Source organism: Massilia sp. CF038, assembly GCF_900129765.1.
Lineage (GTDB): Bacteria > Pseudomonadota > Gammaproteobacteria > Burkholderiales > Burkholderiaceae_D > Telluria_A.
Map to the genome: position 1 here is coordinate 170,818 of NZ_FQWU01000003.1, position 57,671 is coordinate 228,488.

The 57,671-nt window shown below is 61.9% G+C and carries 47 protein-coding genes and 1 tRNA gene (2 of these 48 only partly in view); 25 read left to right on the plus strand and 23 right to left on the minus strand.

The window, feature by feature from the left end:
* The 5 genes in view from BUC24_RS19995 to BUC24_RS20015 are tightly spaced (at most 2 nt apart) and all read left to right on the plus strand, a layout consistent with a single transcriptional unit that may run on beyond the window.
* On the plus strand, positions 1–989 hold the 3' portion of the coding sequence (locus BUC24_RS19995; RefSeq protein ID WP_229448456.1) for a DegT/DnrJ/EryC1/StrS family aminotransferase. It extends 202 nt beyond the left edge of the window; 989 of the gene's 1,191 nt are visible here — the last part of the coding sequence; its start codon lies off the left edge, out of view; it ends in the stop codon at positions 987–989.
* Positions 986–2,032, plus strand: a complete 1,047-nt coding sequence (locus BUC24_RS20000) for a GNAT family N-acetyltransferase (protein ID WP_073221611.1) — start codon at positions 986–988, stop codon at positions 2,030–2,032. The genes BUC24_RS19995 and BUC24_RS20000 overlap by 4 nt, the downstream gene beginning before the upstream one ends.
* Positions 2,022–2,267, plus strand: a complete 246-nt coding sequence (locus BUC24_RS20005; protein ID WP_073220824.1) for an acyl carrier protein — start codon at positions 2,022–2,024, stop codon at positions 2,265–2,267. Before BUC24_RS20000 ends, BUC24_RS20005 begins: the two co-directional genes overlap by 11 nt.
* A gap of 2 nt (positions 2,268–2,269) precedes the next feature.
* On the plus strand, positions 2,270–3,085 hold the full coding sequence (locus tag BUC24_RS20010) for a hydrolase 2, exosortase A system-associated (RefSeq protein ID WP_073220827.1): 816 nt from the start codon (positions 2,270–2,272) through the stop codon (positions 3,083–3,085).
* Complete coding sequence (locus tag BUC24_RS20015; protein WP_073220831.1) at positions 3,078–3,902, plus strand: hydrolase 1, exosortase A system-associated; 825 nt, start codon at positions 3,078–3,080, stop codon at positions 3,900–3,902. Before BUC24_RS20010 ends, BUC24_RS20015 begins: the two co-directional genes overlap by 8 nt.
* Here BUC24_RS20015 and BUC24_RS20020 read toward each other — a convergent pair.
* The 8 genes from BUC24_RS20020 to BUC24_RS20055 form a co-directional block, all read right to left on the minus strand.
* Complete coding sequence (locus BUC24_RS20020; RefSeq protein ID WP_073220833.1) at positions 3,890–5,317, minus strand: right-handed parallel beta-helix repeat-containing protein; 1,428 nt, start codon at positions 5,315–5,317, stop codon at positions 3,890–3,892. The two genes, BUC24_RS20015 and BUC24_RS20020, sit on opposite strands and share 13 nt — an antisense overlap.
* Before the next feature lie 5 nt (positions 5,318–5,322).
* On the minus strand, positions 5,323–6,684 hold the full coding sequence (gene prsR, locus BUC24_RS20025; protein ID WP_073220836.1) for a PEP-CTERM-box response regulator transcription factor: 1,362 nt from the start codon (positions 6,682–6,684) through the stop codon (positions 5,323–5,325).
* A 15-nt stretch (positions 6,685–6,699) separates the two neighbouring features.
* Entirely contained in the window at positions 6,700–8,775 is a 2,076-nt protein-coding gene (gene prsK / locus BUC24_RS20030; RefSeq protein WP_073220839.1) for an XrtA/PEP-CTERM system histidine kinase PrsK, read from the minus strand.
* Positions 8,776–8,842: 67 nt separating this feature from the next.
* On the minus strand, positions 8,843–10,243 hold the full coding sequence (locus tag BUC24_RS20035) for a TIGR03013 family XrtA/PEP-CTERM system glycosyltransferase (RefSeq protein WP_073220842.1): 1,401 nt from the start codon (positions 10,241–10,243) through the stop codon (positions 8,843–8,845).
* Positions 10,244–10,316: 73 nt separating this feature from the next.
* Positions 10,317–11,354, minus strand: a complete 1,038-nt coding sequence (locus BUC24_RS20040; RefSeq protein ID WP_143167612.1) for an SDR family oxidoreductase — start codon at positions 11,352–11,354, stop codon at positions 10,317–10,319.
* A 49-nt stretch (positions 11,355–11,403) separates the two neighbouring features.
* Positions 11,404–12,693 (minus strand): nucleotide sugar dehydrogenase, encoded by a 1,290-nt coding sequence (locus BUC24_RS20045; protein WP_073220845.1) that lies wholly within the window; start codon positions 12,691–12,693, stop codon positions 11,404–11,406.
* A 590-nt stretch (positions 12,694–13,283) separates the two neighbouring features.
* On the minus strand, positions 13,284–13,580 hold the full coding sequence (locus tag BUC24_RS20050; RefSeq protein ID WP_073220848.1) for a helix-hairpin-helix domain-containing protein: 297 nt from the start codon (positions 13,578–13,580) through the stop codon (positions 13,284–13,286).
* 254 nt (positions 13,581–13,834) lie between these two features.
* A tRNA-Arg gene (locus BUC24_RS20055) sits at positions 13,835–13,910 on the minus strand.
* A 198-nt stretch (positions 13,911–14,108) separates the two neighbouring features.
* Between BUC24_RS20055 and BUC24_RS20060 the strand changes: the two genes are divergently transcribed.
* The 5 genes from BUC24_RS20060 to BUC24_RS20085 all read left to right on the plus strand — a co-directional run bounded on the left by BUC24_RS20060 (position 14,109) and on the right by BUC24_RS20085 (position 22,844).
* Complete coding sequence (locus BUC24_RS20060) at positions 14,109–14,990, plus strand: c-type cytochrome (RefSeq protein WP_073220851.1); 882 nt, start codon at positions 14,109–14,111, stop codon at positions 14,988–14,990.
* Between the two features lie 145 nt (positions 14,991–15,135).
* Positions 15,136–17,307, plus strand: coding sequence for a hypothetical protein (locus tag BUC24_RS20065; protein ID WP_229448458.1), 2,172 nt, complete (start codon positions 15,136–15,138; stop codon positions 17,305–17,307).
* A 348-nt stretch (positions 17,308–17,655) separates the two neighbouring features.
* Entirely contained in the window at positions 17,656–19,911 is a 2,256-nt protein-coding gene (locus BUC24_RS20075) for an RIFT barrel domain-containing protein (protein ID WP_229448460.1), read from the plus strand.
* A gap of 168 nt (positions 19,912–20,079) precedes the next feature.
* Positions 20,080–21,618 (plus strand): MBOAT family O-acyltransferase, encoded by a 1,539-nt coding sequence (locus BUC24_RS20080; RefSeq protein WP_073220859.1) that lies wholly within the window; start codon positions 20,080–20,082, stop codon positions 21,616–21,618.
* Positions 21,619–21,626: 8 nt separating this feature from the next.
* Positions 21,627–22,844 carry an SGNH/GDSL hydrolase family protein gene (locus tag BUC24_RS20085; RefSeq protein WP_073220862.1) on the plus strand — a complete coding sequence of 406 codons (1,218 nt, stop codon included), beginning with the start codon at positions 21,627–21,629 and terminating at the stop codon, positions 22,842–22,844.
* On the opposite strand, the gene BUC24_RS20090 is transcribed toward BUC24_RS20085, so the two are convergent.
* From BUC24_RS20090 to BUC24_RS20105, 4 genes are all read right to left on the minus strand, one after another.
* Complete coding sequence (locus tag BUC24_RS20090) at positions 22,810–23,859, minus strand: acyltransferase family protein (RefSeq protein WP_143167600.1); 1,050 nt, start codon at positions 23,857–23,859, stop codon at positions 22,810–22,812. The two genes, BUC24_RS20085 and BUC24_RS20090, sit on opposite strands and share 35 nt — an antisense overlap.
* The gene (locus tag BUC24_RS20095) at positions 23,856–25,214 is read right to left on the minus strand and encodes a putative O-glycosylation ligase, exosortase A system-associated (protein ID WP_073220868.1); all 1,359 of its coding nucleotides are present in this window, start codon (positions 25,212–25,214) and stop codon (positions 23,856–23,858) included. The genes BUC24_RS20090 and BUC24_RS20095 overlap by 4 nt, the downstream gene beginning before the upstream one ends.
* 231 nt (positions 25,215–25,445) lie before the next feature.
* Positions 25,446–27,482, minus strand: coding sequence for a M13 family metallopeptidase (locus tag BUC24_RS20100; RefSeq protein ID WP_178372592.1), 2,037 nt, complete (start codon positions 27,480–27,482; stop codon positions 25,446–25,448).
* Between the two features lie 92 nt (positions 27,483–27,574).
* On the minus strand, positions 27,575–29,770 hold the full coding sequence (locus BUC24_RS20105) for a TonB-dependent receptor plug domain-containing protein (protein ID WP_073220876.1): 2,196 nt from the start codon (positions 29,768–29,770) through the stop codon (positions 27,575–27,577).
* A gap of 193 nt (positions 29,771–29,963) precedes the next feature.
* Between BUC24_RS20105 and BUC24_RS20110 the strand changes: the two genes are divergently transcribed.
* The 3 genes from BUC24_RS20110 to BUC24_RS20120 all read left to right on the plus strand — a co-directional run bounded on the left by BUC24_RS20110 (position 29,964) and on the right by BUC24_RS20120 (position 33,806).
* Positions 29,964–31,046, plus strand: coding sequence for an acyltransferase family protein (locus BUC24_RS20110; protein WP_073220879.1), 1,083 nt, complete (start codon positions 29,964–29,966; stop codon positions 31,044–31,046).
* Between the two features lie 93 nt (positions 31,047–31,139).
* Positions 31,140–32,573, plus strand: coding sequence for a S41 family peptidase (locus BUC24_RS20115; RefSeq protein WP_073220881.1), 1,434 nt, complete (start codon positions 31,140–31,142; stop codon positions 32,571–32,573).
* Positions 32,574–32,684: 111 nt separating this feature from the next.
* A complete protein-coding gene (locus tag BUC24_RS20120; protein WP_073220884.1) occupies positions 32,685–33,806 on the plus strand; it encodes a beta-ketoacyl-ACP synthase III in 1,122 nt (373 codons plus the stop codon).
* A gap of 161 nt (positions 33,807–33,967) precedes the next feature.
* Here BUC24_RS20120 and BUC24_RS26740 read toward each other — a convergent pair whose 3' ends face one another.
* Together BUC24_RS26740 and BUC24_RS20130 are read right to left on the minus strand one after the other, a co-directional pair.
* Complete coding sequence (locus tag BUC24_RS26740) at positions 33,968–34,501, minus strand: hypothetical protein (RefSeq protein ID WP_143167601.1); 534 nt, start codon at positions 34,499–34,501, stop codon at positions 33,968–33,970.
* 308 nt (positions 34,502–34,809) lie between these two features.
* Complete coding sequence (locus tag BUC24_RS20130; protein ID WP_073220890.1) at positions 34,810–36,843, minus strand: NADPH-dependent 2,4-dienoyl-CoA reductase; 2,034 nt, start codon at positions 36,841–36,843, stop codon at positions 34,810–34,812.
* A gap of 169 nt (positions 36,844–37,012) precedes the next feature.
* Between BUC24_RS20130 and BUC24_RS20135 the strand changes: the two genes are divergently transcribed.
* Positions 37,013–37,570, plus strand: a complete 558-nt coding sequence (locus BUC24_RS20135) for an SRPBCC family protein (protein ID WP_229448476.1) — start codon at positions 37,013–37,015, stop codon at positions 37,568–37,570.
* A gap of 2 nt (positions 37,571–37,572) precedes the next feature.
* Here the strand turns inward: BUC24_RS20135 and BUC24_RS20140 are convergent, their stop codons facing one another.
* The 8 genes from BUC24_RS20140 to BUC24_RS20175 form a co-directional block, all read right to left on the minus strand.
* Positions 37,573–38,025 carry a hypothetical protein gene (locus BUC24_RS20140; protein ID WP_073220893.1) on the minus strand — a complete coding sequence of 151 codons (453 nt, stop codon included), beginning with the start codon at positions 38,023–38,025 and terminating at the stop codon, positions 37,573–37,575.
* Between the two features lie 18 nt (positions 38,026–38,043).
* Positions 38,044–38,487, minus strand: coding sequence for a DUF2721 domain-containing protein (locus BUC24_RS20145; RefSeq protein ID WP_073220896.1), 444 nt, complete (start codon positions 38,485–38,487; stop codon positions 38,044–38,046).
* An 86-nt stretch (positions 38,488–38,573) separates the two neighbouring features.
* The gene (gene pip / locus BUC24_RS20150; RefSeq protein WP_073220899.1) at positions 38,574–39,530 is read right to left on the minus strand and encodes a prolyl aminopeptidase; all 957 of its coding nucleotides are present in this window, start codon (positions 39,528–39,530) and stop codon (positions 38,574–38,576) included.
* A 39-nt stretch (positions 39,531–39,569) separates the two neighbouring features.
* Positions 39,570–40,874: an amino acid deaminase gene (locus BUC24_RS20155; protein WP_083599049.1), complete on the minus strand. Its 1,305-nt coding sequence runs from the start codon at positions 40,872–40,874 to the stop codon at positions 39,570–39,572.
* Positions 40,875–40,884: 10 nt separating this feature from the next.
* On the minus strand, positions 40,885–41,601 hold the full coding sequence (locus tag BUC24_RS20160) for an AAA family ATPase (RefSeq protein ID WP_073220902.1): 717 nt from the start codon (positions 41,599–41,601) through the stop codon (positions 40,885–40,887).
* Between the two features lie 78 nt (positions 41,602–41,679).
* Complete coding sequence (gene phbB / locus BUC24_RS20165) at positions 41,680–42,420, minus strand: acetoacetyl-CoA reductase (RefSeq protein WP_073220905.1); 741 nt, start codon at positions 42,418–42,420, stop codon at positions 41,680–41,682.
* A 52-nt stretch (positions 42,421–42,472) separates the two neighbouring features.
* Positions 42,473–43,651, minus strand: coding sequence for an acetyl-CoA C-acetyltransferase (locus BUC24_RS20170; RefSeq protein ID WP_073220909.1), 1,179 nt, complete (start codon positions 43,649–43,651; stop codon positions 42,473–42,475).
* A 375-nt stretch (positions 43,652–44,026) separates the two neighbouring features.
* Positions 44,027–44,935, minus strand: coding sequence for a LysR family transcriptional regulator (locus BUC24_RS20175; RefSeq protein ID WP_073220912.1), 909 nt, complete (start codon positions 44,933–44,935; stop codon positions 44,027–44,029).
* 109 nt (positions 44,936–45,044) lie between these two features.
* On the opposite strand from BUC24_RS20175, the gene metE reads away from it, so the two are divergent.
* The 4 genes from metE (at position 45,045) to minE (ending at position 49,610) form a co-directional block, all read left to right on the plus strand.
* Complete coding sequence (gene metE / locus BUC24_RS20180) at positions 45,045–47,342, plus strand: 5-methyltetrahydropteroyltriglutamate--homocysteine S-methyltransferase (protein WP_073220915.1); 2,298 nt, start codon at positions 45,045–45,047, stop codon at positions 47,340–47,342.
* 360 nt (positions 47,343–47,702) lie between these two features.
* The gene (minC, locus tag BUC24_RS20185) at positions 47,703–48,527 is read left to right on the plus strand and encodes a septum site-determining protein MinC (RefSeq protein WP_073220918.1); all 825 of its coding nucleotides are present in this window, start codon (positions 47,703–47,705) and stop codon (positions 48,525–48,527) included.
* Between the two features lie 14 nt (positions 48,528–48,541).
* Positions 48,542–49,357, plus strand: a complete 816-nt coding sequence (gene minD, locus BUC24_RS20190; RefSeq protein ID WP_073220922.1) for a septum site-determining protein MinD — start codon at positions 48,542–48,544, stop codon at positions 49,355–49,357.
* Between the two features lies 1 nt (position 49,358).
* A complete protein-coding gene (gene minE, locus BUC24_RS20195; protein ID WP_073220925.1) occupies positions 49,359–49,610 on the plus strand; it encodes a cell division topological specificity factor MinE in 252 nt (83 codons plus the stop codon).
* A 15-nt stretch (positions 49,611–49,625) separates the two neighbouring features.
* Here the strand turns inward: minE and BUC24_RS20200 are convergent, their stop codons facing one another.
* Complete coding sequence (locus BUC24_RS20200; RefSeq protein WP_073220928.1) at positions 49,626–50,117, minus strand: hypothetical protein; 492 nt, start codon at positions 50,115–50,117, stop codon at positions 49,626–49,628.
* Positions 50,118–50,363: 246 nt separating this feature from the next.
* Between BUC24_RS20200 and BUC24_RS20205 the strand changes: the two genes are divergently transcribed.
* From BUC24_RS20205 to gshA, 7 genes are all read left to right on the plus strand, one after another.
* Positions 50,364–51,053, plus strand: a complete 690-nt coding sequence (locus BUC24_RS20205; protein WP_073220931.1) for a response regulator transcription factor — start codon at positions 50,364–50,366, stop codon at positions 51,051–51,053.
* 182 nt (positions 51,054–51,235) lie between these two features.
* Positions 51,236–52,510: a glutamyl-tRNA reductase gene (hemA, locus tag BUC24_RS20210; RefSeq protein WP_073220934.1), complete on the plus strand. Its 1,275-nt coding sequence runs from the start codon at positions 51,236–51,238 to the stop codon at positions 52,508–52,510.
* A gap of 65 nt (positions 52,511–52,575) precedes the next feature.
* Positions 52,576–53,652, plus strand: coding sequence for a peptide chain release factor 1 (prfA, locus tag BUC24_RS20215; protein ID WP_073220937.1), 1,077 nt, complete (start codon positions 52,576–52,578; stop codon positions 53,650–53,652).
* A gap of 63 nt (positions 53,653–53,715) precedes the next feature.
* Positions 53,716–54,186: a disulfide bond formation protein B gene (locus BUC24_RS20220; RefSeq protein ID WP_073220940.1), complete on the plus strand. Its 471-nt coding sequence runs from the start codon at positions 53,716–53,718 to the stop codon at positions 54,184–54,186.
* Entirely contained in the window at positions 54,183–55,001 is an 819-nt protein-coding gene (gene prmC / locus BUC24_RS20225) for a peptide chain release factor N(5)-glutamine methyltransferase (protein WP_073220944.1), read from the plus strand. The genes BUC24_RS20220 and prmC overlap by 4 nt, the downstream gene beginning before the upstream one ends.
* A 66-nt stretch (positions 55,002–55,067) precedes the next feature.
* Positions 55,068–56,846, plus strand: coding sequence for a DUF885 domain-containing protein (locus BUC24_RS20230; RefSeq protein WP_073220947.1), 1,779 nt, complete (start codon positions 55,068–55,070; stop codon positions 56,844–56,846).
* Positions 56,847–56,932: 86 nt separating this feature from the next.
* Positions 56,933–57,671, plus strand: partial view of a glutamate--cysteine ligase gene (gene gshA / locus BUC24_RS20235; protein ID WP_073220950.1) — the 5' end (the start) only. Its footprint extends 854 nt past the window's final position; 739 of the gene's 1,593 nt are visible here — the first part of the coding sequence; the start codon lies at positions 56,933–56,935; its stop codon lies beyond the right edge, outside the window.

The following is a 57,671-nucleotide window of genomic DNA, read 5'->3' on the forward strand; positions in this document are numbered from 1 at the left end:
GCGTGCTGGTACCGGCCTACCACAGCATGTCGATGGTGGCGCCGGTCCTTGCCTGTGGCGCGCGTCCGCAGTTCTACAAGGTTGGCGCCGATGCGGCCATCGATCTGGCCGATGTGGCCAGCAAGCTCGATGCCTCGGTCAAAGCCATCATGGTGACCAGCTATTTCGGCTTTCCCCAGCCGCTGGCGGCCGTGCGCGCATTTTGCGACCGCCACGGCATCGCCTTGCTGGAAGACTGCGCCCATGCCTTTTTTGGGCGCCACGGCGGCCGTTCGCTGGGCTCCTGGGGCGACTACGCCATTGCCAGCAGCATGAAATTTTTTCCCATTTACGAAGGCGGCGCCCTGGTGTCGGCGCGCCACGCGCTGACGACTCCCGCGCCCCACTCGGCCGGCCTGGGGTTCGAAGCCAAAGCGGCACTCAACGCATTGGAAAACAGTTTTTCCTGGCGCCGTCTGCCGCTGGTGCACGCGGCCTTGTGGCTGCCGCTGCGCGTGAAGGCGTTGGTCTGGCGCCTGGTCAAACGGGGCGGTGCGCCCGCCCTGACGCCATCATCGTCCGACAGCAGCTACGAATTCGATCCGCGCTGGCTTGACAAGCGCTCCTCGTTCTTTTCGCGCCAAGTGCTGGGGCATGCCTCGCACGGCCGCATCGTGGTGCGGCGGCGGGCCAATTACACCGAACTGGCCAATGCCCTGGGCAGCCTGCCAGGCTGCCGCCCGCTGCACGCACAACTGCCCGAAGGGACCTGCCCCTGGCTGTTTCCACTGCTGGTGGACGATCCCGAGCCACTGGTCCAGCGCCTGCTGGCAGCGGGCGTGCCGATGACGCGCTTTGCCGAGACGCTGTGGCCGGGCGTTGATGCCAGCGTGTGCGCCAACAGTGTGCACCTGTCACGCCACGTGCTGGGCTTTCCGTGTCACCAGGAACTGCAACCGGACGAAATGGCGTGGCTGATTGACGCCATTGACAAGGCGGTATGCACATGAAGTGGCGCCTCACACCGGCAAGCGAGTTTGGCGCGCACGCGAACGCATGGAATGCGCTGCATGCCCAATGCCAGGCCTCCCCCATGCTGGCATACGAGTTTGTGGCGCCGCTGCTGACTGAATTTGGCAGCGGCGTGGAGCTGCTGGCCCATTGCGAAGATGGGGGCCGCACCATCGCCATGGCTGTCATTACGCCGCAGGGCAAGGGCCGCTGGGCCAGCTTTCAGCCGGCGCAGGCCCCCATCGGACTGTGGCTGCAGGCGCACGATCTGGCCTTGGCGCCCCTGCTGGAAACGCTGATGGGTGCGCTGCCAGGTGTGCCGCTGGTGTTCGGCCTGACCCAGTGCGACCCCGACCTGCTGCCACGGCCCGCACCATCGAGCCAGCTGCGCACCATGGATTACATCGATACCGCCAAAATCACCCTGCGCGGCAGCTTCGACGACTACTGGAATGCGCGCGGCAAGAATTTGCGCAGCAACCTGAAAAAGCAGCGCGCCAAGCTGGAGAAAGATGGTGTCGCGTTGCGCATGCAAGTGAGCCGCAGCGCGCAGGATGTGGCTGCAGCCGTGGCCGACTACGGCCGTCTCGAGAGCGCCGGCTGGAAGGCTGGCGGCGGCACCGCCGTCAGCGCCGACAACGATCAGGGCCGCTATTACCGCGCCATGCTCGAAGGCTTCTGCCGGCGTGACGCAGGCAGTATCTACCGCTACTGGTTTGATCAGCAGCTGGTGGCAATGGACCTGTGCATCGAGGATGCGCAGCAGATCATCGTACTCAAGACCACCTACGACGAGAGTGTGCCAAAAAGCCTGTCGCCGACGCTGCTGATGCGCGAAGAAGCCTGCCGCAGCCTGTTTGACAGTGGCCGCTTCGCACGGCTCGAATTTTATGGCAAGGTGATGGAGTGGCACACGCGCTGGACCGACGAGGTGCGCACTCTGTACCATGTTAATTACTACCGCTGGCCGGCCCTGGGCCGCCTGCACGCTCTGTGGCAGTCGCGCCGCAGCCGCACCCCGAAAGAAGACCATGTATCTTGACGATGTAAAGCAAATCCTGATCGACGTACTCGCACTGGGCCCGCAAGGCCAGTCCCTGAACGCGCAGTCCACTCTGCTGGGCAGCATTCCGGAGCTCGATTCGATGGCAGTGGTGAACCTGATTACCGCGCTGGAAGAACATTTCGGCATCACCGTCGAAGACGACGAAATCGGCGCAGCCACCTTTGAAACGCTGGGCAGCCTGGCCGACTTTGTGGCCGCCAAACTGGCTTGACGATGCCTGATCACGCGCCCGCGCATGCATTTTTCCTGGCGGTGCCGCCGGGAGAGCGTTACTGCCTGTACCACGCCCCCGTGGGGGCGTGCCGCGGGGCGCTGGTCTACGTCCATCCGTTTGCCGAAGAAATGAACAAATCGCGCCGCATGGCGGCCTTGCAGGCGCGCGCGCTGGCAGCGGCCGGCTACGGCGTGCTGCAGATCGACCTGTACGGCTGTGGCGACAGCGATGGCGACTTCGGCCAGGCCCGTTGGGAGCAGTGGCACGCGGACCTGGCCGCAGCGCGTGCCTGGCTGGGGCAGCAACTGGGCCGTCCGGCCGGTTTGTGGGGCCTGCGCCTGGGCGCCCTGCTCGCGCTGGAGCATGCCCACACCAATCCGGTGCCGCAACTGCTGCTATGGCAGCCGGTTCTGCAAGGCGCGAGCTACCTGACGCAATTCCTGCGCCTGCGAGTTGCCAACGACATGCTGGACGAGGGTGCAAACAGCGGCGGTACCAAGGCCCTGCGCGCTGAACTCGACGCAGGCCACGCACTGGAAATCGCCGGTTACGAACTGGCTCCGCAACTGGCCGCCCGTATCGATGCACTCGATGCGGCGCAACTGGCACCGGCATGCCCGACCCACTGGATTGAGATCGTGGCTGCCGCCGAGCGCCCGCTGCCGCCGGCCGCAGGGCGCGTGGCACAAACATGGGGCCAGCAGCCACCGGTCAAGGTGGCTGGCGCCGCCTTCTGGTCAACCCAGGAAATTGCCGAATGCCCGGAACTGATCGCAGCCACCTGCGCAATGCTCACGGATGCACAGCATGTCTGAACAGCGCGCACTGACCTTTGCCTGCGCCGGCAACTGGCTGTACGGCGTCGCGCACGTACCGGCTGTACCGCACAAACGTGGCGTACTGGTGGTGGTCGGTGGACCACAGTACCGGGCCGGCAGCCATCGCCAGTTCACGCTGCTGGCGCGCAGCCTGGCTGGTGCGGGCGTAGCCTGCATGCGCTTTGACTACCGCGGCATGGGCGACAGCGAAGGCGCCATGCGCGACTTCGAGGACGTGGGCGAGGACCTGCGCGCCGCAATCGATACCTTTTTTCAGCAAGTGCCGCAGCTCGAAGAAGTGGTGCTGTGGGGCCTGTGCGACGCCGCCTCCGCGGCCATGCTGTATGCACGCAACGACGCCCGCGTCGGTGCGCTGGTCCTGCTCAATCCCTGGGTGCGCACCGACGCCGGCGCGGCCAAGGCCACGATCAAGCATTACTACCGGGGGCGCCTGCTCGAGGGCGCCTTCTGGAAAAAAATCGTCAGCGGCAGATTCAATGTGCGTGCGGCAGCGGCGTCGCTGTTCCGCCTTGTGGGTGCGGCCGCGGCCAAGCCGGCATCGGGCGCCCTGCCCGACCGCATGCACGCAGCCATGGCCGAATTCAAGGGCAAATCGCTGGTGATTCTGAGCGGCGCCGATCTGACTGCGCGCGAGTTCGAGGACCTGGCCGGCGCCTCGGACAAGTGGCAGCAGCTGATGCAGCCCCCGCGCGTAACGCGGCACGCGCTGCCGAAAGCCGACCATACGTTTTCGCGCGCGGAGTGGAGCGAACAGGTCGCCCGCTGGACCGCTGACTGGGTTCAGTCCTTCTGAACGAAGCAGGCAGCAATGTCGTCGAACGCCCCGTAAGAGAGCGTGGTGGCGCGGACCGCGCCACACAGGTCCGGCACAAAGTCGGCGCCCCGTTCGCGCCTGGGCGGTTCGCCACTCCATGAAAAATTGAATGCTGCCGGGTTGGCAAACAGGCTTCGCACCGGATGGTAGCCCGCATACAGCAGCGCAATTGGCGTGGTCTTGTTATCGATCAGACGCACCGCGCCCCCATTGCGCGCGCGGATGTCGCCATCAATCAGATTGCCCTCGATATCGGCGCTGCTGGCCGGGAAGCGGACCTGGATGCCGCCCGTATCGAGCAGCGTATTGTGCGTGACCTTGCTGGCCGCGGCGCTGTTGATGTAGATGCCATCATCGGAACAGGCTGAAATGAGGTTGGCACGAATTTCCGATTTTTCCTGCTCCACGATGCAGCGCTTGTCACGGCAGTAGTCCTTGCCGGTGCCGCCGCCGCCCAGCGACAGGCCGACACGCTGGCCAGGCAAGCCTTGCAGGCGCGCTTCGCACAGCACCAGGTTCTGTTCAAAGATATTGTCACTGCCCGCGCCCTTGGCGAAGGCGCCGTAGCTGATGCGGTCCCCCGATCCTTTGACGAAGTCGCTGATCTGGTTGCGCCGGATGCGCCAGTGGCTGGCGGCCACCAGGTCGATCAGCGTGACCGGATTCATGGTCTCGCGCACGCTGTCGTTGCGCAGGGTATTGTCCTCGATGCGGCCATGGTCGGGAAACTGGCCGCGCATGCCATTGATTTTGAAATGCGCGTTGAAGTCGACAATGGTGTTGTTACGCGCTCTGAAGTCGGCCGCGGCGCCCACCACGTGGAAGGCGTGCTCGCAATTGGCCTGCACCTTGCAGGTGCCACGAATGGTCAGATTTTCAAAATACCAGTGCGGGGCACTGACCTGAAATCCTTCGGCCAGGTCCATCTCGATGGTGACGCTGCCCGGCGCGGCGGCGCGCACCACGATCGGTGCCAGGGCGGTACCGGCGCGGCCAGCTGTCAGCGGGGTGCGCTCGAAGCGGTACACGCCGGGCAGGAAGGTGATGACGTCGCCAGGTGCAGCTTCGGCCAGCGCGCGGCGCGCATCGTCGCTGGTGGAGACCAGCCGCACGGTGCCGGCTGCTGGCGCGGGCACCGCCGCGGCACGCGCGCCCACGCCGCCGATGGCAGGGGCGCCGCCGACCACGTCGCCGCGGTCGAGCCGCACCAGCAGGTCGGCACTCCACTGGCCAAGCCCGGTAATGAGGGGGTTATGTCCGGAACTGCGTTTTTCGATGTAGGGCGCGAGCGCACGCGGCGTGACACTCTGCTGCTGCAAAACGAAGGCAGCAACGCCGGCAGCGAGCAGGCCAAGCAGCAGCAGAGCGGCCAGCCAGCGCAGCGCGCGTGCCATCGGGATCAGGTCCCCGTCTTGATGTTGTGACGGCTCATCAGGTCGTACATGGTGGGGCGGCTGATCCCCAGCAGTTCGGATGCCTTGACGATGTTGCCATCGACCCGGGCCAGTGCCTTGATCAGCGCCTTGTGCTCGGCCTCGTCACGCACCTGGCGCAGGTTGAGCGGCTCGTCTTCGGGCGCGGCGGCTGACAGGCCCAGATCGTCGGCGCTGATCTGCGGGCCGTCCGTCATGATGACGGCGCGCTTGATGCAGTTTTCCATTTCGCGCACGTTGCCGGGCCAGCCATAGGTTTCGATGGCGCTCATGGCTTCGGACGAGAAATGCAAGCCCGAACGCGACTCCTGCGCGCTGAACTTGTTCTTGAAATGGTGGGCCAGCAGGGCCGCGTCGCCAAGGCGCGCGCGCAGCGGCGGAATGGTGACCACGATCTCGGACAAGCGATAGTACAAGTCTTCGCGGAAGCGGCCGGCAGCGGTCAGGTCTTTCAGGTTCTGGTGGGTCGCACAGACGATGCGTACATCGACCGGAATTTCTTCGTGCCCGCCCACGCGCTCAATCACGCGTTCCTGCAAAAAGCGCAGCAGCTTTGCCTGCAGCGCCATGGGCAGGTCGCCCACTTCATCGAGGAAGAAAGTGCCGCCGTGGGCCAGTTCGACCTTGCCCTTGGTTTGCTTGGCGGCGCCCGTGTACGCGCCTTTTTCGTAGCCGAACAATTCGCTCTCGAGCAGATTTTCGGGAATCGCGGCGCAATTGATGGCCATGAAGCGGTTGTTCGCGCGCGGCGAGAGCTGATGCAGCGCGCGCGCCAGCACTTCCTTGCCGGTGCCGCTTTCGCCCAGCACCATGACCGAGGCCGTGGTGGGTGCGACCTTCTCCATCATGCGGCACACCTTCTGCATGCCGGCGTCGCGTGTGATCAGGCCAGTCATGGGCGAATCAGCCTGCAGCTGCAGCATGCGCTGGTTTTCCTGCTGCAACGCGTGCAGGAAGAAGGCGCGCTGCAGCACCAGGCCCAGCACTTCGCTGTCGCAAGGCTTCTGGTGGAAGTCATAGGCGCCCAGGGCAATCGCCTTGACCGCGTTGGCGTGGTCCTGGTTACCGGTCAGCACGATCACGCGCGTGGCCGGCGCCAGCGCCAGGATCTGCTGCAGCGTGGCCAGGCCTTCGGTCGAGCCGTCCGGGTCGGGCGGCAAGCCCAGGTCCATGGTGACAACCGCCGGTTCGTGGCGGCGAATCTGGGCCAGCGCGCTTTCGCGGTCGCCGGCGACCACCACATCGTAGGCGTCAAAACTCCAGCGCAACTGCTTTTGCAGTCCCGGGTCGTCTTCGATGATGAGCAGCTTTTGTTTACTTTGGGTCACAGCAATCCTCTGGCCTTATACGGCGAAATCGAGCGTTTGCGCTTCGTGTTGGTGGAGCGGCAAAATGACATGGAAGGTGGTGCCTTCGCCGGGCACGCTGACGACATCGAGCTTGCCGCCCAATTCGCCAATGTACTCGCGGCTTTCGAATACGCCAATGCCCATGCCGGCGGATTTGGTCGTTTCGAAGGGTTTGAACAGGCGTTCGCGAATGAATTCTTCACTCATTCCTTCGCCCGTGTCGGTGATGGTGATCAGCGCGTTGGCGTCGTCGCGCACCAGGGCCACCGTGACCGTGCCATCCTTGGGCGTGGCTTCGATGGCGTTCTGGATCAAGTGGCCCAGCACGCGCTCGAGGCGTTCGCGGTCGGCCAGCACCTGCAGCCCGGCCTGCTTGACGTCGACCAGCGGATGGGGCTCGAACGCCGCCTTGAGCGCCACCGCCTGACGCAGAACCTGGTCCAGTGGCAGAGGCGCCAGTTGCTCGGGCGACTCGTTGCGCGACAGGCGCTGCAGCAGCAGGGTCATTTTCTGCACCGAATGCTTGACGGTGTCGAGCATGTCGCGCTGGAACTCTGGATTGTTGCGGTGCTTCTCGGCATTGGGAATGAGCAGCGACAATTGCGACACCAGGTTCTTGAGATCGTGCACCACAAAGGTGGACATGCGATTGAAGGACTCGAACTGGCGCGCCACCATCAGGGCGTTCGCCGCTTCCTGCTGGGCCAGGTAGCTGGCGGCCTGGCTGCCGGCAATCTTGAGCAGATCGATCACTTCCCAGTTCAGCGGCACCGGGCTGCGCGGCTGGGTCAGCAGCATGAAGCCGAACAGCTTGCCTTGCATCATGAGCGGAACCACCAGCCAGCGGCGCTGGAACTGGTTCAGCCAGTCCGGCATCGGCACGTCTTCGTACATGGCGGGATTGGCATCGTATTCTTGCAGATCAACTACCCACTGCTTGGTTTCCAGAAAGCGGCAAAACCGCGAATCGGGTGCCTCGCTCACCACCCGCGCCGGCACCTGGCAATAGGCAGCCGGTTCAAAGGCGCCGCTTTCGGCACGCAGAAACAGAACGCCGCCCGGACTTTCGACCAGTTCGCCCACCGCCTGAATGGTGCGCACGCCAAGTCCTGGCCCATCTTCCGACAAAGTGCGGGTAAAGCGCAGCCATTCTTCGCGATAATCGTAGTTGTAGCTGTAAAAGTGCTTGCTGATGAAGACCTTGAGCCAGGCACGGAAGGTGCCGGAGAACAGAATGACAACCAGCAGAATCAAGGCCCCGAACAGGAAGGCCGCTTGCATTACCGTGCCCCAGCTGCCGCCCACGTAGCGCAGATAGTAGCCAGCCGAACCCATGGCCAGCAGATAGATCGCCGAGCCAAACAAGGCTGCCGAATGGAACATCACCCGCCGCGACAGCGCCATTTCGGACGACCAGGTGGCGCTGCGGCTCATGGAAATGGCAATCAAGGGCACGGTCAGCGCATTGATCACACCGCGCGCGGCCCAGATGTCGATATCGATCTGGTGGAACAGCATGGTGTTGCTGTACAAGTAAAAATCATAGGCAAACATGCCGCCGATGCCCAGGCAGGCAAACTTGATGGCCCAGCGCTCGGCCGGTGGCTTGTTGCGGTACAACTGCTCGACCAGCACGATGCCCAGCACGGCACTGCCGACGCGCGCCGTGACATTGGCCATCAGGCCCGCCTGCTGCAGGAAGTCCAGATGCCAGGCGCCGGCTGCGGTGGCAAGGAAAAACACCAGATAGAAGGCGGCCATCGCCAGCGCCCAGCCGGTCAGCTTGAGCGGCAGCTTGCTGGCGGGATCGCGGTAGTTGCCGATCATGAGCACCAGGAAGGCGGACCAGGCGCCGTTGCGAATGACCTCGACGCAATCGTTCCAGGCCGACCATTCCGCCGGATGAGCGGCAGACCAGGACATGGTGGCGCTCCAGGCCAGGCTGGCCAGGGCCGCGATGGTGATGGCCGTCGCCTGGGTACGGCTGCGCCAGCGCGTCATCAGCATCAGGCTGAGGAACGCGAACGCCAGGGCAGCGATCAAATAGCTGTAGGTTGCGATACTGGTCAATGTGCACCATCCATCAGGGCAGCCATCCAACGCCCGCGCAAGCGTGGCTTGCGCGCGCACATTCGCATTAACGACCGCTGCGGAACAGAACGACCTTGAGCGTATCGATGAGGATCAGGATATCCAGGAACAGACTGTTGTTCTTTACATAGTACAGGTCGTATTGCAGCTTCTGCAAGGCGTCGTCCGCCGATGCGCCATAGCCGTAACGAACCTGGGCCCAGCCGGTAATACCGGGTTTGATGCTGTGACGTACGTTGTAATAAGGCACCACATCGATGAGTTGCTCGACGAAATAAGGCCGTTCCGGACGCGGGCCGACAAAGCTCATCTCGCCCTTGAACACGTTCAGAATCTGCGGCAATTCATCGATCCGGGTCTTGCGGATGAAGTTGCCCACGCGGGTGACGCGCGGATCGTTTTGCGCCGCCCACTGCGGCTTGCCGCCTTTTTCAGCGTCATTGCGCATGCTGCGGAACTTGAGCACATTGAACGGACGGCCATCGAGACCGACCCGCTCCTGCGAATAGAAAATTGGCGAGCGGTCTTCGAGATAGATGACCAGCGCAGTGAGCACCATCACCGGGAACGACACGGTCAGGATGATTGCGCTGCAGATCAAGTCAAAGCCGCGCTTCATGAAGGTACGGATGAAGCTTTGGTCAAAGCCGCCGCCGAACACCAGCCAGCTTGGCTGCAGCGAGTCGACCCGGATCTGGCACGTTTCGCGTTCAAAGAAGTTGGCGGCATCGGTCACCTTGATGCCTTGCAGCTTGCAAGCGAGCAGCTCCTTGATCGGGAAGCCGGCACGGCGGTTTTGCACCGATACGACAATTTCTTCGACATTGTGGGCTGCTGCCAGCGAAGCGAGGGACTCGCCTTCACGCACCTTGAGCAGCATGCTGGTTGGCACGCAGCACTCTTCGGACGGAATCGGAATGAAGCCGGCAATATCGTACTTGTGGTAACTGGTGTTATGCATGGCCAGATCGCTGCATTCCTTGGCCAGCGGACCGCCGCCGAGGAAGATGATGCGCGACTCGAGGAAACGCAGTTCGCTGGTCTTGAAGAACACCATGCGCGCAATAAAGATGCCGCCTGCACCGATCACGAACACCGCCAGCAGCACGCCGCGGCCGATTTGCAGTTCGGGGGCGATGTAGAAGATCAGCGTCAGAATCACGAAGCCCATCGCGAACGAGGGCATCAGCTTGAGGAAGAAGGGATTGCGCAAGCCTTCGGTAAAGTTGAGCTGGTACATGCCCATCGCGCTCATGGAAAACACGATGGCGACCGCAAAGCACACTGCCGAGAGGAAGAAGTGTTCCAGATGGGGCCCGGTGGCCCCGCCCAGGTCGAAAAAGCGCACGGCAGCGCCGGCATAGGCCGCGCCCACCAGCACCATGACTTCGACGAACAATAGGAAGAACACTATTTTCGACACGTAGTGATTAGAGATCTTTAACACTTTTTCCTCCGGAATTCTTATTACCTACTGGGAAGCGAGCACGGTGCCACCTGGCACCAGCGCGACCTTGCACTCAGCGCGTTCGGTCGAGATGGTCGATGTACCACGCCATGGCTTGCTCCATGCCTTCGCCGATGCGATGGGTAGGGGCAAAGCCAAGCAGGGTTTCTGCTTTTGAAATGTCCGCTTGCGAGTGGCGTACATCGCCCGCGCGGAAATCCTTGAACTGTGGCTGATGGTCTGCCACGTGGGGATACTTGCTGCTGAGAAGATCGCGCATCATCGCGTGCAGCTGGTTCAGGCTGGTGCGCTCATTCAGGGCCACGTTGTAGACCTGGTTGGCGGCGCTGGCCGGGGCCATGGCTGACAGCAAATTGGCTTGCACGACATTGTCGATGAAACAGAAGTCGCGACTGGTTTCGCCATCGCCATTGATGAACAGGTCGCGGTTTTCGATCAGCGCGGCAATCCACTGGGGAATCACGGCAGCGTAAGCGCCGTGCGGATCCTGGCGCGGGCCGAACACATTGAAGTAGCGCAGGCCAATGGTTTCGGTGCCGTAGCAGCGCGCAAACACATCGGCAAACAGCTCATTGACGTACTTGGTGACCGCGTACGGCGAGAGCGGATTGCCAATCACCGACTCGACCTTTGGCAAACCTGGATGGTCGCCATAGGTGGAGCTGGAGGCGGCGTACACGAAGCGCTGGACCTTGGCGTCGCGCGCGGCGGTGAGCATGTTCAGGAAACCGGTGACGTTGGTATCGTTGGTGGTGATCGGGTCCTGGATCGAGCGCGACACGGAACCGAGCGCGGCCTGGTGCAGCACAAAGTCGACACCTTCGCAGGCGCGCACGCAATCGCCCAGCTGGCGGATATCGCCTTCGATGAAGCGGAAGTTGGCCCACGCCTTGGCGCCCACCAGCTCGCGCACCTCGTCCAGATTGCGCTGGTGGCCCGTGGCAAAATTGTCCAGGCCGGTGACCTGCTGGCCCAGCTTGAGCAAGGCCTCGACCAGGTTCGAGCCGATAAAACCGGCCGCTCCGGTCACGAGCCAGTGATGGCGTTGCTCGCGCAACTGCGCCTGCACCTCGGTAAACTTATTCACGATATCCTTTTTACTGGTCAAGCCATGCATGTTCGGGCTGCTGTCGGTGCGCTTACAGGCGCCAGACGCTGTAACCAGCTTCGATCAGCGCGTTCTTGTCGAACTGCGACTTAACGTCGATAAAGCAACCGTTTGGATTGAGCTTGGATTGCAGGTCGCCCAGCGGACGGGCCATCAATTCCTTGTGCGCGACAGCAGCAACCACAGCATCGGCACGCGGCAAGTCTTCCCAGCGGTCCAGGCGGATGCCGTATTCGTGCTGGGCTTCATCGGCCTCGGCCACCGGATCGTAGACATGCACATCCACGCCGTAGCTCTGCAATTCATAGACAATGTCCGCCACCTTGGAGTTGCGCAAATCGGGGCAGTTTTCCTTGAACGTCAAACCAAGCACATTGACCTTGGCACCTTTGACATGGAAACCAGCGGCAATGATGGACTTGACGGTTTTTTCGGCAACGAATTTGGCCATGCCGTCATTGATGCGGCGCCCGGCCAGGATCACCTGTGGGTGGTAGCCGATCATTTCGGCCTTGTGGGTCAGATAGTAAGGATCGACGCCGATGCAGTGGCCGCCCACCAGACCCGGACGGAAAGGCAGGAAGTTCCACTTGGTGCCGGCCGCCTTGAGCACTTCCAGCGTGTCGATGCCGATCTTGTCGAAAATGATGGCCAGTTCATTCATCAGGGCGATGTTCAGGTCGCGCTGGGTATTCTCGATGACTTTGGCGGCCTCGGCCACTTTGATGCTGGAGGCGCGGTACACGCCGGCAGTGATGATCGACTCGTACAGGCGGGCAATGCTCTCAAGCGTAGGCGCATCGTCGCCCGAAACCACCTTGAGGATGGTGGTCAGGGTGTGTTCCTTGTCGCCTGGATTGATACGCTCTGGCGAGAAGCCCACGTGGAAGTCCTGCTTCCATTTCAGGCCGGAATGCTTTTCAAGGATGGGGATGCAGACTTCTTCCGTGGCGCCCGGGTACACGGTGGACTCGAAAATGACAATCGCGCCCTTCTTCATGTGCAGACCGACGGTCTTGCTGGCGCCGGCGAGCGGCGTGAAATCAGGGTTGTGGGCTTCGTCCACCGGGGTCGGCACAGCAACCACGATGTAATCGGCGTCGCGCAGCGCGGCGGGATCGGTGCTGACCGACAAGCCCTTGGCCGCGCGCAGTTCGTCGCTGGACAATTCGCCGGTCGGATCGACAAAGCGGCGATACGCCTCGATCTTGGTGGCGGACAGATCAAACCCGATGGTGGTGCGTTTTTTACCGAACTCTACGGCCAAAGGCAGACCCACATAACCCAGGCCAACTACCGCGACGACATCATCTGATTTCATTATCAAGTTCCGTTTAAGAATTAGTTTTTGCAATTATACTAACTAGAATAGCATATTTTTATGCATTGCCTCAATATAAAAAGCAATGAGATTTACAGCAAGGCAACATCACCTTCATATAAACATTGATAAAAACACACCACTATAGACAAAATTTTGGGGCGCATAAACCACCCCCTGTGTTTCCTTGCCGTGCGCTTGCCACTTTTATGCAATCTGCATGTCACCCGTTCCAGAACCAGCAGTTTATGCAAGCAATGTGACGCTGTTTTGACACGCGCCCGCTGGCGTTACTGCTGCCACGCGGATCAAGCCGACGCGGCAAGAACGGAAACGGGCCGGTTTTCGCACCCCGATGCAAGGCCACTATACGCAGTTTGACGTGGTCAAAAAGCGCATTTTGTAACACTGTTGTTATGCACCGGCAGACAAGAAAAAGTGCTGTTCAATTGAACGGCGGAATGTCATTTTATCATTTTTTTGGACAGAATGGCATGTCGCACAATTAAGCGTGTGTTGTCATTACGCCGCAAAGCCGCAGTCGGAGCTGGCGCGAATGCCGACGTGCGGCGCCAGGCCATGGAAGATGGCTAAAGCGCCAACTGGCCGTAGCGGCGCTTGCGCTCTTCGGTGAAATCCCACCAGGGACGCGGCGCGCCACCAGCCAGAAAATCGCTCACCGACATGAACACATCGAGCACGCAGGGATCCTGGCGCTGGCCGGTGGCACGGCACAGCGCCTGATACAGATGGAAGGGATCGACGCCAAGCAGCTGGGCGGGTGCGCTGTAGCCGAGCAGGGCAAAGTCGGCGGCGCCGGCCTTGCCGATGTTGGGCAGGTCGGTGAAGTGCTGCAGATGTGCGCGTCTGACTTTGGATGGATGCATGGGCCGATAACCGCTTTCCGAGAATGGCGCGGGTGCATTGAAGAAGACCTCAGTCGCAAAGTATACACCGGGGTCTGACCCCGTTTTTTGCAATGTGACCGAGCGGAGGTCTGACCACGGGGTTGGAGTAGAGGCGCTGTTGATATCGCAATGCGTAGTGGGGCGATGCAAGGGGAAACGGCAGGCTGATGCGAAACGATGTGCGCGCCGCTTCCTTGGCAGTACACGCTCGACAGACAATGAAGGGGAAAAACTGGTGCGGCTGGCGGGGATCGAACCCACGACCCTTGGCTTCGGAGGCCAATACTCTATCCACTGAGCTACAGCCGCGTAGGGGGATTACTTGAAGAGAGCCGAAGGATACCGTTTTTCTGCCACTGCGTCCATGGAAAGTGTCGTTCCACGGGCAATTTGCGTTCCAAAACAGGGCCTTTGGGTCTATAATCGCGGGTTTGGCGAGCATTTGCACAATCCCTATGCAAAACGCAAGCGCCCACGCAGCTTTTTGAAAATAGTACTAAGGACATCATGAGCGACGCACACAACGAACACGAATCCGCGATCCGGACCCCTAAGCAGCTGGTCGCTGCGATCGCTGGCTTTTTCCTGGTTACCGTCATCGGCATCATTCTGCTGGTGAAATTCGTGACCACCACCAAGCTCGAAGGTGCCGGCACGGAAAGCCAAAGCGCCGCTGCCGTGGAAACCCGTGTGCGTCCAATCGCTGACGAAGGCTACACGCTGAAAGACGCCAACGCACCGAAAGTGCTGCTCGCTGGCGATGCTGTCTATAACGCAAACTGCGCCGCTTGCCACGCCAGCGGCGCGGCCGGTGCACCAAAACTCGGCGATGCTGCTGGCTGGGGCAAGCGCATTGCACAAGGCGTCGACACCCTGGTCAAGCACGCGATCGGCGGCCTGAACGCCATGCCTGCCAAGGGCGGCAATCCTGACCTGGACGACGTGGAAGTGGCCCGTGCCGTGGTATTCATGGCCAACAAGGCTGGCGCCAAATTCGATGAACCGAAAGTACCAGCGCTGGTCACCACTCCGTCACCAGCTGCCGATGCCGCCGCAGCACCTGCTGCCGCGCCAGCCGCAGCGCCTGCCGCAGCGCCTGCACCAGCAGCTGCACCGGCAGCCGAACCTGCAAAAGTCGCCATCGACGGTCAGAAAGTATTCAACACCAGTTGCGTGGCTTGCCACGGCGCCGGTATCGCTGGTGCACCCAAAGTCGGCGACAAAGCTGCCTGGGCAGCCCGCATCAAGCAAGGCAACCCGGTTCTGTACGAGCACGCCGTCAAGGGCTTCCAGGGCAAAGCCGGGATGATGCCTGCCAAAGGCGGCTCGAGCGCGTCCGATGACGAAGTCAAAGCTGCTGTGGATTACATGGTGGGTGCTTCGAAGTAATTTGCGCTACGCACATCAAACCGCCTTTCGGGGCGGTTTTTTTACGTCTGTCGCCGCCCCCATGTATACAGTACAGTGCCCGGCAAACCCATCTGTCGGCCAATCGGTCTATCATGCGGTACTTGCCACTTCTGCACGCCTGCCCATGCCGCGCTTTCTGACTGGTCTGCTATTCCTGCTTGCAAGTGCGTCGCTGCCATCGGCCGCCCTGGCACAGGCGGTTGGCTTGCCGGAAGGCCATCCGGTGCGCATGCCGGGGACCACCCCCGCCTCGCCGGTGCCCGCCGCGGCCGCCAAAGCCGCGCGCTTGCCCAAGCCCGTCAAACCAATGCCTGGCGCCATTACCGCCCTGTGGCTCGAGAGCACGGCGGATGCAGTTCAGAACGCTGTGCCGCTTACCTTTGGCCAGATCTTTGCCGCAGGCGATCTGCCGGCCGGCCAAAGCCTGGTTGGTAAACTGGACGATGGCACCCGGATTGCGCTCCAGGTCGATGTGAAGGCAAGTCACGCGGATCGTTCAGTGCGGCACGCCATTATTTCCGCCATTGTGCCCGCGCTGGCGCCAGGACAGCCGTTACGCCTCAGTCTGCTCAAAGCGGCGCCGGCCGCCAGCGCGCCAATCGAAGCGGCCACGCTGCTGGAAAAAGGTTTTCGCGCCGGTGTCAGCCTGACCGTTGACGGAAAAAAATATCAAGCGTCGGCCGATGCCTTGCTTCGCAAACATGACAGCACTACCTGGCTGGCTGGCCCGGCCGCCACCGAATGGCTGCTCGACGCGCCCTTTACCGACGCCGATGGCAAGCCCCACCCGCACTTGTCCGCCCGCTTTGCCGTGCGCGCGGCCGGGTCAAGGGCGCGGGTTGATGTGACGGTGGAAAACGACTGGGCTTTTGAGCCGGGACCGCGCAACTTTACCTATGACGCCAGCATCAGCGTGGGCGGCAAGCAGGTCTGGCAGCGCCAGGCCCTGACCCACTTTCACCACGCGCGCTGGCGCAAGGTGTTCTGGTGGGGGGCCGAACCGCAAATACATGTTCGCCACGACAGCGCCTATCTGATCGCCTCGCGCGCCCTGCCCAATTACGACCAGCGCATTGTGGTGGCCGAATCTGCCCTGGCCGGCTGGCAGCGGGCATGGACCGGCCCGGCCACGGAACCCATGGGGGTCGGGCTGGCCAACCCTTACATGCCCACTACTGGCGGGCGCCCCGACCTGGGCCTGCTGCCAGCCTGGGGCGCTGCCTATTTGTTGAGCATGGATGCGCGCGCCCGCCTGGTCACCCTGGGCACGGCCGATCTGGCCGGCAGCTGGTCGTCCCACTATCGCGACAAGGCCACAGGACGCCCGGTCACCTTGGCCGACTACCCTTATATGACGATACTGGGACAGCGCAGCGACACGCTCAATCCCGCCACCAAGAAACTCGAAGCCTTCCCGCCCTGCGCCACGCCCGACGGCTGCAAGACACCCAACACCCACGACGCCTCGCACCAGCCGGCGTTTGCCTATCTGCCCTATCTTCTCACGGGCGACTATTACTATCTGGAAGAATTGCAGTTCTGGGCCATGTGGAATGCCTTCATGAACAACCCCAGTTACCGCCAGCATGCCAAGGGTTTGCTGCAGGGCGAACAGGTGCGCGGCCAGGCCTGGAGTCTGCGCACGCTGGCCGAAGCAGCGTACATCACGCCCGACGCCGACCCGTTCAAGGCCCAGCTGCGCGCCATGCTCGATGCCAATCTGGACTGGTATAACCGTACTTACACCAATAATGAAGACGCCAACCAATTGGGCGCCCTGGTCCATGGCTACGCCGTGGTGTATCACGAAAACACGGGCCTGGCGCCCTGGATGGATGACTTTTTCACGGCCGCCGTGGGGCATGTCGCCGAACTCGGCTTTGAGCAGGCAATACCGCTGCTGGCCTGGAAGGTGCGGTTCCCCATCGCCCGCATGGAAGGCAAAGGGGCATGCTGGCTGACCGCAGCTGCCTACACGCTCAAGGTGCGCGACAGTGCCAAGGCACCGATCTATGCCGACATGGCTCAGGTGTGGAAAGCAAGCAACACCGACAGCATTGCCCAATTGCCTTGCGCCAGCCCCGAAATGGCGCAGGCGCTCAAGCTCAAAACAGGCGAGATGAGCGGGTACGCGAGCTCCAATGCCGGCTATCCATCGAACCTGCAGCCAGCACTTGCATATGGCGCGGAGGCAGGCGGCGCGGCGGGCGAACGCGCCTGGGCCCGTTTCGTCAGTCGCAAAATTCAGCCCGATTACAGCACAGCCCCGCAGTTCGCCATCATCCCCCGCCAGTAAATCGTCCTGCCTTCCACTGCCCCGCCACCCCCTCCGCAACTTGCCGGAGGTGAAATCTTTTCGGTATCTTTTATATTCTTTTAGGCACTATAATGCCAATCGATAATTGAGTTTTAGGCAAAGTATCTAACTGATAACGGTCATGGCGTTGTTGGCAACATGGAAGAATTTACCGGCGAAATCGCGGAATTTGTTAGTGAACTGAGTTTGTTTCCCACTAATTTAGTGTTGTATTCCCTGCGAAATCTCACGCACGATTAAAATTTCCTGCCGGCATTTAATTGAACAGAGTAATCTTGACGTACTGCATTATTTCGTCCTGACTCTGTACTGCTTTTTGGAAACTACATGCGTAAAATTTCTCATCAAACATCCGGCCTGATGGTCGCCCTGCTCAGTGGCGTGTTGCTGTCCGCCTGCGGTGGCAGCGGCGATTCATCCTCCGCCAAGTCGCCTGCCGTGCTTGGCACGCCACCGACCGAGGTGACGCCGCCTGCCGGCACCACCCCGACGCCCACACCAACGCCAACGCCAACACCGACGCCGACCCCGACGCCGACGCCAGCGCCGCCATCGAACACCACGCCGCCAACCGATGCTGACATCGTGGGCGAAAACGTGGTGACCAATATCCGTTTCGAAGCGACCACGACCACGCCCCAGCCGAAGGTACCAGTCACCTTTGGCCAGGTGTTTGCCAAAGGCGACCTGGACGCCGGCCACACTGTCACCGGCCGCCTGAACGACGGCACCAGTGTGCCGCTGCAAGTCAATGTCAAGGCGCGCCATCCGGACGGTTCGGTTCGCCACGCCATCATTTCGGCCAAACTCAACAACCTGCTGGTCGGCCAGTCGCAAATCGTCCAGATGACGCGCGTGGCCACCAGCGCCGATGCGGCCCCGACCGCGCCAACCGCGCTGCTCGACAGCGGCTTCACGACCAATGTCAGCGCCACCATCGCCGGCAAGCCCTACACTGCCTCGGCCGATTCGCTGTTGCGTTCCGGTAATTACAAGACCTGGCTGTCGGGTCCTGTGGCCAACGAGTGGATGGTGTCGGCGCCCTTGAAGGATGCCAACGGCACGCCGCATCCGCACCTGACCGCCCGCTTTGCGATCCGCGCCTTTACCGGCACCAGCCAGGTGCGGGTTGATGTCACGGTGGAAAACAATTGGGCCTTCGAGCCAAATCCGCAAAATTTCGTCTACGACGCCAAAGTCACGGTCAACGGCCAGGCCGTCTACACCAAGGCGGGCTTGACGCACTACAACCACGCACGCTGGCGCAAGGTGTTCTGGACCGGCGGCGAGCCGTATGTGCACGCCAAGCACAATGTGCGCTACATCCTGAACAGCCGCGCGCTGCCGAATTTCGATGCCAACGTGCGCTTCACCGAAGCCAAGCTGGCTTCGTGGAAAACCGCCTTTAGCGGCGCCAAGACCGAGCCCATGGGCGTGGGCCTGGCCATGGCCTACATGCCGACCACCGGTGGCCGTGACGATATCGGTATTCTCCCTGCCTGGGCTGCCACTTACCTGATGACGCAGGACAAGCGCGCCAAGGATGTGACTTTGGGCACGGCCGATCTGGCCGGCAGCTGGTCCGCCCACTACCGTGACCGCAATACCGACCGTCCGGTCAGCGTGGTTGACTATCCGTACATGACAATTCTGGGTCAGAAAACCGACACCTACAATCCGGTCACCAAGAACTTTGAAGCCTTCCCGCAGTGCGCTGCCGGTGCCGACTGCAACACGCCCTACACGCACGACGGCGCCCATCAGCCCGCCTTTGCCTACCTGCCGTATCTGGTCACGGGTGACTACTACTACCTGGAAGAATTGCAATTCTGGGCGATGTGGGACATCTTCATGGCCAACCCAGGCTACCGCGACCATGAAAAAGGCTTGATCAAGGCCGATCAGGTGCGCGGCCAGGCATGGGATCTGCGCACCGTGGGCGAAGCCGCCTACATCACGCCCGATGCCGATCCGCTCAAAGGCCAGTTGAACAACTTCGTCAACAACAACCTGGATTGGTACAACCTGAACTACACCAACAATCCAGACACCAACGTGTTTGGCGTGCTGACCCATAGTTCGGCCATGGGCTACAACGGCGGTTCCGGCATGGCCCCGTGGATGGATGACTTCTTCACGGCCATCGTCGGTCACATCAATGAACTCGGTTACACGAAAGCACTGCCGTTGCTGAAGTGGAAGGCGAAATTCCCGATCATGCGCATGACGTCCCCGGATGCATGCTGGATCTCGGGTGCCATTTATTCGCTCAATATCCGCAACGGCGCCAACGGTCCGTTCTACACCTCGATGGGCGAAGCGTACCGGGCCAGTGCACCAGCGTCCCTGCTGCCGCTGGGCTGCAACAGCAACGCCATGGCCACGGCGCTGTCGCTGCGGGTCGGTGAAATGACGGGCTATTCGGACTCGAACACCGGCTATCCGTCGAACATGCAACCTGCCTTGGCGTATGCGGCCGAAGTGGGCGGCACGTCCGGCACCACGGCCTGGTCGATCTTCATGGCGCGCAGCGTCAAGCCCGATTACGGCCTGGGCCCGCAGTTCGCGATCTTGCCGCGCTAAGCTGCAAGGCAACCCACCCTGAACGGGGGCAAGGCGCAAGCCTTGCCCCCGTTGTCGTTAACGCTGTTGCATCGCTGTGCGAGCCAGATCAAAGAGGCTGCTGAACTTGTTTCTTAAATGGCAATCTTCTGTTAAAGTCATGATCTGCCTGATGCCTGATCGCGCCCGATGCTGTTCAACTCCTTCAGTTTCCTGTTCCTGTATCTGCCCGTGGTTCTGCTGGGTTTCTTCGGCCTTGCCCGCCGCAGCAAGACCGCTGCGGCCGCATGGCTGGCGCTGGCCTCGCTGGTGTTTTACGGCTGGTGGAGCGTGGCCTACATCCCGCTGCTGCTGGCCTCGATTTTGTTCAATTACGGCGCAGGCTGGCGCATTGGCCACAGCGCCACGCCAGGCGCCCGCAAACGCTGGCTGATCGGCGCCATCGCGGCCGACCTGGCCTTGCTGGCCTACTTCAAGTATGCCGACTTCTTCATTGGCAGCGTCAACGCCCTCAGCGGCAGCCAGCTTGAGGCGCTGCACGTGGTCCTGCCAATCGGCATTTCCTTCTTCACGTTTACCCAGATCGCTTTCCTGGTCGACACCTACCAGGGCAAAGTGAGCGAATACCGCTTCGTGCACTACCTGTTGTTTGTCACGTATTTCCCGCACCTGATTGCCGGACCCGTGCTGCATCACAAGGAAATGATGCCGCAGTTCGACCAGGACGCCAGCTACCGTCCCAGCCGCGCCAACTTCGCCATCGGGCTGGCCATCTTTGCGATTGGGCTGGCGAAAAAAGTCCTGATTGCCGACAATCTGGCCCCGCATGCCGGTTTCTTTTTTGACAGCACCGAGCAACCATCACTGCTGCTGGCCTGGGGCGGGGTGCTGGCTTACAGTTTCCAGCTGTATTTCGATTTTTCCGGCTATTCGGACATGGCCATCGGGCTGTCGCGCCTGTTTGGCATCCGCCTGCCGCTCAATTTCCATTCGCCCTACAAGGCGGTCAACATCATTGAATTCTGGCGCCGCTGGCACATGACGCTGTCGCGCTTCCTGCGCGACTATCTGTACATCGCCCTGGGCGGAAACCGCCACGGCACCGCACGCCGCTATGCCAATCTGATGACCACCATGGTGCTGGGCGGCCTGTGGCATGGGGCCGGCTGGAATTTTGTGATCTGGGGCGCCCTGCACGGCAGCTATCTGATGATCAATCACGCCTGGGCAGCCCTGGCGGCGCGCCTGCGCCTAAATACCGGCAACACGGCCTGGCGCGCTGCGGCCTTGCTGCTGACCTTTGGCGCGGTGTGCGTGGCCTGGGTATTTTTCCGTTCCGCCGATTTCGAGCGCGCCATCACCATCGTGCGCGGCCTGTTCGGCGCCTATGGCGTGGGCTTGCCTGATTCAATCGGCAACCATCTGGGCAGCCTGCGTGCCAGCCTGGAGCGCGCCGGGGTCGATTTCTACCTGGGCGGCGGCAGCCGCTTCGTGCAAACCTGGAGCTGGGTCGCTCTTGCCACCGCGCTTGCCTTCCTGTTCCCGAATACCCAGCAGATCATGGGCCGTTATGGGCCCGCGCTCGATTATCAGCTGGCGCGTGATGGCGGCGCCGGCAAGCTGGCCTTGCAGCCGTCGCGCCGCTGGGCCGCCGTCATTGCCGTGCTGTGCCTGGGCAGCCTGCTGTCCCTGAGCCGGCCCGCGGAATTTCTGTACTTCCAATTCTGAGGACTTGCATGGAATCATCGACCCACTTCGGCCGTTTTCTGGCCTGGACCGGCGCCGTGACGGTGCTCGGGGCGGCGGCCTGCGCGGCGCTGGTGGTGGCCGTGGATCCCTACCGCCTGTATGGTCTGGTGGAGCGGCCCGGCTTCAACCAGGTCAAGCCGCAGCCGGAACGGTACCAGAAGCAGATCAAGCTGGCCGGGGTGCGCGCCATCCACGGCGATGTGCTCATCGTCGGCAATTCGCGCGCCGAAATCGGCCTCGACCCGGCTTACCCGGCCCTGGCCGCTGGCGGGCACACGCCCTACAACCTGGCCCTGGCCGGCACCCGGATTCAGGTGGCGCGCGAGCAGCTGGAACAGTTGCACCGCATGGGCCAGCACCCACGCCACCTGATTGTGGGCGCCGAATTCCTGGACGCGCCGCTCGATCCGGCCCGTCCGCCTGCACCGGCGCCGGCCACCGCGGCGGCTTCGCCCGCCGCCGAACTGGCCTGGCGCTTCGATGCCGTCTTTTCACTTGATTCGCTCCGCGACGCACTCAAGACCATGCGCCTGCAAGACGCGCCCGAGGCGCCGATGATGAGCATGCAAGGCTTCAATCCCCTGCGCGAATACGGCAAGATGGCGCGCGAAGATGGCTACCATGCCCTGTTCCAGCAGCGCGCGCTGGAATATGGCAAACGCCTGGCCAAATTGCCGCGCGCCCTGGTCGGCCCCGACGGCAGCGCCACCAGCTTCGAGCAGCTGCGCGCTGTGATCGAACACGGGGCCCAGGACGGCGCCCGGGTCGATGTGGTGATCTATCCCTACCATGCGCAGCTGATGGCGCTGATTGACGACGCCGGCATGGAACCCATGCTCGACGAGTGGCGCACCCGCCTGACCGCCCTGGTGGCCACGGCGCGCGCGGCCCATCCCGACGTCAAGATTACCTTATGGGATTTCAGTGGCTATGCGCCCTACCAGTGCGAAGCCATTCCCGCCAAGGGCGACCGGCGCAGCGTGACACGCTGGTACTGGGAAGCGGGCCACTTCAAAGGCGCGCTGGGCAATCTGATGCTGGCGCGCATACTCGATCAGCCGGACCAGGATCCTGCCTTTGGCACCGTTCTCGACAGCGCCAGCCTGGCTGCCAACCGGACCCGCCTGACGCGCGAACGCCAGCAATGCCTGGCGGCCAACCCGGCCCTGTTCAAGGAGACTGCGGGCTTGCTGGCACATCACTAGCCTTGCCACGCAAGTCGTCCAGGCTGCGCGGAAACAGCCAGCGCCGCAGCGGCGCCGTCTGCATGACCAGCCTGGCTAATGCCAGCGTCAGCAGCACAGTGGCGGCCATCGAGAGCGGGAACTGCCACACAGGCGAGCCCTGCGGCGATACCAGCATCAGCAGCTTGTAAATCGCCAGCGCAACAAAGGCGTGGAACAGGTAGATCTGCATGCTGACCTTGCCGCAGGCAGCGATCACCCCATCGAGCGGCAGACGTGCGATCTGGAACAGCATCAAGGTGCCGCACACGGCTTCCAGATCATTGATGACCAGCGCCAGCGGCGTGCGCACATCCGCCACGAAGGCAAATCCCACTTCGTTTTCCAGGCGCAAATGCATCTGCAGCGCCTTGACCACCACAAACAGCAAGCTTGACAGGGCAATTGCCGGCGCCGTGCCCATGGGCGCGAACCAGCGCTGTTGCGCGGCTACACCGGCGTAGGCCAGAGGAATCATGTACAGCGCTGGCAGCAGGCCCAGCGGTAAATAATCCTGGGTTGCCTTGGCCACGATGCCGATCACCAGATGGGCAGCGAGCAGCAGCACCAGCGCCGTTTGCCTTACCCGCCCGCCCTGCGTGTCGATCAGGTTGCGTATCGTCACCAGGGCGATAAACGAGGGCAGGAACCACAGCAAGCCCATGTGCACAACTTGCTTGAGCAAATCGGCATTGCCGCTGTACAGCACGGCGCCCAGCAAACCCAGCCGGGTGGCCAGCGGCGTGCTGCCGCTGACGGTGACCACCAGCCACAAGGTGCAGCACAGCAGCAGGAAGGGGTAATACAGGCGGAAGACGTAGTTGGCAAACGCGCTACTTGCCACCTGCATGGGGGGACGCAGGAAGGGAATGGTCATGAAACCGACCACGTGGAAGGTCAGCCCGCGGAAGAATTCGGGGAACAGCGAACGGGTAAATTCATTGTGGTCTGCGATCACCAGAATGATCAGCAGACCCTTGAGAAAATTCTGGTTCATGCGGGCGCAGGCGCTGGCACCGGCTTGGGCACGACCGCCGCGGCGGCCGCTGCCGCCGCGGCCAGCGTGGCCGGCAGAATGCGCGAATGCAGCACCTGGACCAGGGCGCAAATTGCAAACAGCAAGTCGAAATAAGCAAAGCTGAGGGCGGCGCCACCCAGGCAGAAAGCAAACAGGCACAGCTGGAGCATGGTGCCCAGGGTGGCGATCCAGGCCGTCTCGGCTTGCAGGCGGGCCTTGATCGAGAGCGCGCGCGTGGTCAGGAACACCCGCACCAGCATGCACAGATAGATGAACAGGCCGACAAAGCCGTGGTCACCCAGCACCTGGAAGTAGACCGAGTGGGCAGCGCGGGCGCGGTGCGTTTCCGGCAGCGTGTCGCCCGTATAGAAGAAGGCATACGAGAAAAAGTCCGCCGACAGCGACTGCCACATCGGGAAGTATTCCAGAGTCTTGAAACCGCCCCCGAAGAAGGGGTGGCGGGTGGCCATGATGAAGCTGAGCTTCCATGCCACCACGCGACCCATGAAGGAGGCGTCGGCATTGGCTTCGCCGATGGTGTCCATGCGCGAGGTCCATTCGTCCGATACCACGTACGACATGGCCATGACGAGTGCCACGCCCAGGATCGAGAGCAGCACCTTGCGGTCGCTCTTGACGAAATAGTAGGCTGCCAGACCCAGCAAGGCCACAAAACCGCCACGCGACTGGGTGCCGACCACGGCCGCCACCAGCAAACCCATTGCGCCCAGCAGCGCCAGCCGCAGCACTTTTGATTGCTTGCCGTATTCGCCCAGCAGATAGGCGCAGATCGGCAGCGTCATGACAAATGCCAGCGCCAGTTCATTGCGGTCGCCCAGCACGTGGCCCTGGAAGCCCTCGATCTTGTGGCCGCCGCCGCTGGCGACAAACTTGAGCGCTTCCAGGCAACCGTAAAAGCCGATCGACAGCGCCACGCACCACAGCACAAAGTCGACATGCAGCTTTTTGCTGACGATCAGGATCACAAATACAAACAGCAAGAATACTTTGAGGAAGCGCGACCAGAATTCCCAGGTCACTTCAGGCAAGCCCTCGGTCATGATGGTGGACGCCGTTGTCCACAGGAAGAACATCAGCACCAGGCCGCCAATGGCGCCAAAGCTGACCTTGGGCTTGTCGCGCATGACCAGGTAGCCCAGCATGGCCAGACCGGTGAAAATCAGGTTATAGCGGAAGCCGTTGGCCATGCCGTACAGCCAGGCATTCGGGTAAAACATCGCGGTCCACAGCCACATGCCCACCGCAATGAAGGGCCGTCTGGCCATGGTGTAGAGCATCAGTGGCAGCAAGGCCAGGAAAAACAGATCGCGCATGGCTTACTTCACTTTGTTTTTTTTCGGTGGCAGGCCGCCGTCCTGGCGCAATGCCCAGAAGCACAGGTAGACAACTGCGAGCAGATTGCAAGCCCAGAGTAGCGTTTCCATTGAATCATTCCTTGCCGTTTTGATGTGCAAGCATTGTACGCGAGAGACCCTGCTTTTCGCTTGCGAAAGATGTAAAAAAGGCCACTTACGTGGCCTTTTTGAAATCATGCAACAGCGTGTTTACCAGATCGTGACGCGCTCTTTTGGCGGCAGATACATCTTGTCGCCTTCCTTGACGCCAAACGCATCGTAGTAGCCCTGCTGATTCATCAAGGTGCCGTTCGCGCGGAACTTGCCTGGCGAGTGAGGATCCGTCTTGACCAGCTGGATCTGCTTGGCTTCACGCATCTTGATGCGCCATACCTGGGCAAAGCCCATGAAGAAGCGCTGGTCGCCGGTCAGGCCGTCGATGACCGGTGCGGTCTTGCCCTTGAGCGAGAGCTTGTACGCCTTGTAGGCAATCGCCACACCGGAGTTGTCGCCGATGTTTTCGCCCAGCGTCAGTTCGCCATTGACCTTGTAGCCGTCCACGGGTGAGTAGGCGCCATACTGGTTGACCAGCATCGCGGTCTTGGCCTTGAACTTGGTGCGGTCTTCGGCGGTCCACCAGTCGCGCAGGTTGCCGTTGCCGTCAAACTGGCTGCCCTGGTCGTCGAAGCCGTGGCTGATTTCGTGGCCAATGACCGCGCCAATGCCGCCGTAGTTGGCTGCGTCGTCCGCGTTCATGTCAAAGAATGGCGGCTGCAAAATCGACGCCGGGAACACGATTTCGTTCAACTGCGGGTTGTAATACGCATTCACGGTCTGCGGCGTCATGCCCCACTCGTCGCGGTCGATTGGTTTGCCCAGCTTGTTCAGGTTGCGGTTGTAGTCAAAGGTGTTCGACCGCATCACGTTACCCACCAGATCGTCACGGGCGACGGTCAGCGCGCTATAGTCCAGCCATTTGTTCGGGTAACCGATCTTGGGTGTGAACTTGGCCAGCTTGTCCTGGGCTTCTTTCTTGGTGGCCGGTCCCATCCAGTCCAGCGTGTCGATGCTTTGACGGAAAGCTTCCAGCAAGTTCTTGACCAGCACTTCCATGCGCGCCTTGCGCTCGGCCGGGAAATACTGCTCCACGTATTGCTTGCCGACGGCTTCGCCCATGGCGCCCTCCACCAGGCCCACGCCGCGTTTCCACACCGGTTCCTGCTCGGTCACGCCGGTGAGGGCGGTGCCGAAGAAGGCAAAGTGGGCATCGCTGAATGGCTTGGACAGGTAACCGGCATAGCTGTTGAGCAGTTGCCATTCCAGATAGGATTTCCAGGTTGCCAGGTCGGTCTTGGCCAGCACCTTGCTGAAGCCAGTCAGATAGCTCGGCTCGCTGACGATGACGTAATCGGTCTTGGCAGAAATGCCGGTCGCTGCCATCGACGCTTTCAGGTCGAAACCCGGGGTCAGGCTGTTCAGCTTGGCCAGGCTCACCTTGTTGTAGCTCTTGACCGGGTCACGCTGCTCGACCTTGGTCCACTGCACCTTGGCCAGTTCGGTTTCCAGTGCCACGATGGCCTTGGCGGCAGCGGCGGCATCCTTGCGGCCCGCCATGCCGAGGATCTCGGCCACGTGTTTTTCGTACTTGGCCTTGATGTCGGCCATCTTTGCGTCATCCGCCTTCAGGTAGTAGTCGGGATCGGGCAGACCCAGGCCGTTCTGGTACACGTGGGCGGCGTAGCGGGTCGAGTCGCGCGCATCTTGCCCAACGTAAACGCCATACGGCGCGGTCACACCGATTTTGGTCAGGTGCGCAAACATGGCTGGCAGCGCCTTCTTGTCGCGCAGGCCGTGGATCTTGGCCAGTTCGGCGCTGAGCGGCTTGAAGCCCAGTTCATCGCGCCGCGCTTCGTCCATATAGCTGGCGTACAGATCGCCCACTTTACGCGCCTGCGAGCCGGCCTTCTGGCTGTCATCTTTTTGCAGCGCTTCGATGATCGAGCGGATTTGCGGCGTGACATCGTCGCGCAGCTTGGCGAAGCTGCCCCAGCTGGCTTTTTCCGCTGGAATTTCAGTGCTCTTGAGCCAGCCGCCATTGGTGTGGACAAACATGTCGTCCTGGGCGCGCACGGCCGGATCGACGTACTGGGTGCTGATGCCGGAAGCGAGGGTGCCTGCGGCGGGAGCGGCGGTCGTGGCGGGAGCAGCGGTGGCCGCTGGTTCCGCGGCGCCGGCGAACGCGGCCATCAGGCTCAGCGTCAGGGTGGAAAGCAAATAACGTTTCACAGTAAGTCCTTGGTAAGGCTGGAAGAAAACGGCTTGTGGCCGCGCTGGGAAAACTACAGTTTCATTTCTAACCTGGCACTCCAGGTGGTGTAAGTGCGCGCCGTCGAACTGGCGCTTTCAAAACCGGTATCGGTCGCCACCACACGGCCGGCCAGGTAATCCTCGTTGCGCAGGTTGTTGGCACCCACGCGCAATTGCGTATTCTGACTGAACTTCCACAAACCGTAAGCATCAAACTGACGCTTGACGCCCGTGCTGGCGCGCTCGGTAGGGCTCACCTGCACCAGTACGGCCGGGGTCCAGTTATAGCTGCCGCCCAGGGTCAGCGGCAGTTTTTTCATGCGGTAATCGGCGCCCACATTGGCGGTCTGTTTGGCTTGCCCGTCAATCCGGTTGTCGGGTCCGGGAATGCCATCCACGCTGGACCAGAAGCGGCTGTAATTGGCGCGCACGTCCATGCTGGGCGCGTTGGGCAGCAAGTCGGCCAGCTGCATTTTTGCTTCCAGCTCAATGCCGCTGGTGCGCGCGCTGCCCACGTTCGACGGGGTGGACAAGTAGCGCGTCTGGCCATTGGCCTGGTAGGTGGTCAAAGCGCGCCGCATCAGGTCGTCGATCTGGCGCACAAAGCCGCTCACGCTGACAATGCCGCTCTTGCCGATGTAATGTTCGTACGCCAGGTCAATGCCCTGCGCCAGTTCCGGCTTCAGATCGGGGTTGCCGCTGCGGTCGGGCCGGGTCGGGCTGTTCGGCTCGCTGAAGCTGGGCGCGGCGATCAAGTCATTGACCTGGGGCGCGCGGTAGCTCTGGGTCAGGCTGGCGCGCAGCTGGTCCTTGTCGTGGCCGGGGATGCGCCACACGGTATGCAGCACCGGGCTCCACACGGCGCTGGTGTTGCGAATGTCGCGCGCGCCACTGGTGGCCGCCGTGCGGATGCCTTCCCAGCGCAAACCCAGGTACACGCCCCACTGCGCGGTGATGTCCCATTCGTCCTGGATATACCCTGCCAGGCGGCGCGTGTCGGCGCTTACATTGTCGCCACTCTGGCCAAAGCGCGACTGGCCGTCGCGCAGGGCCAGCGCATCCTGGGTGCGGTGCAAGGCTTCCAGGTCCCAGCCAGCCGCGAGCTGGTGTCCCTTGCCCATCGAGCGCGTGTACTTGCCGCCGGTCGATGCGCCGGCATTGCGCGAACTGTCCTGGTCGACAAACACACCGTTCAGAGCGCCGTCGGCATCGTATTGATTGCGGCGCGTGTCGTTGCGGCTGCGCCCGCCGCCGAAGCCGAACTTCACGTCCAGTTTGGCGCCATCGTCGAGCTTGTGCAGCCAGTTGCCAAAGCCGCGCAAAAAGGTGGCCGAAGCGCTGCCGTTCGACACTGCCAGGGCGTACTCGGGCGTGCTGGGGCCGGCACGCTGGGTCAGCACCGCGCTGGTGTTGAATTCCGAGCGGTTGGCAAACAGGAAGGGCTGGAAGTTGACCGTGTCGCCATTGGCAAAGCGGTAGGAAAGACGCGGCATCAGCTGCAGGCCGCGGCTGCTGCGGTCCGTGTGGCTGCTGATGGTCTGGTCGCGCACCAGGCTGCCGTCAGGCGTGCTGTCCTGGTACAGGCTGGCGCCCTGCTCCTGCTGGCGGTTGCCCGACAGACCGGCATTGAGCAACCAGGTCAGCGCCCCCTGCTTGCCGGGCATGGTCAGCGACAGGCTGGGGCTGTGCTGTCCTGCCTCGACGCTGTCGGCCACCTTGAGCTGGATATCTTTTTGCTGGTAACCCTCGCGCAGCACGATGTTGATGGTGCCGGCAATGGCCTGGGTGCTGTGTTCGGCCACCGGGCCGCGCATGATCTCGATCCGCTCGACCTGGTCGGGCGCGAGCGACTCCAGCGAAAAACCGGCCGGCGGCCGTTCGCCGTTGACCAGCATCTGGGTGTAGCCATTGCCCATGCCGCGCATGCGCACGCCGCCGCCACCGCGCCCTGGCGGGCCGCCCATGGTCACGCCCGGCAAGCGCTTGAGGATTTCGCCGACATTGCTGTCGCCATTGCGGTCCAGTTCTTCGCGCCCAAAAATCATCTTCGAGGCGGTCGCATTGCGGCGCTGCTCGGTTTCGTTGGCGCGCGCGCCGCTCACGGTAATTTGCGGCACCGGTGCAACAGCGGGCTGCGGCACGGCAACGTCGGCCGGCAAGACGGCCTGACCGGCGGCGCCCGCAGCGACAGGCACGGCCAGGCAGGTGAGAAGGAGCAATCGATTCATGTTTCCAATGCGCAACCCCGCGGAGACGGAGCGAGAGTGGCATTCTAGCTGGCGCCAGCTTGCCCCGGGACAAGCGGCTTCGGCTTTTTTACTTTTCGATACATAAACAGGGCATTTTGCGACAGCAGGTTATGATCATGGGCGTACGCCCCCCCTTTTATTGCAAATCAGAAACTCAACCAGCAGCGACCCGATGGACAAACACTTTTCCCTGTACCTTGACCTGGTGCGCTTTACTGCCGCCGCGCTGGTGGTGCTTTCCCATTACACCCAGCATGGGGTGTTTGGCCCCGCCGTCAAGGCCGCCGGCCACAACCTCGGGCGGGAAGCGGTGATTGTGTTTTTCATCTTGTCCGGTTTCGTGATCGCCTGGAGCGCCGTGGAAAAAGCCCTGACCCTGCGCCAGTACGTGGTGGCACGCGCTGCCCGTATCTATGCGGTGGCGGCGCCGCTGGTGCTGCTGGCGTTTGGCACCGGGCTGCTGGCCATGCATATCGCTGGCGTCAGCGTCGAAAGCGGCTACCAGTTGCTCAAGCCCTGGGTCTACTTGCCAATGCACCTGCTGTTCATGGGCGAACTGTGGACGCTGGCGGAAACGCCGCCCTGGCTGGTGCCCTACTGGTCGCTCGGTTACGAAGTCTGGTACTACGTGCTGTTTGGTGTCGTGTTCTATGGGCGCGGCCGATGGCGCTGGCTCTTGACAGCGCTGGTACTGCTGGTCATGGGACCGAAGTTGTGGCTGCTGTTGCCAGTCTGGCTGGCAGGCGCCTGCCTGTACCGCTACCAAGGCTTACTGGCCATCAGCACGGCGCAGGCGCGCGCCGGTTGCGTGCTCACGCTGGCCGCCCTGCTGGCGTACAAACTGCTGGCGCTGGACGTGGTTTTACGCGAAGCCGGCGTGGCCTTGTGGCCCTTCCCCGGTTTCCCACTGAGCAGCGCCAACCGCTACCTGGCCGATTACCTGGTGGCGGTGCTGATGTATGCACACTTCTGTTTTGCCCGTCAGGCCTGCTTTACCGTGCCGGCCCGGTGGCAGCAGCCCATCCGCGCGCTGGCCGCCTACACTTTTCCCCTGTATCTTGCGCACGGCCTGGTGCTGGGCTGGTGGGAACAGTTTTATGGGGTGGAGACGGGCGGCGCCTTCGACGTCCTGCTGCTGACCGTCTGCATCGGGCTCGCCACGTATGCATGCGGCGTGTTCACGGAGCGCCAGCGTGACTGGCTGCGGCGCCGCTTCGACCGGCCGGCGCCACTGGCGGCCCAGGGCATGGCGTAACAGCGAATTCACCAGGCGCAGCGCGCAGCTGCCAATTTCAGGTTTATACTGGATTCACGCCAACACAGGCGGCATTTATCAAGCAGGTAATCCATGGGTCCCAAACTGAAGAACTCCGGCCTGATCGGCATTGGTGCAATTGCTGGCATTGCCATCTCGATGCAGTTTTCCGCGATCGCGCAAAAACCGGTGGGCCAGGGCATGCCACTGGAAGAATTGCGTCAGCTGGCCGATGTGTATGGCTTGATCAAGTCCGACTATGTTGAACCGGTACAGGACAAAAAGCTGCTCACCGAAGCCATCTCGGGCATGGTTGCCTCGCTCGACCCGCATTCAGCCTACCTGGACCAGAAGGCCTACCGCGAACTGCGCGAAGGCACGGAAGGCAAGTTTGTCGGCCTGGGCATCGAAATCGGCATGAGCGAAGAAGGTTACATCCGCATCGTGGCGCCCATCGAGGATTCCCCCGCCTGGCGCGCTGGCATTCAGGCCGGCGACCTGATCACGCGTGTCGACAACAGCGTGATACAAGGCATGGCCATTGACGAGGCCATCAAAAAAATGCGCGGCGAACCGAATACCAAGGTCACCCTGACGGTCCTGCGCAAGGGCTTGCCGCAGCCCCTGATCGTGAGCATCACCCGCCAGGAAATCATCCAGAAAAGCGTCAAAGGCAAAATCATCGAGCCGGGCTACGCCTGGCTGCGCATTTCACAATTCCAGGAGCCGACCCTGGATGACATGGCGGCCAAGCTGATCGAACTGTATCGCCAGGATCCGCAAATCAAGGGCATGGTGCTCGATCTGCGCAACGATCCGGGCGGCCTGCTGCAAGGCGCCATTGGAGTTTCGGCCGCCTTCCTGGCCAAGGATGTGGAAGTGGTCTCCACCAACGGCCAGCGCACCGACTCGAAAGAGCATTACCTGGGCAACCCCGAATTTTACGCAGCACGCGGCGAGACCGACGCCCTGGCGCGCCTGCCGGCCGCCCTGAAAAACGTGCCGCTGGTGGTGCTGGTCAATTCCGGCTCGGCATCGGCCTCCGAAATTGTCGCTGGCGCCCTGCAGGATTACAAACGCGCCACCATCATTGGCAGTCAGACCTTCGGCAAGGGGTCGGTGCAAACGGTCCGCCAGCTGTCGGGCGATACCGCTGTCAAGCTGACCACCGCGCGCTACTACACGCCGAAGGGCCGCTCCATCCAAGCCAAGGGCATCGTGCCCGATTTCCTGGTCGATGAAACCGCTGAAGGCGATGCCCTGGCCGGCCTGCGCATGCGCGAAGCCGACCTGGAAAAGCATCTGATCAACGACCGCGACAAGGAAGAAACAAAAACCACCAACGACGAGCTGGAAGAGCAGATGCGTCTGGTTGCGGCAGAGCGCAACCGCAAGCCGCTTGAATACGGCAGCGCCAGTGATTTCCAGCTGCAGCAAGCGATCCGCCATCTCAAGGGCCAGCCGATGCAACTGTCCAAGTCCACCAAGGCCAGCCTGGCACATCAGAGCAGGCCAGCCACGCCGTAAAGACACAATGTTGGTTTCCGGCCAGCGCTTTTTGCCCCGCCTTCCTGCCATTGTGTAGAATCAGCCCCACGCGCCGGGCTGCCCCGGCTTATCCTATTTGAAAGTTTTACTATGAAACAAGTCGTCATCAGTGGCACTGGCCTCTTCACGCCGCCCAATTCGATCTCGAACGAAGAACTGGTCGTGGCCTTCAATGCCTACGCCGAGCAATTCAACGTCGACAATGCCGCCGCCATCGCCGCTGGCGAAGTGACGGCACTGGAAGGCTCGAGCGCTGCGTTTATTGAAAAAGCGTCCGGTATCAAATCGCGCTATGTGATGGAGAAGGCGGGGATTCTGGACCCCGCACGCATGACCTCGCGCATTGCCGAACGGGGCGACGAAGAATTGTCGCTACAGGCGGAAATGTGCGTGGCCGCCGCGCACCAGGCGCTGGACCGCGCCGGCCGCAGCGCCGCCGACATTGACATGGTACTGGTCGCTTGCAGCAACATGCAGCGCGCCTACCCGGCCATGGCGGTGGAAGTGCAGGAAGCGCTGGGCATTGATGGCTACGGCTTCGACATGAACGTGGCCTGTTCCTCGGCCACCTTTGGCATTCAGACCGCGGTTGCTGCCGTGCAAAGTGGTCAGGCACGCGCAGTGCTGGTGCTGAATCCGGAAATCACCAGCGGTCATCTGAACTTCCGTGACCGCGACAGCCATTTCATTTTTGGTGATGCCTGCACGGCGATTGTGGTGGAAGCGGCCGACACCGCGCGCAGCACGCACCAGTTCGAAATTCTGGACACCAAGCTCAAGACCAAGTTCTCGAATAACATCCGCAACAACTTTGGCTTCCTGAACCGCTTCGATGAAAATGGCGTGGGCCAGCCGGACAAGCTGTTCCGCCAGCAGGGCCGCAAGGTGTTCAAGGAAGTGTGCCCAATGGCTGCTGAAATGATCAAGGAGACGGTGACCAATGCCGGTCTGCAGATCGAGCAAGTGTCGCGTTACTGGCTGCACCAGGCCAATCTGAACATGAATCTGCTGATCACGCGCATGCTGCTGGGGCGCGATGCCGAGCCGCAGGAAGCGCCGGTGATTCTGGATACCTATGCCAATACGTCATCGGCCGGTTCCATCATCGCCTTCCACAAGTACCAGGACGACATGCCATCCGGTTCGCATGGCGTGATCTGCTCGTTCGGCGCGGGGTACTCGATTGGCTGCGTGGTGGTGCGCAAGAAGTAAAGCAAAACCCCGCAAGCACAAAACAACATCGCCCTCGCGAAGGTGCTGGCGCATGCGCCAGCCCCATACCATGTTACCGAATTCGGACAAGTGGTATGGCCCCCCGCCTTCGCGAGGGCGATGTGCTGGTGGCAGTCAGTCTGCCGCACCAGTTCATGCTGTCACAAAGGTCCGCGGATCAGTGACACGTGCAAAAATTCCCTCTTCCCTTTGCGTCCGGCGCTATCGAGCTGGACTCGCGCCTGCAGGAATTCGACACCATCGCCCTCAACGGCAACCGATTCGCCATAGGGCACATTGCGCTGCCCGGCCGCATCAAGCGTGTGGGCAGCCAGCGCCAGATCGAACCCGCTACGGTCAGCGAGTCGGTGCAGGCGCCGCAACAGCTGCGCCGCCTTCGCATATGCCGCAGACGGCGTAACCACGCCGGAGAAAAGATGAATTCCGCGAATGCGCAATTCGGTGACCACATACTCGCATCCGCCATGCCGGATATGGACCGTTTCACCGTTTGCAAGCGTCAGATTCTCGTCGGCTTCTTGCCCGGAGCGCGCGACAAAACGATGTTTCAGCACGCCCGCTTGCGCACTGCTAAAAGCAGGCTCGGGTTCGGCGCGCACGCAATCGCCGGCGCTGGCGCTTGGCGCGAGCGTGAGACCGCAGAAAAGCAGCAGAACAAATAAATGTGATTTCATCAGGGCAGAATACAACATCGCCGTGCTGACGAGGATGACTGACTGACAGCCAGGGCTGCGAGGTGTTAAATAAACCCGCGTCGCAAAACAACATCGCCCTCGCGCAGGCGGGGGACCATGCTATGTTCCCGAATTCGGAGAAGTGGTATGGGGCTGGCGCATGTGCCAGCACCTTCGCGAGGGCGATGTGTTTGATGATCAAGGTTGAACGACTTGCGAAGCGCCATCCCGGCATGGGTCGCTTTTCAAGTAAAGGCCCCAGGCGATGGCGCAGAAAACCAGCACGCAAACTGCGCCCACCCATCGCATCACAAGCTGACAGCCAGCTCCGCGCCTTCCTTGATGGCGCGCTTGGCATCGAGTTCCGCCGCCAGGGCTGCGCCGCCAATTTTATGGAAGCGCGGTCCGCCCGTGCTGCCTTCCGGCGGCATCAATTCGGTCAGGCTGTCCTGGCCCGCGCAAATGACGACGTGATCAACCGGGATCAGGCGCGCTTCGCCACCCACGGTAACGTGAATGCCTTCATCGTCGATCTTGTCGTAGGCGACACCGGCCATCATCACCACGCCATTACGCGTCAGCGTAGCGCGGTGCACCCAGCCGGACGTTTTGCCCAGGCCCGCACCAAGTTTACTGGTCTTGCGCTGCATGAGGAACAGCTGGCGCACCGGTTCCGGTGCATCCGGTTTAACCAGGCCACCGCTAGTGGTGGCGTTCAAGTCCACGCCCCATTCGCCAGCCCAGGTGGGAATCGGCAGCGGCAAAGGATGGGCAGGATTGTGCAGCAGGTACTCGCCCACATCGAAGCCAATACCGCCTGCGCCAATGATGGCCACGCGCTTGCCGACCGGGACCTTCTTTTGCAGCACATCGATATACGACAGTACCTTCGGGTGATCAATGCCCGGAATCGGCGGCATGCGTACCTTGATGCCGGTGGCGACAATCACGTCGTCATAACCGCCGGCCAGCAACTCGTCGCGCGTGACGCGCTGGCCCAGGCGCAGCTTGACGCCAGTCAGCTCGATCTTCTTGCTGAAGTAGCGGATGGTTTCGTTGAATTCTTCCTTGCCCGGGATTTGCATGGCGATCTTGAATTGGCCACCCACGCTGTCGCTCGAATCGAACAGGGTCACGTCATGGCCGCATTCGGCCGCCACCGTGGCCGCCGACAGGCCCGCCGGACCGGCGCCCACCACCGCCACCTTGCGCTTGACCGCGGCCGGTTTGTAGACCAGTTCCGTTTCGTGGCAGGCGCGCGGGTTGACCAGGCAACTGGCGCGCTTGTTGGAGAAGGTGTGGTCCAGGCAGGCCTGGTTGCAGCCGATGCAGGTATTGATTTCGTCAGCGCGGCCGCTGGCGGCCTTCACGACGAACTGCGAATCAGCCAGGAACGGACGCGCCATCGAGACCATGTCGGCGTCGCCGCGGGCAATGATGTCGTTTGCTTCGAATGGCATGTTGATGCGGTTCGATGCCACCACCGGAATCTTGACTTCGCGCCGCAGACGTCCGGCCACACTGGCAAAGGCCGCGCGCGGCACCGAGGTAACGATGGTCGGCACCCGTGCTTCATGCCACCCAATGCCGGTGTTGAGAATCGTGACGCCGGCTTTTTCCAGCGCGTGCGCCACCGTCAGCACTTCTTCCCAGGTGTTGCCGCCTTCGACCAGGTCCAGCAGCGAGTGGCGATACATGATGATGAAGTCATTGCCCACCGTCTTGCGGATGCGCTTGATGATTTCCACCGGCAGGCGCATGCGGTTCTCGATGCTGCCGCCCCAGCTGTCCTGGCGCAGATTGGTACGCGCGCACAGGAACTGGTTGAGCAGATAGCCTTCGCTGCCCATGACTTCGATGCCGTCGTAGCCGGCCATCTTGGCCAGTTTTGCGCAGCGCGCGTAATCGCGGATGGTCGCTTCAATGCCGCTCTCGGTCAGCGCTTTCGGCTTGAACTTGGAGATCGGCGATTTTTTGCTGGAGGCCGACACCACGAACGGCTGGTAGCCGTAGCGGCCCGAGTGCAGGATCTGCATCAGGATCTTGCCGCCTTCTTCGTGCACCGCACTGGTCACCTTGCGATGATTGAAAATGTCGCCAATGAAGTTCATGGTGCCGCCAAACGGCAGCAGCCAGCCCTGGCGGTTGGGGGAGATGCCGCCAGTGACGATCAGCCCGACCCCGCCCTTGGCGCGCTCGCGGTAGAACGCCGCCAGCTTACCGTAGTTGAAAAAGCGGTCTTCCAGACCGGTGTGCATCGATCCCATGATGACGCGGTTGCGCAGCGTCGTGAAGCCAAGGTCGAGTGGAGCGAGCAGGTGGGGGTAGGTTTGATTTGTCATTCTAGTTATAGGTTTAAGTAACAATGGGCATTAAAGCCTAGTTCTGTAGATGCCGGGTTCTAATTTTGCCGATTGTCATTTTTCGGCACGCGCGTGTCACATTCCTTTTTTATGCCCGATGAGCGTGCTGCGCTTGTCAGCATGCGGGCTTTACCGTAGGCTCGGACACATGATTGCACGCATTCTCCTCTGCTCGGCACTTGTGTTTACGCTACCGGCGCTGGCGGACGAGCCGCGCGCGGACGTGGCCGTCAAGCGCGTCGACCTGGAAGGCGAGCAGGTATTCGATGTGACAGCGCACGGCACGGTCAAGGCTTCACCGGCGGCCGTTTGGAAGATTTTGACCGATTACGAGCGCATGCCCGAATTTGTGCCCGATCTGGAGCGGACCAAGGTCCTGTCGCGGGCGGGCAACCGGGCCACGGTGGAGCAGTTCGGGCGCGCACGCTTTCTGTTTTTCAGCCGCGAGATCCATCTGGTGGTGCAGGTGCTGGAAGAACCATCGAACGCAATCGACATCCATCTTGTCACGGGCGACATGAAAGTCTATCGCTGCCGCTGGGAGATCACGCCGGTGCCGGAAACGGGCGGCACCCGCATTTCTTACGCAGGCAAGATGGTGCCGAAGTTTTACGTGCCCGGCATGCTGGGATCAAACATCGTCCGGCGCGACATCGAACGCATGATGGACGCCGTGCTGGAACGGCTGGACCGTCCCGACGAATAAACTTATACCGTGTAGCTGGCGCTGTCGCGCAGCTCGGCGAAGTTTTCCAGGCTGCCGATCTTGATGGTTACCGGATTGAGGCTCAGCTGCGGCGCCATCGCGCGCCAGGCGAACTGCCACTCATGCTCATTGGCTTCCGCGCTTGACTTGGTAAAGGCCGCCCCCAGTGCGGCGCGCACGCCATACTCCACTGCCCCATCGATGCCCGCCCAGCTGGGCAGGGTGCGCTGCACTGCGCGGTGCAGGCGTTCGCCGAATTCTTCGGTGTTGTGAATGACCAGGCAGCAGTCGGCCGAGTGGACCTCGAACAGCTCTTTGTCCCACACCTGGGAGAACGACAGGGTCAGGCAGTTGTTGGCCGGGACCAGGCGAAACTGGCCGGCGCTGAGCGACAGTTCGAGTTCAGCGCGTGGCGCGTAGCGGTGCAGCGTGGGTGGGCGTTTGTAGTCGTGCATGAGGTACTCGATCTTGAATTAGTTTGTGACAGGGCGCTTGTGACGGCGCGCGCGCACGGCTTTGGACGCGACAAAAATCTCGCGCAGCAGGTAGACGAAGCTGCCGGTCAGGGTGATCATGGCCACCACGAACAGGCCGGCAATATACCGGTCCAGCGGCAAATTGGTGGTATCGCCCAGGAACAGCAACGCAATCACGATGCAGATCGCCAGGCCGCAGGCGGTACTGAGCGCGATGGCAAAATTGATCAGGTGCCAGCGCGCGTACAGCTGGTCCGCCTCGTCCATATAGGGTTCGTGATAGGCGATGTCGAGCCGGTCTTCCAGCACGCGGGTACGGTCGATGATGCGCGCCAGGCGGTTGGTCAGCACCATGAGCATGGTGCCCACGCCTGTCAGCAGGAACACGGGGGCGATCGCCAGCTGGATCACATGGCCAATGTCGCTGATCTGGATATTCATGGCTTGCAGTTATTAGGTGGCTTCGTCAGGCGCTAGTGTAGCAGCCCGACCGGGAAACAGCGCCAAACTGGCGCCGGCGCCGACCCTTACTCGAAGCGGCGCAGGCGCTTGAACTGCTCGGTCGCGGCCACCAGCGCGCGCGCGATCCCGGCTTCCAGTGCTCCGTGTCCTGCATCGGGAATCATTTTCAGCGTCGAGCCGGGCCAGGCCTGGTGCAGGCGGTGGGCCGACAGCGGCGGGCAAATGACATCGTAACGTCCCTGCACAATGACCGCCGGCAGATGGGCGATGGTGGACACATTCTCGAGCAGCTGGTTATCGCTGAAAAAACCCAGGTTGGCCATGTAATGCGACTCAAGCCGGCCCACGCCCAGGTCCAGCGTGTCGTTCGGCGCTTCCTCCGGTTGCGGCATCAGGAACACACGCCGGCCTTCGAAACGGCTCCAGGCGCGCGCGGCAGGCCAATACACATTCGGGTCGTCCGACAGCATGCGCGTGGTGTAGGCCTTGAGCAGGTCGCCCCGTTCGGCTTCGGGAATGGGCGCGGCAAACGCTTCGTACAGCTCCGGGTAGAACCATTGAATGCCGTTGATGAACCAGTCGATTTCGGCCTTGGTACACAGAAAAATACCGCGCAGGACAAAGCCGAGGCAGCGCTCCGGGTGGGCCTGTCCGTAGGCCAGCGCCAGCGTGGAACCCCAGGAGCCGCCAAACACCAGCCACTGCTTGATGCCGAAGCGTTCACGCAGTTTTTCAATGTCTGATACCAGCAGCTGGGTGGTGTTGTTACGCCATTCGCCCAGCGGGGTCGACTTGCCGGCGCCGCGCTGATCGAACAGGATGATGCGGTAGTATGCCGGGTCGAAGAAGCGCCGGTGCTGGGGCGACAGGCCTGCCCCTGGTCCGCCGTGCAAGAACACCACCGGCACGCCATCCGGGTTGCCGACCTCTTCCCAGTAAATGGTATGCATCTGGTCGACTTCGAGCTTGCCGCTGCGGATAGGCGCAATCGGTGGAAACAGGGCGGTCGGGGTCGATGGCATGGTAGTTCTCTTGGTGGCGGAAGCGACGATTGTAGCGTACTAGAAGAAGGTGTTCACGGCGTAGCGTACGCCGTAGTCATCGTCAACGGCCAACAGCAGCGGCCACTTGTCGAAGGTGGTGCACGGGTGCGAAATGCCGCAGCCAACCAGGTCGCCAACCGCCAGGGGATCGTCTTCAGACAGGCGCAGATACGCGTGCTGATCGTTCATCTTGATGATGCTGGCACCTTGCGCCAGCTGGCGTGGCTGGCCGGGCCCGGGACGGTGGGCCAGCAAGGGCGTCGGCAAATCCACGTCGTAGGATGCGTCGCGCTTGCCCATGGTAAGGATGGCCAGTGTCGGCTCCGGGCGCGACTGCACCATGCTCCACACTTCCAGTGCCGGGCGCAGGCCGTCGGCCAGCGATTCGCGCGTATTGAGTTCTTCCAGGTGGCGGTGGTAAAGACCATGGTCGCTGGTCAGATAGCAGCCGCTGCGCAGAATGGGCAGGATCGGCCGGCTGATCGCTGCAAGATCCTGGAAAGCCCGCGCCACCAGGTCGAAGTACGACGACCCGCCGGCCGACAGCAGAATCTGCGCGCCGCCAAACAAGCCTTCGGCATCGCACTGGCGCACCAGCGCCACCAGCTGCGCCAGATAGGCGTCGACCGCTTGCACGTCAGCCGCGCGGTCGTGCGTGACCAGCAAACCCTCGTAGCCTTCGATGCCGGCCAACTGCAGACCGGGTGCAGCCGCAATGGCACGTGCGATCGTCAGCGCTTCTTCTGCCGTGCGGCAGCCGGCGCGCCTGCCGGCAATGCCCAGCTCCACCAGCAGCGGCAAAGGCCGCGCCAACGCGTGCGCCGAAACCGCGCGCGACAGGCGGTCCACACCGTCGACCGAATCGGCCAGCGCATAGAAATCGAAATCGGGATCGTCGTGCATCAGCGCCAGCACACTGGCGATATCCGCGCGCGCCACCAGCTGGTTGGCCAGCAGCACGCGGCGCACGCCGAAGCGATGCGCCACCTGCACTTGCGGCGCGGTCGCCAGCGTCATGCCCCAGGCCCCGTTGGCCAGTTGGGCGCCGAACAGTTGCGGGCACATGGTGGTTTTGCCGTGTGGCGCCAGCACGGCGCCGTGGCGTTCACAAAAGTCGCGCATCCAGTCCAGGTTGTGGCGTAGTGCCGCTGTCTTGAGCACCGCGACCGGGAAACTGGTGTCGGCCTGCAGCACATTCCAGCCCTGGACGCCGATGGCCCCCTGACGCAGCGGCTCGGTAAGCGGCAATCCTTTTACGCCAGGATGCAGCAATTGTTCGTCGAGGCTGGCCAGGGACAGGCCGCCTTTGGGTAGAGTGAACATGGCGGTCTCGCTATTCTTCGTCAGCGAGCAGTTGCTCAAGCCGACGTTGGTGGTTGTTCAAAAAATCGCGGGTGATGGCGTAATGTTCTGTATCTTCGTAAGCCACTTCAGTGATCCCGGTGCCGTCAAACTGCAGGATTTTCGCGTTGGGGTACGAGAGCAGGATCGGCGAATGGGTGGCGATGATGAACTGGCATTCCTGCTGCACCAGCTGATGGATGGCCGAAAGCGCAGCCATCTGGCGGCTGGGGGAGAGAGCCGCTTCGGGTTCATCGAGCAAATACAGTCCCCGCGGACCGAAATCGAGCATCACATCCATGAATGCTTCGCCATGGGAGCGCAAATGCAGAGACGGCTTAGACGGCGGCCCCAACTGGTCGATGTAGGTGAACACGTTGAACAGGCTTTCTGCTCTGAGGAAGTAGGAGTAGGCTGGCTTGCGGAAGCCTCGCACGATTTTCAGATACTGGTGCAGTTGCGACACCTCTTGCTGGTCGCGGTGCACATTGCGCGATCCGCCTTCACTCGGCAGGCCCATTGCAACAGCGATCGCTTCCAGAATGGTCGATTTCCCAGCGCCATTTTCGCCAACGAAAAACGTCACATCCGCGTGGGGAACAATGGTATCCATGTAGCGCACGGCAGGAATCGTGAACGGGTAATCGTCCTCGTCAAACTGCGCGTCGGCGCGGATGGAAATTTCCCGCACATAGGGTTTGGCTTGCATCTCGCTGTTTGCTCCATTCAATAAAACAGGGCGGGAAAGCTCACGCTCGCCCGCCCCGCGTTTGCAGTGACGCGATGCTTACGACATATGCTGCCCGCCATTGATGGCGATATTAGCACCAGTCACAAACGCAGCCTCATCCGACGACAGGTAGGCCACCAGACCCGCCACTTCTTCCGGCTTGCCCAAGCGGGCCATCGGAATTTGCGGAATGATTTTGCTGTCGAGGACGTCCTTCGGAATTTCCATGACCATCTTGGTGCCAATGTAGCCTGGCGAAATGGTGTTGACCGTCACGCCCTTGCGCGCCACTTCCAGCGCCAGCGCCTTGGTGAAACCGTGCATGCCGGCCTTGGCAGCCGAGTAGTTGGTCTGGCCGAAAGCGCCCTTCTGGCCGTTGACCGACGAGATGTTGATGATACGGCCCCAGCCGCGGTCGACCATGCCATCGCACACTGGCTTGGTCATGTTGAACACGGAATCGAGGTTAGTGGCCATGACGGCGTCCCAGTTCGGCTTGTCCATTTTTTTGAAGGTCATGTCGCGCGTGATGCCGGCGTTGTTGACCAGGACGTCGATGGGGCCGACTTCCTTCTCGATTTTGGCCACGCATGCCTGCGCGGAATCGTAATCGGCCACATCGCATTCGTACGCCTTGAAGTCGTAGCCGGCGTCGCGCGTGCCCGCCAGCCAGCCTTCCACTTTCTTGTTACCAGGCGAATACGTTGTGACGACCTTGTAGCCCAAAGCGGCCAGCTTGAAACATACCGCTTCACCCAAACCGCCCATGCCGCCGGTTACCAATGCCACTCTAGCCATTTTGTCTTCTCCTGTTTTTATCTTCAGATGTCCAACTTGTTGCGGGAACGACTTAATCCCGCTCGACTGCCAATGCAACTCCCATGCCACCGCCAATGCACAGACTTGCCAGGCCGCGCTTGGCGTCGCGGCGCACCATCTCGTGCAGCAGCGTGACCAGTACGCGCGCACCGGATGCACCGATTGGGTGCCCCAGCGCAATCGCGCCGCCATTCACGTTGATTTTGCTGGTGTCCCAACCCATTTCGCGGTTGACCGCAATAGCTTGTGCCGCGAAGGCTTCGTTAATTTCCATCAGGTCCACGTCTTCGTGGGTCCAGCCGGCTTTTTTGAGGCACAGCTTGGTGGCGGACACCGGGCCCATGCCCATGATGGTCGGGTCCAGGCCAGCCGACGAGTAGGCCTTGATGCGGGCCAGCGGCTTGAGGCCAAGTTCCTTGGCCTTGGAGGCCGACATCATGATCACGGCGGCAGCGCCATCGTTCAGGCCGGACGCATTGCCGGCAGTGACGGTGCCTTCCTTGTTGAAGGCCGGGCGCAGCGAGGCCAGCGATTCGAGCGTGCTGCCATGCTTGGGATACTCGTCGGTATCGAACACGACCGGGCCTTTTTTGGACGGGATTTCCAACGGGATGATTTCATCCTTGAACTTGCCGGCCTTTTGCGCGGCCTCGGCCTTGAGCTGCGACTGCAGCGCGAATTCGTCTTGCGCAGCGCGCGAGACGTCAAATTTCTTGGCGACGTTTTCGGCGGTAATGCCCATGTGGTACTGGTTATAGACGTCCCACAGGCCATCAACGATCATGGTGTCGGTCAGTTTGGCGTCGCCCATGCGGAAGCCGTCGCGCGAACCATTGAGCACGTGCGGCGCGGCGCTCATGTTTTCCTGGCCGCCCGCGATGATGATGTCGGCGTCGCCGCACTTGATGGCTTGCGCCGCCAGGTGGGTGGCCTTCAGGCCGGAACCGCAGACCTTGCCCACGGTGAAAGCAGGCACCATGTCGGGCAGACCGGCCTTGATGACGGCCTGGCGTGCCGGACCCTGGCCAACGCCGGCGGTGAGCACCTGACCCATGATGACTTCGTTGATGCTGGCCGGATCGAGACCGATCTGTGCGACCAGGTGTTTGATGACGTGCGCGCCCAGTTCGGCGGCGGGAATTTTCGCGAGCGTACCGCCAAATTTGCCTACTGCGGTACGGCCAGCGGCCACGATTACGACGTCTTCCATGTGATTCTCCGATATCTGGCGCAATGGCCAGTGGTTTTAAGTGTGCCGCCGAAGCCGTGAACGCGCTTGCGGAGGCGGTTACAGAGTCAGGTCAGGCCGGCTGCGCGGCCCCGCTGCAGCCCGGGTTAGCCGGTTGCAGCAAAGCTAGCTGTGCGTCTGGACCGGGTGGCGGCCGTGACGCAAGCGAACAAGTGGAAACTTCAGCGGTTGAAAACATGGATCCCTTCATCGGATGATCAGGCTTTGACACCTGTTCGGCGACAAAGTCCGCTATCTTAGTTTTCAGCCCGTCGCTCATGTTTGAGCAAAATCAATCTTATCAGCTTATTCAGGGCAAAGACCCTGCACGCTAGTCGATTTTTCCCAGCAATTAATTCATGTCAGCAACTTGATGCCGTCGAGCGTGCGTGCGCATTGCTCGCGGATCACGCTGACAAAATCGGCCACGTAGGCTTTGTCGGCCAGCGCCGAGGGCACCGAGACAAAGGCGTCACTCCACAGGCCATTGATGCCGACTGGCTTGGCCAGTACGTAGTCGTAGTCGACGTAATTTTTAATGGCCCAGTTAGGCAATGCGGCCACCCCGCGCCGGCTGGCCACCAGCTGCAGGATCGCGACCGTGAGTTCGGCCGTGCGGCGCTCGAACTGCACACCAGCCGGGGCCAGCACTTCACGGATCAGGTCGATACGTTCGGTGGGGACCGGGTAGGTGATCAGGGTTTCGCCTTCGAAATCGACCGCTTCCAGGCGGCGCAGCGTGCTCAGGCGATGCTTCTGCGCCATGACCACCAGGATTTCGAAGCGGAACAAGGGGAACACGGTGAAATCGGGCCCGCAGGCCGAACCGATTACCAGATCGGCCTGGCCGGAGCGCAGCAGCTCCACCGGGTCGCTGTGAAAGCCGGATACCAGATCGATCTCGACTTCCGGCCAGCGGTGGCGGAATTCATCCATGACCGGCATGAGCCAGTCGAAGCAGGTGTGACATTCCAGCGCAACGCGCAGCTGCCCATGGTCGCCCTGCGACAGGCGCGCCACGTCGCGCTCGGCTTGTTCGACGGCAGGCAACACCGTGTCGGCCAATGCCAGCAGGCGCGCGCCCGTGGCCGTGAAGGCAATCGGCATGGACTTTCGTTCAAACAAAGGACCGCCGTAGCGGTCTTCCATCAGCTTGATCTGATGAGACAGCGCCGACTGCGTGAGGTTCAGCAGCTGTGCGGCGCGCACCAGACTGCCGGAGGAATGCAATGCGCTCAGGGTACGGAGATGGCGTAGCTCTAGCATAGTCAATGTATATGAATTTTATTCACGCTATTGCGCAAAAGGTTTCGTTTTGATTATACGACGGTTTGCAGCAAACTTTACATATTGTTCATTACTACCTTATGACACCATGCAAAGCATTCATACCCATACACTCGGCTTCCCCCGCATCGGCGCACGCCGCGAGTTGAAAACCGCTCTTGAAGCGTACTGGCGCGGCGACACAGACGTCAATACGCTGGAGGAAGCCGGCCGCACCCTGCGCGCCCGCCACTGGGCATTGCAGGCGCAAGCCGGCCTCGACCTGGTGACGGTAGGCGACTTTGCCTTTTATGACCAGGTGGCCAACCACATCCAGCTGTTTGGCTGCGAACCGGCGCGCTTCGGCTTTGACGGCACCGAACCGGCCCTGACCCGCTACTTCGCCATGGCGCGCGGCGACCGCGAGCACGACGCGGCCTGCTGCGGCGGCCAGCACAGCGTGCACGCACTCGACATGACCAAGTGGTTTGACACGAACTATCACTATCTGGTGCCGGAGTTTTCAGCCGCCACCGACTTCACGCTGTGCGCCAGCCGTCTGCTGGCCGAAGTGGCAGAAGCGCAAGCGCTTGGGCATGCGGTCAAGGCTGCCCTGATTGGTCCGCTCACCTTCCTGTGGCTGGGCAAGGCAAAAGAAGCGGGTGTCGACCGGCTTGATTTGCTGGAACGCTTGTTGCCGGCCTATTCTCAGCTTCTGACGCAACTCAAGGAGGCCGGCGTGGAATGGGTGCAGATCGATGAACCGATCCTGGGCCTGGATTTGCCACCGGAGTGGCGCAACGCATTTGAGCCTTGCTACTGGCAGCTCAATCAGAGCGGTGCGCGCGTGATGCTGGCCACTTATTTTTCGCCGCTGGAAGAAAATCTCAGCCTGGCCTGCCGGCTGCCGGTGGCCGGCTTGCATGTGGACGGCGTGCGCGCGCGCCAGGAACTGGTCAATGTGTGCGACTGGCTGCCGGTGCCGAAGGTGCTGTCGATCGGCATCGTGGACGGCCGCAATATCTGGCGCACCGATCTGGACCAGGCGTTGAGCGTGCTGCGGCCCTTGCTGGAACGCCGCAATGGCCAGTTGTGGCTGGCCCCCTCGTGCTCGCTGCTGCATGTGCCGTTCAGCGTGGCGGACGAGACCGCGCTCGACCCGGAGCTGGCGTCCTGGCTGGCATTCGCGACCGAAAAGCTCGATGAACTGGCCACCTTGAAAACCGCTCTGCGCGGTGACGACGCCGATGTCGCTCTTGCCACCGCCCGCGCCGCCATCGCCAGCCGCGCCCGCAGCAGCCGCGTCCATAGCGACGAAGTGGCGCAGGCAGTGGCAGCGCTGCCGGCCGACGCCGACCGCCGTCATGCACCGTTCGCCCAGCGCCAGGCAGTGCAGCGCGCGCGCCTGCGCCTGCCCGATTTTCCCACCACGACCATTGGCTCATTCCCGCAAACAGCCGCCATTCGCGCTGCCCGCGCTGCGCTGAAAAGCGGCTCAATCGCGGCGCAGGAGTACGAAGTGGCCATGCGCGCCGAAATCGCGCACGCGGTGGGCCGCCAGGAAGCGCTAGGGCTCGATGTTCTCGTGCACGGCGAGGCCGAGCGCAACGACATGGTCGAGTATTTTGGCGAACAGCTTGACGGCTTTGCCTTCACGCGCTTTGGCTGGGTGCAGTCGTACGGCTCGCGCTGCGTCAAGCCGCCCATTATTTTTGGCGATGTCGCGCGTCCGCGTGCAATGACGGTGGGCTGGACCACGCACGCGCAAAGCTTGTCGCACAAGCCGGTCAAGGGGATGCTGACCGGGCCGGTGACGATTCTGCAATGGAGTTTTGTGCGCGACGATCAGCCGCGCTCCCTGACGGCCCTGCAGATTGCGCTGGCCATGCGTCACGAGGTGGCGGACTTGCAGCAGGCCGGCATTGGCATTATTCAAATTGACGAGCCGGCCCTGCGCGAAGGTTTGCCGCTGCGGCGTGGGCGCTGGGATGAATATCTGAACTGGGCCACGCGCGCGTTTCGCGTTACTGCTGGCGTGGCGGACGATGCGACCCAGATTCATACACATATGTGCTACGCCGAGTTCAACGATATTCTGCCGCAGATTGCCGCGCTTGATGCCGACGTGATTACCATTGAAACCAGCCGCTCAGATATGGAGCTGCTGGATGGCTTTGGCAAGTTCAGTTATCCGAATGAGATCGGGCCGGGCGTGTACGACATTCATTCGCCGCGCGTGCCGGGAGTGGATGAGATGGAGCGTTTGCTGCGCAAGGCGGCGCAGGTGATACCGGCGAAGCATTTGTGGGTGAATCCGGATTGCGGGCTGAAGACGCGCGGGTGGAAGGAGACCGAGGTGGCGTTGACGAATATGGTGGCGGCCGCGCACCGTATGCGCGCGCAGTAGACGTATTCCCAAACCATCGCCCTCGCGAAGGCGGGGGCCCATCCCACTCGTCCGAATTCGGGGAAATGGAATAGGCCCCCGCCTCCGCGAGGGCGATGAGGTGGTAACGCGGACGCGATGGGGTGGGTGACGCGAACGCGATGGGGTGGATGACGCGAACGCGATGAGGTGGGTAGCGCGAACACGATGTGTGGGGTAGCGCGCATGCGGCGATTTTAGCCACCTGCCTTCACCCATCCCGCATAGCCATTGCCCCGCGGAACATTCAGTGCTTCCCTCCCCATTCCCCATTTTTCAAAGTAGAATGCACGAGTTCTGCGCCACTTTGGGCGACGTTAGCCCATATCTCACGACTCGTTTATGCTCAAAAGCCCGTCTCAACTGCCCATCGAAATCAAAATCTCCACCGTCGTTGCGATCTCCACGATCCTGTATTCGGCTGACCCGCTGGCGATTGACGCTGCACTCAAACAGATGACCGGCGGCGTAGCGGACTTCTTCGAAGACGAGTTCGCCGTGATCGATGTCAGCACCATCGCCGAGAGCGCGCCCGCGATCGACTGGCGCCAACTGGCCGACGTGCTCAAGAAATACCGCCTGAACGCGGTCGCGGTGCGCGGCGCCAGCGCCGCCATGGGCGACGCCATCCGCGCTGCCGGCCTGTCGCTTGACGATGGCGTGTCCGGCATCAAGCCCCGCGAAGAAGCCGAGGCGCCTGCCGCGCTGACGGCCGCGCCCGCACCGATCCCCGCGCCACCGACCGTCGCCAGTCCTCCGGTACCGGCTGCCACGGCCAACGCGGGCGCCGCCACCGCCGTGGTCACGCCCGGCACCATGATCATCGATACCCCGGTGCGCGCCGGCCAGCGCGTGTATGCGCGCGGCTGCGACCTGATCATCACTGCCACCGTCAACAATGGCGCCGAAGTCATCGCCGACGGCAGCATCCATGTTTACGCTGCCCTCAACGGACGCGCCCTCGCTGGCGCCTCCGGCAATGCCGAGGCCCGCATTTTTGCCTTGGCCATGCAGCCGGAACTGGTTTCAATAGCGGGCGTGTACCGCACTTTCGATGAAGGCTTTCCGCCGCAACTGGCGCGCCAGCCGGCACAAATTCGTTTGGTGGGCGACCGAATCGATATACTATCGCTCAGTCCGGCTTCCGCCTCCAATACCAGATCTTGATAAAGGACACTCTAGTGGCACGAATTATTGTTGTGACGTCCGGCAAAGGCGGCGTCGGAAAAACGACCTCCAGCGCCAGCTTCTCCACCGGTGTGGCCATGCGCGGCCACAAGACCGCGGTTCTCGACTTTGACGTGGGCCTGCGTAACCTGGACCTGATCATGGGTTGCGAACGCCGCGTCGTGTATGACCTGATCAACGTCATCAATGGCGAAGCGTCGCTGAACCAGGCGCTGATCAAGGACAAGCACTGCGACAACCTGTTCATCCTGCCTGCCTCGCAAACGCGCGACAAGGATGCCCTGTCCGAAGACGGCGTCGAGCGCGTGCTGCACGACCTGATCAACATGGGCTTCGAATACATCATCTGCGATTCGCCTGCCGGTATCGAGCACGGCGCGCTGATGGCGCTGACCTTCGCCGACGAAGCGATCATCGTCACCAATCCGGAAGTATCGTCGGTGCGCGATTCGGACCGCATTCTGGGCATCATCCAGGCCAAGTCGCGCCGCGCCCAGACCGGCGCCGAGCCGGTCAAGGAACACCTGCTCATTACCCGCTACTCGCCAAAACGCGTGGAAGCGGACGAAATGCTGTCCTACCAGGACGTGCAGGAAATCCTGCGCATTCCCCTGATCGGCATCATTCCTGAGTCCGAATCGGTGCTGCACGCATCGAACCAGGGCAATCCCGCGATTCACTTCAAGGGTACCGACGTGGCAGAAGCCTATGAAGACGTGATCACGCGCTTCCTTGGCCAGGATGTGCCGCTGCGTTTCACGACCTACGAAAAGCCGGGCATCCTGCAGCGAATTTTTGGAGCGAAGTGATATGGCACTGCTCTCATTCCTGTTTCCCTCCAAGCCGAAAAGCGCGACGGCTGCCAAGGAGCGCCTGCAGATCATCATCGCACGCGAACGCAATCACCGCGGCGGGCCGGACTTTTTGCCGGCCCTGCACCGTGAACTGATCGAGGTGATTTCGAAGTACACCAAGGTCAGCGCCGACGACATCAAGCTCTCGCTGGATCGCCAGGGCAACCTGGAAGTGTTGGAAGTTAACGTGGTGCTGCCGGACGCCTAAGTCCGGCCCGGCCGTTCAGGACGGCCGCACCACGATCAATTCATTGGCCACGCGGGCGCATGCCTCGACGTGCTCATACCCGAGTTTGCGGAACATGGTGAAGCCAATCGCCGCCGCTGCCATCTGCCCTGCAATCGGCACGAAACGCGAAGCCGACTTGGCCATCATCTTCAGGCCCACGCGCTTGAACAATTGCGCCAGCAATTCACGCGTGACGAGTTTACCCACCATCACCCCACCCACGCCGACTGCCACCTTGTAGGCAATCAATTTGTGGTTTGGCTGCATCTGGTCGATTTGCGCTTCGGTCAGGCCGAATGCCTCGTTGACATCGTCGACCAGTTTTTTGAACAGCGACAGGTCCGACACCACATCCACGCCTGGAATCGGCACCGCCGACACACCGGCCGAGATGGCGGCGCGGCGCCGCACCATGCGCCGGCAACGTTCCCGGGTCGCTTCAATCTGGCTTGGATTGTCGGGAATCAAGGTCCAATCGGTACTCATAGGCTTCCCCAATTTAAAAATTTATTTCCGCAAAGACGCATCAAGAGCATTGAATTCGGGATTTATAAAGTGTAACGTGTAATTTAGCGACGGGCATGCACGACACATAAAGTGTTGCCGGATGTAAATTTCTTTCTTGATTCGCCGTGTTACTTTGTAAAAGTCTGTTATATTCTGAGTAACTTATGAGTCTTGCAGGTAGGATTCCTCCTACAAAAACAAGCTTTACGTTCGACAACGCCTATTATGAGAATTGCAGTCCTAGACAACGACCGCAGCCAGGCAGATCTGATATGCCAAGTGTTAACTTCGGCAGGACATGCATGCCAGTCCTACGATAACGGCAAGGACATGCTGGCACAATTGCGAAAAGACAGTTTCGACATGCTGATTCTCGATTGGCAAGTCGCCGACCTCAATGGCGCGGAAGTACTGCGACGGGCCAAGGAAAAGATGTCGGCCACCACCCCCATGATGTTCCTTACCAACAGTTCGGCGGAAGATGACATCGTCGCTGGCATTGCCGCCGGTGCTGACGACTACATGATCAAGCCGATCCGCCGCGGCGAACTGGTGGCCCGCGTGCAAGCCCTGCTGCGCCGCGCCTACCCGACCCAGAATGGCGCTGAACAACTGCAGTTCGGCCCTTACATCTTCGAAACCCGCCCCGGCCGGCTGCTGATGGATGGGGTGGTCATCGAAGTCACGCACAAAGAATTCTACCTGGCCCTGCTGTTTTTCCGGAATATTGGCCGTCCGCTATCGCGCGCCTACATTCACGAAGCGGTCTGGATCCGCGAAACCGCGGTGCCGTCACGCACCATGGACACCCATGTGTCACGTGTACGCAACAAACTTCAGTTGCGCCCGGAAAACGGTTTCCGCCTGGTGCCGGTGTACAGCTACGGCTATCGCCTGGAAAAACTCGGCGCCTAAGTTACATCGCCCTCGCGTAGGCGGGGGCCCATGCCACGCTTCCGAATTCGGAGAGGTGGAATGGGCCCCCGCCTCCGCGAGGGCGACGGCGCCTTTCCTTGACGCATCTTTTCAGCCCCCACCGCTGAAGGCCTTGACCTATCACGGTATAATGACGGCACCCATCCGTACACTGTATAGATATGCAACTGCTCGCCGTCGGCCTCAATCACACCACTGCACCGGTCTCGCTTCGCGAGCAGCTGGCGTTTGGTCCTGAGCAGCTGGGCCATGCAGTGCGTGCGGCGCAAGGCTGGTTTGCCGGCCTGGATCCGCGCGGCAGCGATGAAGCTGCAATCTTGTCGACCTGCAACCGTACTGAAATGTACGCTGCCAGCCATCTCGACAATCCGCTCGACGCGGGCGCCCATTTCCTGGCCGACTATCACAAGCTCAATTACGCGGAACTGCGCCCTCATCTCTACATGTTGCCTCAAGGCGAAGCGGTACGCCATGCGTTCCGGGTAGCATCGGGCCTCGATTCCATGGTCATGGGCGAAACCCAGATCCTCGGGCAAATGAAAGATGCCGTGCGCGCTGCCGAAGAAGCAGGCGGCATGGGCACTTATCTGCATCAGTTATTCCAGCGCAGCTTCTCGGTGGCCAAGGAAGTGCGCAGCACCACCGAGATTGGCGCGCACAGCGTGTCCATGGCCGCTGCCGCCGTGCGCCTGTCACAACGCATTTTCGACAAGATCGCCGAGCAGCACGTGCTGTTCATTGGCGCCGGCGAAATGATCGAACTGTGCGCGACCCACTTTGCGGCGCACAACCCGAAATCGATCACCATCGCCAACCGCACCATGGAGCGCGGCGAAGCACTGGCCCACCGCTTCAATGGCAAGGCGATCCGCCTGGCCGCCCTGCCCGAGCAGCTGGCCCAGTTTGACATCGTCATATCCTGCACCGCCTCCACGCTGCCCCTGATCGGCCTGGGCCTGGTTGAGCGCGCAGTCAAGGCGCGCCGCCACAAGCCCATGTTCATGGTCGACCTGGCCGTGCCGCGCGATATCGAAACCGAAGTCGGCCGCCTTGACGACGTGTTCCTGTACACGGTCGACGATCTGGGCCAGGTAGTGCAGTCAGGCCTGGAGCACCGTCAGGCGGCAGTGGCCCAGGCCGAAGCCATTATCGAAACGCGGGTCCAGTCCTTCATGCACTGGATCGACGACCGCGCCATGGTCCCGGTGATCCAGGACCTGCAAGAAAACAGCGAAGCGATGCGCCTGTTCGAACTCGAACGGGCCCGCAAAATGCTGGCACGCGGCGAGGATATCGACGCCGTGCTCGACGCCCTGTCCAAAGGCCTGACCGCCAAATTCCTGCACGGCCCGCAGCAAGCGCTGCACCGGGCCCAGGGCGACGAGCGCGCCCGCCTTGCCTCGCTGCTGCCCCAGCTGTTCCGCGGCCGCCGTTAGCGCCCGCACGTCCGCCTTGCCTGCCGCTTTTCGCGGCCGTTCCCACTGACCTTACCGAGTACCCTATGAAACCATCCATGCTGGCCAAGCTGGACCAACTGGCCAACCGCCTCGTCGAACTCGATGAACTGCTGATGCACGAAGGCGCCACGTCGAACATGGACAGCTACCGCAAGATGACGCGCGAGCACGCCGAGATCGGCCCGCTGGTGGCGCTGTACAAGGACTTCCAGCGCGCCCAGAGCGACATCGCCGAAGCGCAGGACATGCTGTCGGACCCGGACATGAAGGAGTTCGCGCAGGACGAAATCGAAGCAGCAAAAAGCCGTGTCGCCCAGCTCGAGCTGGACCTGCAAAAAATGCTGCTGCCGAAGGACGTCAACGACGAGCGCAATATCTTCCTCGAGATCCGGGCTGGCACCGGCGGCGACGAATCGGCCCTGTTCGCGGGCGACCTGCTGCGCATGTACACCCGCTTTGCCGAGCGCAATCGCTGGCAGGTTGAAATGGTGTCCGAGTCGGCGTCGGATCTGGGCGGCTACCGCGAAGTGATCGTGCGCCTGATCGGCAACGGCGCCTACTCCAAGCTCAAGTTCGAGTCGGGCGGCCACCGTGTGCAGCGCGTGCCGGCCACCGAAACCCAGGGCCGCATTCACACCTCGGCCTGCACCGTGGCCGTGATGCCCGAAGCCGACGAAGTCGAAGACGTCAACATCAACCCGGCCGACCTGCGCATCGACACCTTCCGCGCTTCGGGTGCGGGTGGACAGCACATCAACAAGACCGATTCGGCCGTGCGCCTGACCCACCTGCCAACCGGGATCGTGGTCGAATGCCAGGACGACCGCAGTCAGCACAAGAACAAGGCGTCCGCGCTGAAGGTGCTGGCCGCGCGTATCAAGGATGTGCAGCTGCGTGAACAGCAATCGAAGGAAGCGGCCACCCGCAAAAGCTTGATCGGCTCGGGCGACCGCAGCGAGCGTATTCGCACCTACAACTTCCCGCAGGGCCGCATGACTGACCACCGCATCAACCTGACCCTGTACAAGCTCGATTTCATCATGGACGGCGAACTGACCGAACTGACCAACGCGCTGGCAGCTGAACACCAGGCCGAATTGCTGGCCGCGCTGGGCGATTAAGCTTCTAATAAGCCTGCCGCGATTTAATGCAATACTCACCACTTTGACCGCCACGGACCACCCATGCCAAGCAACCGCCAGATCCTGATCGCCATCGCCCTGACCTGCTTCGCCCTGGTTGGCGGTGCGCTCTACTTCCAGCACGTCAAGGACATGCTGCCTTGCCCCCTGTGCGTGATCCAGCGTTATGCCTTTTTGTTCACCGGCCTGTTTGCCCTGATTGCCGCCTTCACCCGCAAGGCGCTGCCATGGAAGGTGCTGTCGCTGGCCGGTGCGCTGGGCGGCCTGGCCACCGTGGGCAAGCATCTGTACGTGCTGGCCAACCCCGGCTTTACCTGCGGGATCGACCCTTACGAGAACTTCCTCAACAACCTGCCAACGGCCAAAGTGATGCCATGGCTGTTCGAATCGAACGGCCTGTGCGAAATGGCCGGTGACCTGATCATGGGCTTGTCGCTGCCACAGTGGTCGGCCCTGTCGTTTGCCTTGATGACAGCCGGCCTGGTGACGGTGCTGGTGCGCCGCGCCAAATGATCGCTGCCGGCGTCCGGGTTGGCGCGCTGCAGGCTGGCCTGCCGCTCGACCCACTGGAAAACCGCATCCTGCTGTGCCACGCGCTGGGCTTGAGCCGGGTCGGCCTGATTACCCAGTCCGAACGTGAAATCAGTGCCGCCGAGGCCAGCGCCCTGGAGGCCTTGATCGAGCGCCGGCTGGGGGGCGAACCGATTGCCTACATTGTGGGCAAGCGCGAATTTTTCGGCCTCGATTTTCGCGTCACCGATGCGGTGCTGATTCCCCGTCCGGACACCGAACTGCTGGTGGAACTGGCGCTGGACCGCCTGCCCCCGGGCGGGCGCGCGCTCGACATGGGCACCGGCAGTGGCGCCATTGCGGTGGCGATCGCCCATACCCGGCCCGACGCCAGCGTCAGCGCGCTTGATGTCAGCGAAGCAGCGCTGGCCGTGGCGCGGTCGAACGCAGCAGCCCATGGCGCAGCCGTGCGTTTCATGCACAGTGACTGGTACGGCGCCGTCGCGGGCGAGGTGTTTGAACTGATCGTCTCCAATCCACCCTACATTGCCGACGGCGACATCCACCTGTCGCAGGGCGACCTGCGCTTCGAGCCCAGTGGCGCCCTGACCGACCACGCCGATGGCTTGTCGGCCTTGCGCACCATCATTGCGGGCGCGCCTGCGCACTTGGTCAGGCAGGGCTGGCTGCTGATGGAGCATGGCTATGACCAGGCCGCCGCCGTGCGCCAATTGCTTGCTGAGCAAGGGTTCAGCGAAGTCCAAAGCTGGCTGGATCTTGCCGGCATCGAGCGTGTCACGGGCGGGCGCACGCGCTAGGGCAAACGGAACGTCCCGGGGCGGCCGCCTTTGCTAAAATGGCTACCCCGCCACGGAGCTCTTCGCATGCGCCAACTGCTCGTCATCCCCGCAATCTTGCTCACGCTGCTGGCGCCGCCAGGGGCCAGTGCAGGCAGCGCGGACCAGGCGGCCACGGCCTTGTTCGAGGCCGACTGGCAATGGCGCCTGCAATCCGAGCCCGAATACGCTACTCTGGTCGGTGACTACCGCTTTGACGGCACCCTTGCCGACACAACGCTGGCGGCCGGACGCAACAGCATCGCGCACACCCGCGCCATGCTCGAGCAGGCGCGCCTGATCCCGCGCGAACAGCTCACCGGCAGCAATCCGCTCTCGCACGACCTGTTCATCTACCAGAAAGAGCAGCTGCTGCGCGGCGCCGCCTTTGTGCCCTTCAACCCTCAACCCATTACCACGCTGCAGGGCATCCACGTGAGCCTGGTGCAAACCGCGGCGCAAATGCCGTTCGCCACCGAGCTAGACTACCGCAATTACCTGGCCCGCCTGAACGCGGTACCGGCCCATGTGGCTGGCATCATCGAGCAGCTGCGCGAAGGCGTGCGCACCGGCTGGACCGCGCCCCGGGCGGCAGTGCGGCCGGTACCGGGCATGCTGCGCCAGCTGCGCGAGGGTGCAGTCGATGGCGCGCTGGGTCTGCCTTTCCGCCAGATCCCGGCCACCATCGACAAACCCGTGCGCGACGCCCTGGCTGCCAGCGGCCCGGAGGTACTGCGTACCCGCGTCATGCCCGCGTTGCAGGAGCTGGAAGATTTTTTGCGCAAAGATTATCTGCCCGCCGCGCGCGAGAGCATTGGCGCCAGCGCCCTGCCCGGCGGCCAGCCCTACTACGCCTTCCTGATTGCCCAGCACACCGGCAGCAGCATGAGTGCAGCCGAAATCCACGCGCTGGGGCTCAAAGAAGTCGCGCGCATCCAGGCCCAGATGCCGGCGGCCATTGCACGCACCGGTTTTGCCGGTTCCTTTACCCAGTTTGCCACCTTTGCCAACAATGATCCGCGCCTGTTCGCCGCCACCCCCGAGGCGCTGCTGGGGCGCTACCGGCGCCTGCTGGAGCGGGCCGCGGCTGGCATGCCCAAGCTGTTTGCCAGCGTGCCCACGCAGGAGCTGCTGGTCAAACCGGCACCAGCGGAAGCAGGCGCCGAACTGGGCGCCGCATGGTACGAAGCCGGCACCAGCGAGCGCCCGGCCGCCCTGGTGATCAATACAGCGCGCCTGGCCACTCACCCGCTGTGGGAAGCCGAAACCCTGGCCCTGCACGAGGGCATGCCCGGCCACCACATGCAGGCCGCAAGGGTGCGCGAACTGGGCGAGCTGCCGCCGTTCCGGCGCTTTGGCTGGAACGCGGCCTTCGGCGAAGGCTGGGCCCTGTACGCAGAGTCACTGGGCCCGGAACTGGGCTTTTTCAAGGATGCGTTTTCGGCCTTCGGGCGGCTTAACGCGGAGCTGTTCCGCGCAGCCCGCCTGGTGGTCGACACCGGTATTCACAGCAAGGGCTGGACGCGCCAGCAGGCGCTCGACTTCATGAACGCCAATACCGCCAATCCGGTGTCCGACAACGAAATCGAAGTCGACCGCTACATCGCCTGGCCGGCCCAGGCCCTGGGCTACAAACTGGGCGAGCTCAAAATCAAGGCACTGCGCGAGCAGGCCCAGGGCGCACTCGGCGAGCGTTTCGACGTGCGCCGTTTCCATGCGGTGGTGCTGGACAATGGGCCTTTGCCGCTGCCGCTGCTCGAGCAGCAGGTGGCGCAATGGCTGGCGGCCGCAGCGCCCAAACCGGCGCCCGTGCCCCAGCCAAAATAGAAAACGCGCCGGCTCCGGCGCACTTGGCGTTTTTCGGTTAATCTCGCTGCAATTACCTATTTGGCAGTACAAGAAAGGAAGCACCCGTGTCGAACCAACTGACCCGCCGCCTGGCACTGCTGGACGAAGAAGAAAACCGGCCCCTGCTCGGCCAGGGCTTGCGTGGCATCGAGCGCGAAACGCTGCGCGTGGATCGACAGGGCCGGCTGGCCCGCACCCCGCACCCGGTGGCACTGGGCTCGGCCCTGACCAATCCGCAGATCACGACCGACTACGCCGAAGCCCTGCTGGAATTTATCACCCCGGCTGAAAACGACATCGGCCTGACCTTGCACAAGCTCGACGCCATCCACCGCTTCGCCTATACCAAACTGGGCGACGAAATGCTGTGGAGCGAATCGATGCCATGCGAACTGCCGTCGGAAGAAGAGATCGAAATCGCGTGGTACGGCACCTCGAATATCGGCACGCTCAAGCATGTGTACCGGCGTGGTCTGGCACTGCGCTACGGCAAAGCCATGCAGTGCATCGCCGGCATTCATTACAACTATTCGCTGCCCGAAAAACTGTGGCATCTGTTCTCGGTTGACCAGGGTGTGCCCGAAGAGCGCCGCTGCGGCCTGCGCGACTTCCAGTCCGAAAGCTACATTGCCTTAATCCGCAACTTCCGCCGTTACAGCTGGCTGCTGATGTATCTGTTCGGCGCCTCGCCGGCGCTGTCGAAAGGCTTTTTGCGCGAGCGCCAGCACAACCTGGAAACGCTGTCCGACGACACCTTGTACCTGCCCTACGCCACCAGCCTGCGCATGAGCGACCTGGGTTATC

Coding starts and splice junctions, on each gene's coding strand:
- BUC24_RS20110 (WP_073220879.1), top strand. CDS start 29,964: ATGGACAAACACTTTTCCCTGTACCTTGACCTGGTGCGCTTTACTGCC.
- BUC24_RS20095 (WP_073220868.1), bottom strand. CDS start 25,214: ATGCGCGATCTGTTTTTCCTGGCCTTGCTGCCACTGATGCTCTACACC.
- BUC24_RS20065 (WP_229448458.1), top strand. CDS start 15,136: ATGCCGCGCTTTCTGACTGGTCTGCTATTCCTGCTTGCAAGTGCGTCG.
- BUC24_RS20130 (WP_073220890.1), bottom strand. CDS start 36,843: ATGACAAATCAAACCTACCCCCACCTGCTCGCTCCACTCGACCTTGGC.
- BUC24_RS20115 (WP_073220881.1), top strand. CDS start 31,140: ATGGGTCCCAAACTGAAGAACTCCGGCCTGATCGGCATTGGTGCAATT.
- BUC24_RS20045 (WP_073220845.1), bottom strand. CDS start 12,693: ATGAAATCAGATGATGTCGTCGCGGTAGTTGGCCTGGGTTATGTGGGT.
- BUC24_RS20230 (WP_073220947.1), top strand. CDS start 55,068: ATGCGCCAACTGCTCGTCATCCCCGCAATCTTGCTCACGCTGCTGGCG.
- BUC24_RS20135 (WP_229448476.1), top strand. CDS start 37,013: ATGATTGCACGCATTCTCCTCTGCTCGGCACTTGTGTTTACGCTACCG.
- BUC24_RS20170 (WP_073220909.1), bottom strand. CDS start 43,651: ATGGAAGACGTCGTAATCGTGGCCGCTGGCCGTACCGCAGTAGGCAAA.
- BUC24_RS20060 (WP_073220851.1), top strand. CDS start 14,109: ATGAGCGACGCACACAACGAACACGAATCCGCGATCCGGACCCCTAAG.
- prfA (WP_073220937.1), top strand. CDS start 52,576: ATGAAACCATCCATGCTGGCCAAGCTGGACCAACTGGCCAACCGCCTC.
- BUC24_RS20075 (WP_229448460.1), top strand. CDS start 17,656: ATGCGTAAAATTTCTCATCAAACATCCGGCCTGATGGTCGCCCTGCTC.
- pip (WP_073220899.1), bottom strand. CDS start 39,530: ATGCCATCGACCCCGACCGCCCTGTTTCCACCGATTGCGCCTATCCGC.
- BUC24_RS20140 (WP_073220893.1), bottom strand. CDS start 38,025: ATGCACGACTACAAACGCCCACCCACGCTGCACCGCTACGCGCCACGC.
- metE (WP_073220915.1), top strand. CDS start 45,045: ATGCAAAGCATTCATACCCATACACTCGGCTTCCCCCGCATCGGCGCA.
- BUC24_RS20200 (WP_073220928.1), bottom strand. CDS start 50,117: ATGAGTACCGATTGGACCTTGATTCCCGACAATCCAAGCCAGATTGAA.
- BUC24_RS20160 (WP_073220902.1), bottom strand. CDS start 41,601: ATGCAAGCCAAACCCTATGTGCGGGAAATTTCCATCCGCGCCGACGCG.
- BUC24_RS20090 (WP_143167600.1), bottom strand. CDS start 23,859: ATGAACCAGAATTTTCTCAAGGGTCTGCTGATCATTCTGGTGATCGCA.
- BUC24_RS20050 (WP_073220848.1), bottom strand. CDS start 13,580: ATGCATCCATCCAAAGTCAGACGCGCACATCTGCAGCACTTCACCGAC.
- BUC24_RS20000 (WP_073221611.1), top strand. CDS start 986: ATGAAGTGGCGCCTCACACCGGCAAGCGAGTTTGGCGCGCACGCGAAC.
- BUC24_RS20220 (WP_073220940.1), top strand. CDS start 53,716: ATGCCAAGCAACCGCCAGATCCTGATCGCCATCGCCCTGACCTGCTTC.
- BUC24_RS20175 (WP_073220912.1), bottom strand. CDS start 44,935: ATGCTAGAGCTACGCCATCTCCGTACCCTGAGCGCATTGCATTCCTCC.
- BUC24_RS26740 (WP_143167601.1), bottom strand. CDS start 34,501: ATGAAATCACATTTATTTGTTCTGCTGCTTTTCTGCGGTCTCACGCTC.
- phbB (WP_073220905.1), bottom strand. CDS start 42,420: ATGGCTAGAGTGGCATTGGTAACCGGCGGCATGGGCGGTTTGGGTGAA.
- BUC24_RS20085 (WP_073220862.1), top strand. CDS start 21,627: ATGGAATCATCGACCCACTTCGGCCGTTTTCTGGCCTGGACCGGCGCC.
- BUC24_RS20100 (WP_178372592.1), bottom strand. CDS start 27,482: ATGGCCGCGTTCGCCGGCGCCGCGGAACCAGCGGCCACCGCTGCTCCC.
- hemA (WP_073220934.1), top strand. CDS start 51,236: ATGCAACTGCTCGCCGTCGGCCTCAATCACACCACTGCACCGGTCTCG.
- BUC24_RS20155 (WP_083599049.1), bottom strand. CDS start 40,874: ATGTTCACTCTACCCAAAGGCGGCCTGTCCCTGGCCAGCCTCGACGAA.
- BUC24_RS20205 (WP_073220931.1), top strand. CDS start 50,364: ATGAGAATTGCAGTCCTAGACAACGACCGCAGCCAGGCAGATCTGATA.
- prmC (WP_073220944.1), top strand. CDS start 54,183: ATGATCGCTGCCGGCGTCCGGGTTGGCGCGCTGCAGGCTGGCCTGCCG.
- BUC24_RS20005 (WP_073220824.1), top strand. CDS start 2,022: ATGTATCTTGACGATGTAAAGCAAATCCTGATCGACGTACTCGCACTG.
- BUC24_RS20010 (WP_073220827.1), top strand. CDS start 2,270: ATGCCTGATCACGCGCCCGCGCATGCATTTTTCCTGGCGGTGCCGCCG.
- BUC24_RS20020 (WP_073220833.1), bottom strand. CDS start 5,317: ATGGCACGCGCGCTGCGCTGGCTGGCCGCTCTGCTGCTGCTTGGCCTG.
- minE (WP_073220925.1), top strand. CDS start 49,359: ATGGCACTGCTCTCATTCCTGTTTCCCTCCAAGCCGAAAAGCGCGACG.
- BUC24_RS20145 (WP_073220896.1), bottom strand. CDS start 38,487: ATGAATATCCAGATCAGCGACATTGGCCATGTGATCCAGCTGGCGATC.
- BUC24_RS20015 (WP_073220831.1), top strand. CDS start 3,078: ATGTCTGAACAGCGCGCACTGACCTTTGCCTGCGCCGGCAACTGGCTG.
- BUC24_RS20105 (WP_073220876.1), bottom strand. CDS start 29,770: ATGAATCGATTGCTCCTTCTCACCTGCCTGGCCGTGCCTGTCGCTGCG.
- BUC24_RS20080 (WP_073220859.1), top strand. CDS start 20,080: ATGCTGTTCAACTCCTTCAGTTTCCTGTTCCTGTATCTGCCCGTGGTT.
- BUC24_RS20120 (WP_073220884.1), top strand. CDS start 32,685: ATGAAACAAGTCGTCATCAGTGGCACTGGCCTCTTCACGCCGCCCAAT.
- minC (WP_073220918.1), top strand. CDS start 47,703: ATGCTCAAAAGCCCGTCTCAACTGCCCATCGAAATCAAAATCTCCACC.